The following is a 55,920-nucleotide window of genomic DNA, read 5'->3' as shown; positions in this document are numbered from 1 at the left end:
GGTAAGGCGTAAGACGGCGCCTCGCTGACCCGCACATTTCTGGGTATTTTGGTCTTAAATACCATCTCACCCAGATTGTCACGCGCGTCCTTTTCGACCTGACGGGACAAGTTGTTGCGGTTGTCATACATGGTCAACACAACACCTTCGATTCTGAGATCGGGATTCGCAGTCTGGCGCACCTCTCGAATCGTCAACATCAGCTGGGACAGCCCTTCCAGCGCAAAGAACTCACTTTGCAGGGGAACAAGAACGGAATGCGCCGCAACCATGGCGTTGACAGTCAGCAAATTAAGCGATGGTGGGCAGTCGATCAGCACAAAATCAAGATCAAACTTGTCAATTGCGGTCTGACGCAATGCGTCATGCAGCAAGTAGCTGCGCTTTTCGTTGGAAATCAGCTCGATATCAGCCGAGCTCAGATCCACAGTCGCTGGAACCACAAACAAGCCTTCGATCTCGGATTCCTGAACCACTGCCTCTAGCGGTGCATCATCCAGGATCAGGTCGTAGGTCGTCCAATCCCTGTCCTCAACACCCAATCCGGTTGACGCGTTTCCTTGCGGATCGAGGTCGACAACCAGAACCCGGCACCCAGCTTCAGCCAAACCGGCGGCCAGGTTAATGGCTGTCGTCGTTTTTCCAACCCCGCCCTTTTGATTGGCAACCGCAATTATCCGGGGCCCTGAGGGACGAGACAGATCAACCACGCGAAACTCCTTTGATCCTTAGGATAACAGCTTGGGGTTCTGTTAAACTTGTAATCGGCTCGAACTGGAAACTCCATTGCTCACGCGCGTCTTCCAGCTCTTTTTTCCAGCTTGCGCCTTTCGGCAACAGAGCAGTACCTGTTTGGCTTAAATGTCTGTCACAAAAGGACATTAGCGTCTTCAAGTCGGCCAGAGCCCGGGCTGAAAGAATATCGGCGCTCATGGGATCAACTATTTCGATTCGTATTGAGAAAACTCGGCAGTTGGCACCGCACTCCCGCGCTACATTACGTAAAAAGGCAGCCTTGCGCTGATCACTCTCAACAAATGAGAACTGAGCCTGCGGAGCCTCTTCAATGGCAATGATTGCACAGACCATTCCGGGAAACCCACCACCGCTACCTAAATCACACCAATGCTGGAATGAATCGGCACAACGATACACTTGCACGGAATCCAGGATATGCCGGGTCCAGATATCGGCCAGGCTGTTTCGTGACACCAGATTGATCTTCGGATTCCAGCGCCGAACAAGCTCGACATAAGTATTCAGACGGTCAAATGTTTCACGTGAAACATTCATTTCCTCAAAAATAGCCGGATTCATGCCTTGCGCAGCCTTTGCCCGCGCCGAAGTCTGGCAAGCAGCAAGGTCAGCGCAGCAGGTGTCACACCTTCAACCCTTCCAGCTTGCCCAATATTGGCAGGTCGTGCTTGCGAGAGCTTCTGCTTCATCTCAGATGACAGACCCTCGAGCGTAAAATAGTCAAAATCCTGCGGAATCTCATAAGATTCATCGCGTTTCATCGCCTCAACGTCCTTTTGCTGCCGTGCGATGTAGTTGGCGTAAAGTGCATCCCGTTCGACCTGTTGACGGATATCTAGGTCGACAGTGGCCAAATTCGGTATCAATGGAACCAGGTCATCAAAGGACACATCCGGAAAAGCCAGGATCGCCATTCCATTGCGGCGATTTCCATCTTGGTTGATCGTAATTCCAATCGACCGAACCTCCTTTGGTGTATAAGTTTTCTCGGATAAAGTAGATTTCGCGGCCGTGAGTTTTTCCATTTTATTGCAAAAGCTGGATTTTCGGTTTTCGCTTACACATCCGATGTCGATACCCAACGGCGTTAGGCGTTGATCCGCATTGTCCGCGCGCAAGGAAAGACGAAATTCAGCACGTGATGTAAACATGCGATATGGTTCCACGACCCCTCGAGTGGTCAGATCATCAATCATCACACCGATATAGCTGTCAGCACGGGTAAAGTGGATAGGTTCACGCCCCGAAACGGCTAGTGCAGCATTGAGGCCCGCCACCATGCCTTGAGCTGCGGCTTCCTCATATCCTGTTGTTCCGTTGATCTGACCTGCTAGATATAGGCCCGGCGCCTCTGGCAATGACAAAGAAGATGTTAAAACTCGGGGGTCGACATAGTCATATTCAATAGCATAGCCCGGTTGCAGGATTTCAGCCGCTTCGAGGCCTTTGATGGACCGTACATATTTCTGCTGAACATCTTGAGGAAGTGAAGTTGAAATGCCGTTCGGGTAGATCGTGTGGTCGTTGACTCCTTCAGGCTCCAGAAAGATCTGGTGGGAGTCCTTATCGGCGAACCGAACAATTTTATCTTCGATAGACGGGCAATACCTGGGACCCACCCCGTCAATATGCCCGCCATACATCGCAGACCGGGAAAGGTTTTTCTCGATAATCTCATGCGTACGGGCATTTGTATGTGTGATTCCGCAGGAAATCTGAGGCGCAACTACGGACGTCGACAGGAATGAAAACAGGGTTGGGTCCTCATCACCATCCTGCCGCTCCAGATCCGACCAATCAATTGTGCGTCCATCCAGCCTTGGCGGCGTCCCTGTTTTCAGACGTCCCAAAGGCAGATTGAAGCCGTCCAACCGCTCTGCAAGTTTGACGGAAGGTCGATCTCCCATCCGACCGCCCGGACGCGATACGTCACCTATATGTATGACTCCACGCAAAAATGTGCCCGATGTCAGAATAACCGCGCTGGCATGAAGTTCTGATTTGTCCACCAGCTTGACCCCGCAGACACGGGATCCGTCCATCAAAAAATCGACGACTTCACCGATCACTACAGACAGATTTTCCTGTTCGTGCGTTTCCCTTTGCATCTCTGCGCGGTACAAGGCGCGGTCCACCTGTGTTCTGGGCCCCTGAACGGCCGGGCCTTTGCGTCGGTTCAAAAGACGGAATTGTATACCGGCCCGATCTGCAACACGTCCCATGACACCATCCAAGGCATCAATTTCACGAACCAAATGACCTTTACCCAAACCGCCTATCGCCGGGTTACAGGACATTACCCCAATATCTGAGGCCGACAATGTTACCAAAGCCGTCTCGGCCCCCATTCGGGCTGCAGCATGCGCAGCCTCGGTTCCGGCGTGACCAGCCCCAATAACGATAACGTCAAACTTCGAATGTTTCACGTGAAACACTCCTTACTTACCCAAACAGAAGCTTGAGAATATTTCATCAAGCAGGTCTTCCACCCCTATACGACCAACCAGCGCTTCTAATGCTCGGATGGCCGTTCTCATTTCTTCTGCTGCTATATCATACAGGTCTGGCCCCGATTCCAGAACAGCCAGTGCAGAGGCCAGCGACGTGTTGGCATTGTTCAGCGCAACACGGTGTCGTTCGCGTGTCGCTATACCATGACTGGTAGATCTAACCCCCAAGACACGCGATATGTGGTTTATCAAGTGATCAATGCCCTGACCTGTTTTTCCAGAAATTCCACCTTCTGTATCTTCTCGAAGATCGGATTTCGGTAGGACTTGTATATCCTCAGACAGCATGGACACACCCAATTCGCTTGGATTTTCGGTCAAAAACACGCGCAGATCCGCATCTTCTGCCCGCTTCCTAGCCAGCTCAATCCCAAGGTTTTCGACATAATCTTCGGTTTCGCGCAGCCCAGCTGTGTCCAGCAATGTAACCGGAAGCCCGGCAAGGTCCATTCGCACTTCGATCACATCCCTGGTTGTGCCCGCATATTCCGATGTGATTGCGGCCTTTCGCCCTGCCAATGCATTCAACAGAGTGGACTTGCCTGCGTTGGGTAAACCGACAATGGCAACTTCGAACCCGGTTCTGATGCGTTCTGCAATCTGCACACCTTCGGCCTCACGCTGCAAGTCCTGCATTACGCCGGTCACCAAGTCGCGCACTTCGGGAGTCACGTCCGTGGGTACCTCTTCGTCCGCGAAATCTATGACTGCCTCCAGCAATGAGGCCGCGCGGATCAGATCGCGTCGCCAACGCTCGGCCAAGGTACCCAACTCGCCGGCCAGTATCGTCTGGGCCTGCTTGCGCTGCGCCTCGGTTTCTGCGTCGATCAGGTCAGCCAGGCCCTCGACTTGCGTCAGGTCCATCTTGCCGTTTTCCAAAGCCCGGCGGGTGAACTCGCCGGGTTCTGCCAGACGCAACCCATCGGCTTCCGACAGGCACTGCATCACGACATTGACTGCGGCAGTGCTGCCATGGATTTGCAGTTCGGCCACATCCTCGCCGGTAAAACTGGCCGGAGCCCGGAAAGTCAGTACCAGACCATCATCCAAACGTGACCCGTCACCAGCATGCAGTGTGCGCACCCGCATTCCACGAGGCGGCAATACGCTACCTGTCAGATTAGCCGCAGCTGAATGGGCCAATGGGCCAGAAAGACGGATGACCGCCACGCCTGCTTTGCCTTGCGCGCTGGCCAAGGCGAATATCGTATCCATTCGAAGGCCTCGCGTTGTTTAAGACCTGTGTCAGGTGTTCATGGAATCGAAGAAATCACCGTTCGACTTGGTCTGTTTCAACTTGGACAACAGGAACTCAATTGCGTCGGTGGTGCCCATCGGGTTGAGAATGCGGCGCAGAACGAAGGTTTTCGCCAAATCGCCTTTGTCGACCAGCAGGTCCTCTTTCCTTGTGCCGGATTTGAGGATGTCGATGGCCGGGAACACACGCTTATCTGCGATCTTACGATCCAGAACGATTTCCGAGTTACCGGTGCCTTTGAATTCTTCGAAGATCACTTCGTCCATCCGGCTGCCAGTATCTATCAGCGCGGTCGCGATGATGGTCAGCGAACCGCCCTCTTCGATGTTCCGTGCAGCACCAAAAAACCGCTTTGGCCGTTGCAGCGCGTTTGCATCCACACCACCGGTCAGAACTTTACCCGAGGATGGCACCACAGTGTTAAACGCCCTACCAAGTCTTGTGATCGAGTCGAGGAGGATAACAACATCTCGTTTATGCTCGACCAGACGCTTGGCTTTTTCGATAACCATTTCGGACACGGCCACGTGGCGTGTCGCGGGCTCATCAAATGTCGAGGATACAACCTCACCCTTCACGGACCGCTGCATGTCCGTCACCTCTTCGGGGCGTTCATCAATCAGCAGAACGATCAGATAACACTCTGGATGGTTCTGTTCGATCGAATGCGCAATGTTCTGCAAGATGACCGTCTTACCGGTCCGAGGAGGCGCGACGATCAGCGACCGCTGGCCTTTCCCGATGGGTGAGACCAGATCGATCACACGGGCCGATTTGTCCTTGATGGTAGGATCTTCGATCTCCATCTTCAGGCGCTCATCTGGGTACAGCGGTGTTAGGTTGTCGAAGGCAACTTTGTGCTTGGCCTTCTCAGGCTCTTCAAAGTTGATCTTGGTGACCTTGGTCAACGCGAAATAGCGCTCGTTTTCGTCAGGGGCTTTGATATCGCCCTCAACCGTATCGCCCGTGCGCAACGAGTGCAGGCGGATCATATCCGGCGAGACATAGATATCGTCTGGACCCGGCAGATAGTTCGCCTCAGGCGAGCGCAAAAACCCGAACCCGTCCTGCAGGACCTCAAGCACACCATCGCCGCCGACGACCCAGCCCTCATCCGCGCGTTCGCGCAGGATCTGGAACATCATCTCGCCTTTGCGCATGGTCGAGGCGTTTTCGATCTCCAGCTCTTCAGCCATGGCCAGAAGGTCTTTGGGGCTTTTGGCTTTCAGGTCAGCCAGATTCAGGGATTCAGTTGTCATGATGATACGGACCTCGGCCGCAGGGTTCGCGGCACCAGAATGGAATTTCAACTTGGAAGATACGCCGCCCGGACGGGCGTGTTGCGACCTACATAAGCGCGACAGCCGTCAGAGTCAAACAGGCCCTCAGAACTTCACCACAACCGCCAGAACGATGATAACCATCAAAACGGTTGGTACCTCATTCATCAGGCGGTACTGACGCCCTGTGAGCGTGTTACGCCCCTCGACGAAGTCCTTGCGCCGCGCCATCAGCCAATGATGGAACCAGGTCATGCCAATCACGGCTGCGCCCTTGACCCAAGGCCACGTCCAGTCCCATCCGACGATACCGGGTGTAAACACCATGATCAGCCCACACACCCAGGCCACGATCATCGCTGGGCCCATGATCACCCGCAAAAGCTTGTCTTCCATTTCAAAGAAAATGTCCTGCGCCCCGTCGACGGCCTGCGCTTTTTCAACGTGATACACAAACAATCTGGGCAAATAGAACAACCCGGCCATCCATGAGATCACGGCCATGATATGCAGAGCCTTCACCCACGGGTACAACGTGAAAAGAAGATCAGTCATTCTGGCTCCGGTGTTTGCTTGGATCCCTCCCTAATAAAAAAATAAGAAAAGAAAAAGGATGATGGTTTTGTAGGGAGGCTGAATTCCGTGGATTACTTTTTTATCCAAGTGTTTTCCCCAGGTGGATTGAATTCGATCGTATTTCGGCGATTCTGTTGAGCTTGTGATTTAGTCGAATGATTACAGAATGTTACGCGTAAGTATTATGCTGGTAACTGGGGATAACCCTTTGGGTAAGGTAGGACATCTGCGTTTTCCCGTGCCTGACACTTATCCTTGTCCCGATTGGACAGAACTTGGGCGACTCGGGTGAGAATTGAGCCAAAATCCCGGGGTTGCGTGTCAACCGGAAAACCATACAAACCATCCCAGAACATTCATCGACTTGCTCAGGGGTTTTCCACATGTCTGTCCCCATCATCCTGGCCTCGGGGTCCGCTATTCGCGCAGAGCTGTTGCGGCAGGCAGGTGTTCCGTTTTCGGTACAAACCGCGCGCGTCGATGAAGACGGTGCCAAGCGCGCCTTGCTGGCCGAAGGCGCATCACCTCGGGATATTGCCGACACGCTGGCCGAGATGAAAGCCCGTAAGGTCAGTGACAAGACCCAAGGCGCCATGGTTCTGGGCTGCGATCAGGTGCTGGACTTCGACGGGCAGCTTCTGTCCAAGCCGCACACGCTCGAAGAGGCGCTGGCCCAGCTCAAGGCGATGCGGGGCAAGCGGCATACGTTGTTGTCTGCAGCCGTGATCTATCAGGATGGTGAACCGGTCTGGCGACATCTGGGGCAGGTCCGTCTGCGGATGCGGATGAGCTCTGACGCCTATCTGCGCGACTATATCGACCGCAATTGGGACAGCATTCAGCACGCGGTTGGTGCCTATAAGCTTGAGGAAGAAGGTGCGCGCCTGTTCGCCACCATTGACGGAGACTATTTTAATGTCTTGGGTATACCCCTGTTAGAGGTGCTGAACTTTCTTGCGGTCAAAGGGGTGATTGATCAATGACGAACAAGCGTATCCCGTTGGCTGGGGTGATCGGACACCCGATTGCGCATTCAAAGTCGCCTCAGCTGCATGGGCATTGGTTGAAAGCCTATGGTTTGGCCGGGCATTACGTGCCGATGAATGTAGCGCCCGAGGATCTAGAGACCGTATTGCGGACTTTGCCCAAAGCCGGGTTTGCCGGCACCAATGTGACCGTCCCGCATAAAGAGGCGGCGTTGCGTCTGGCTGATCACGTCTCGGATCGAGCGGCTTTGATCGGGGCGGCGAACACGTTGGTGTTTCAGGATGACGGGTCGATTCACGCGGACAATACCGATGGCTATGGGTTCATGCAAAACCTGCGCAGCGGCGCGCCGGATTGGATTCCTGCTGATGGTCCGGCGGTGGTTTTTGGGGCTGGGGGGGCGGCCCGCGCGGTTCTGCAGGCTTTGGCACAGGCCGGAGTGCCCGAAATTGTGCTGACAAACCGCACCCGTGCCCGGGCAGAGCAACTGAAAGACGAATTTGGCCCGCGCATCACTGTGGTTGATTGGGTCAAGGCCGGCAATGTCATCGAAAACGCCGAACTTGTGGTCAACAGCTCTTCGCTTGGGATGCAGGGCCAGCCTGAGTTGCGGGTGCCGTTGGATGGGTTGCAACCCGGCGCGGTGGTGACTGATCTGGTTTATACCCCGTTGAAAACAAACCTTTTGCAACACGCCGAAGAGGCCGGATGCACCACGGTTGACGGCCTTGGAATGCTGCTGCATCAGGCAGTTCCGGGGTTTGAGCGCTGGTTCGGCGTCAAACCCGAAGTGACCCCCGATCTGCGCGCGGCCGTGTTGGGATGAGCTTTGCGCTTGGACTGACAGGCTCAATCGGGATGGGCAAAAGCACAACGGCGCAGATGTTCGTGGACGAAGGCTGCGCACTTTGGGATGCGGATGCGGCAGTGCATCGGCTTTATTCTGTGGGCGGTGCCGCCGTTGACCTGATGCGTTCGGCCTTTCCTAAGGCGGTACAGGACGGGAAGGTCAGCCGCGAAGCGCTGAAACAGATCATTTCGACTGATCCTGACGCGTTGAAAGTGATCGAAGGTATCGTTCATCCTCTGGTCGCTGCGGACAGGGCCGCGTTCCGCGAAGCTGCCATGGCGGATATTCTAGTGTTTGACATCCCCCTGCTGTTTGAAACCGGGGGTGATGCGACAATGGATGCGGTGGCCTGCGTTTCAGTTTCCGCCGAAGAGCAAATGCGCCGCGTGATGGACCGCGGCACGATGACTGAAGCCCAGTTTGATCACATTCGCGCTAAACAGATGCCGAATGACGAAAAATGCGAACGGTCGAATTATGTGATTGTCACCGACACGCTGGACCACGCGCGCGCTCAGGTGCAGGATGTGGTCAGGCAGATACGGGCAGGGATGGCTGATGCGTGAAATTGTACTCGATACCGAAACCACAGGGTTCGATCCCGAAAGCGGCGACCGGATTGTTGAAATTGGTGCGGTCGAGCTGTGGAACCATGTGGCCACCGGCGAAACCTATCACGTCTATATCAATCCCGAACGTTCGATGCCCGAAGAGGCGTTTGGCGTGCACGGTATCGGCCCCGACCTGTTGGAGCCCCCGCGCTCGGTGGAAAAAGGTCAGGTCACGCTGCGGGATAAGCCGGTCTTTGCCAAGGTTGGCCAGGAGTTCCGGGATTTCGTAGGGGACGCAAAACTGGTGATCCATAACGCATCTTTCGACATGAAATTCCTTAATGCCGAACTGGGCTGGATGGGCCTCCCGCCGCTTCCGATGGATCAGGCGCTGGACACACTGGCCATTGCACGCAAACGGTTTCCGGGCTCGCCCGCGTCGTTGGACGCGCTGTGCCGGCGGTTCAATATCGACAACTCGAACCGGGTTCTGCACGGAGCTTTGTTGGACTCTGAGATTCTGGCCGAGGTATATCTTGAGCTGATCGGCGGTCGGCAGCCTGACTTTGGCCTGTCGACATCTGCCTCATCCGGATCCGGAGGTGGAGACGATTGGCGCCCAACGACGCGCGCCACGCCCCTGCCGTCCAAGGTCACTGACGAAGAACGGGCGGCCCATGAGGCATTTGTGGAAAAACTGGGCGAAAACGCCCTGTGGACCCGCGCCTGAGGCATTCCTCGGCGCGGGTCAGACCGATCAGGCGTCGGTTTTCTGAGTTTCAGCCTGGCGGCGCATCAGCTCGTTGCGATACAGGGCCACAAAGTCGATATTGTCTAGGTTGACCGGCGGATAGCCACCGTCGCGGGTGATGTCGCTGACGATCCGGCGCAGGAACGGGAACAGCATACGCGGGCTTTCGATCATCAGGAACGGGTGCAGCTGATCCTCGGCCACACCTTCGATGTGGAACAGGCCGCAATAGTCCAGCTCGCACAGGAACAGGATGTCTTCCAGACCTTTGGCCTTGGATTTGAGGTTCAGCTTGACCGAAACTTCATACTGATGCTCGGTCGGGCGCTTTTTCGCGTCCAGATTAACCTGCACAGCGATTTCAGGCTGAACGTCGCCGGACACGCCTTTTTGTGCCATTACGTTTTCAAAAGACAGGTCGCGAATGAATTGTCCCAGAACGCGCATCTGAATTTGCGGGGCGGCCTGGGCCGCGGTGTTTTCTGCAGGGCTTTCGTCAGCCATGGATCTACTCCGAAAATGAAATTCGCCACTGCTTAACAAGTTGGGCGCTGCACCTCAATGCTGGTGCGGTCCTTCGACCCATTTCGATGGCTTTGACGACGTCTTGCGGGAGCGAACCTCGGTGAATTCGCCGTCGATTACGTCATCTTGATCAAACGAAGCAGGTCCGGTGTGGTTTTGTGAACCCGTGCCCATCTGGAAATGCGTGATGGTGGCCTTTGACTTGAGATAGTGAAACATCGCCACTCGTATGCCCGGTATAAGCAGCGCAAAGCCAACGGCGTCGGTGAAAAACCCCGGCGTCAGCAATAAAACACCCGACAACAGGATCATCGCGCCATGTGCCAGCGGTTCGGTTGGGTCATCCAGCTCGGCAAAGGATCGCTGCAGGTTGGCCAGTGCCATGCGACCTTGTGTCCTGACCAGAGCGGTGCCCAAAATGGCTGTCAAAACCACAATAGCAAGCGTTGGCCAAAGGCCGATCAGACCGCCAACCTGTATGAATAGGGCGATCTCGATGATCGGAACCAACAAAAATGCCAAGAACAGATACATTTGCGTTATCCTTTACCAGAGGTCGGGCGGTGGACTTGCCACGAACTGTAACCTACATAGTGGCATGAGGCTGCGTATACAAAGTCGCAGTCTGAAAAGAGGATGAAATGAACGAACCGATGATCCAGTTGCTGGTCCTGGCCGGAATTGCCGTTTTCCTGATCTTACGCTTGAAAAGCGTGCTGGGCACACGTGAAGGTTTTGAAAAGCCACCTGTGCAACAGCAGCCCGACTCTCAGAGCGCGCGCCGGGAGTTTGAAGTGATCGATGGCGGCCCGGATCACGACATCACCGACCATGTCGCTGAAGACAGCGAACAAGCACAAACGTTGGCTGCGATGAAGCGGGTTGAACCCGCCTTTTCTGTAACCGAGTTCGTGCAGGGCGCACGCGGCGCCTATGAGATGATCGTTATGGGGTTCGAAAAGGGAAACCTGGACGAGATTCAGCCCTTTTTGTCCGAAGAGGTGTTTGACACTTTCGTTTCCGTTGTTGCGGATCGGGAAGACAAAGGTCTGACCATCGAAGCCGAATTTGTCGGTGTGCGTGAGACAACACTGGCGAATGCCCGATTTGACAAAGACACCAATGAGGCTGAGATCACCATGCGGTTTGTCGGCGAGCTGACTTCGGTCGTGCGTGATCGTGGTGGCGACATCATCGAAGGTAGCCCCAATACCGTCAAACGCCAAAAGGACAGTTGGACCTTTGCCCGCGTCATGGGCGCGGATGATCCGAACTGGCTGCTTGTCGCCACGGACGCATGATTGCTGCACTCCGGTCGCTTTTCCTGGTGGCCGCCATGACCACCGCCAGCGCCGCCGGAGCTGAAGCGACACGCTCGATCCTGTCGTTCGATGAGCTTGAGGGCTGGGCCGCCGATGATCACGGGGCGGCCCTTTCGGTTTTTCTGAACACCTGCGGCGATTTGGGTGATCCGGACTGGCGTGCTTTGTGCGGTGTGGCGCGCACCTATGACGCCGCTGCCGCGCAGGCTTTCTTTGAGCTGTTCTTTCGCCCGGTTTTGGTCGAAGACGGAAAGGACGCCCTGTTCACCGGGTATTTTGAGCCCGAGCTGGACGGGTCAAGAACCCGGTCCGACCGGTTTAGATACCCGATCTACAAAATGCCGCCCGAGGCGCGCGCCGCCAACCCCTGGTTAAGCCGCCGCGAGATTCTGTCCGGTGATGCCATGCAGGGACGCGGGCTTGAGATTGCCTGGGTCGATGACCCGGTTGAGCTGTTCTTTCTGCAGATTCAGGGCTCGGGCCGTATCCGTCTGCCAGATGGCGGCGCGTTGCGGGTCGGCTATGGCGGTGCAAACGGGCACCCCTACCGTTCGATCGGAACGGAACTGGTCCGCAAGGGTGCGCTGGGTGCGCATCAGGTTAGTGCCCAGATGATCCGCGCATGGGTGCGCAAAAACCCAGAGGCCGGCGCCGAGTTGCTGTTTCACAACCCCTCATATGTATTCTTCCGCGAGGTGACGCGCGTGGCACCCGAGTTTGGCCCGTTGGGTGCGATGAACCGGTCGGTCACCACCATGCGCAGCATTGCTGCAGATCCGGTCTATACGCCGCTGGGGGCGCCTGTCTGGGTCGAAAAGGATGGCAAGACCCCTTTGCGACGATTGATGATTGCACAGGATACCGGATCGGCGATCAAAGGCGCACAGCGGGCGGATATTTTTTTTGGTACCGGGGACGCGGCCGGTCAAGAGGCCGGGCGGTTGAAGGACCCGGGACGTATGGTGGTTCTGCTGCCGATCCAGCGGGCCTATGCCATGACACCGGATGAATTCTAATGCCTCGCCGCAAACTGACAGCCGAAGAGATCGACCTGTGGCGCAAGGTCACCCAGCAAGCCGAACGCCTGCATCCCGAGCTGCCCGAGTCGGTGCATCCCACAACACTGCCCAAGCCCAAGCCCTCGAAAGCACCGAAACCCCGGATCGAAGGGTTCGAGCTTGGTCAGAGCGCGGTTCCTAAACCCACGTACATGGCGCTGAAACCATCTGTATCCGATGGTCTGCGCGCCAAACCGGTGCAGATGGACACCAAGGCCTTTGGCCGGATGAAACGCGGCAAGCTAAAGCCCGAAGGCAAGCTGGATCTGCACGGCATGCGCGTTGATACGGCACATCCGGCGCTGATCCGGTTTGTGTTGACGGCGCAGGCCTCGGGCAAGCGTCTGGTTTTGGTGGTCACTGGCAAGGGCAAGGACAGGGACGAGCCCGGGCCCATTCCTACACCGCGCGGGGTGTTGCGCAATCATGTGCCGCAATGGCTGTCGCTGCAGCCTTTGGCGCAGGCGGTGCTGCAAGTCACACCGGCCCATATCAGCCATGGCGGGGATGGTGCGTTTTACGTCTATTTGCGGCGCAATCGCTAAAGCGTACGCGCCGCGCGGGTGACGCCGACCCAGGTCATCGCGCAGACCAGAATGAAAAACGCCCCGATCCACAGGAACTGGGTGTTCAAGGGCACTCCCTGATCAATCAACACCCCGGTCAGCCCGGGGCCGATGGCGGACCCAAGCACCATGACGGCCGTTGCCATCGCCTTGATCGCACCGATATGCCGGGTGCCGTAGAACTCGGCCCAGAACGCGCTGGGCAGGGTGCTGTTGGCCCCGACCGTTAGGCCCAGAAAGACCATCGCGATCATCGCTCCGCCGATCGAGCTGATGACCGACACGATGATAAACCCCACCGCCATCGGCAGTTGATAATAGGGCATCATCCGCGCCGTGCCCCATTTGTCCAGCGCCCAACCCGCCGCAAACATCGAAAGCAGCGACACACCGGTATAAACCGGGAACAGGGCCACCAGTTCGATATGTTGCCAGCCTTTGACCTGGGCCAAATGCACCTGGTGAAAGAAAAACGCGGTGATAAAGGCCGAAGGCCCAAGCAAGGCTGGAGCCATAAACCAGAACAGTGGATGAAACAGTGTGTCCTTGCGTGTCCAATGCCGCCCCTGCATCCCGGTGGCCGAGTATTCGGCGGCCAGGCTTTGTGGTGTTCGTTCCTGTCGCAACAGGCGCATCAGGACGGGGATGCCCAACAGGGTCACTATTGCGGCTACCACCCACAGCCAGCGCCAATCCAGAAACGCCAGGGCGGCCACGAAAATCAAAGGTAGCAGTGCTTCGCCCACCGCATAGCCGGCCGTTGCAATCGAAAGCGCTTTGCCGCGGGTCGCGGTAAACCAGCGCGCCATGGCGACCTGGGCCAGATGGGTACTCATCCCCTGGCCAAACAGGCGCAGCAGGAAGATCACTGGCGCTAAAAGGATCAGCCACGTGTTAAGCGACATCGCCACCGCGGCAAGCGCCAATCCGATCAGGACCACCGGCCCCAGAACCCGTACTCGGAATGTATCGGTTAGACCACCAGCCCAGATCATCACGACCGCTGCAAGGGTAGTGCCCAGTGAATAAAGGCTGCCCCAGGCGCCATGGCTCAGCCCGAAACCAACGCGGATTTCACCGGAAAAGATCGAGATGAAAAAGGTCTGCCCAAAGCTGGACAGGAAAGTCAGTAGGACACCGGCGCCTAGCCATGTTGCGTTATCCTGCAGATAGCGACCCAGACGGAACCGCGTCACGGAGCCGTAACCTGCGCCTGCCCCGTTTCTGTCAGAACGATTTCAGTTGCCCCGGTAGGGTTGCGAACTTCTGCTGGTGCGATCACGTCCAGACCCCGCCGGTCGTTACCGAAGGTCCGGCCGACGCGGCTTGCCGAATTGATGATCGCCAGCAATGCCGGAGAGGTGGCCGCGATAAAATGAGAGGATTCGGCATCTTTGGTAAAAGCTGTCGTGTCCAGAATGCTGATCTTGTATTCGGACAATTGTTCAGCCGAACTGATATTGCCCAGCCGTTCGCCCTTGGTCGTTCCACGCAAACGGGCTGAGATGCCCAACAGTTTGTCCTTTTGCGAAACCATGATGACAAAGGGGTCGGGCGGTGTTCCGATACTGTCCATTTGCGACCGGAACAGATCGACATCCAGATCCGGTGAGATCAGGATGACGCCCTCGATGTTCTTGCTGGCCCAACCGGGCTCACGCAGTTCGGCTTGTCGCATCATCTCCATCGTCAGGGCGCTGCCCATCGAATGGGCGACGATAACCACCCGTTTCACACCCATGGATTTCAGCTGCCGAACGGTCTGCTCTAACCCGTCGCGGGCAAACAACATGCTGTCCAAGTCATAAGCATATCCGTATCCCGTGGCCTGACTGGGCCAGGAATACACCATGGTCGCACCGGGAATGCCGATGTCGCGGCTCAGCTGGGCTGCCCGGAATGCAGTTTCCGATTGGGTGGTGTTGTAGCCATGGACAAAAATCGACACCTCTTCGACACGGCCCAGCCTGTTTTTCAGATCCTGAGGGCCCTGCAATTCGTCGACGCTAGCCATCACAAACTGAGTCTTGGGGTCCGGGTTTGCATAAGAAAAATCCAGCGTCCCCGGCGTGTGGTTTGGGGGCACGGACACGGTCATTTCCAGAAACTTCAGCCCGTCCCCACGGCGATACCCATAAGAGCCATCCAGTTCCCGCGCACGTGTCGTAGTGGCGTACACAGTTTCGGGCGAGCCTACGTTCAAGGCCGTTGGCACGGTCTCAGAAATTGTTCTGTCAACACATGCAGTCAGTGAGACCGCAGTCAGGATCAGGTAAACGTAGCGCAGCACAATCGGCCCCCGGGGAGTTACGCGCTCACGCTATCGGATTCTCGGCCCGCGTCCAGCGGATCAAAGAGGTATTTGCGGCAAAAACCGGCTGGCTGTGTTACAAAACGTAACGGCTGAGGTCAGAAGATTTAGTCAACTCACCCAGATTGTCGCTTACAAATTTCGCGTCGACCGTGATTTCGGTTCCCGCCTGATCGGGGGCAGTGAACGACAGCTCTTCGAATACGCGTTCCATGACTGTGTAAAGCCGCCGCGCACCGATATTTTCGACACTTTGGTTCACATCCGCTGCTATGCGCGCCAATGCGGCGATGCCGTCTTTGGTAAAGCCGACGGTGACCTCTTCGGTTCCCATCAGCGCAGTGTACTGAAGGGTCAGAGCGTTGTCGGTTTCGGTCAGGATGCGCACGAAATCCTCTTCGGTCAGGGCGCGCAGTTCCACACGGATCGGCAGGCGACCCTGAAGCTCTGGCAACAGGTCCGACGGTTTGGCGATGTGAAAAGCGCCCGAGGCGATGAACAGGATGTGGTCAGTCTTGACCGGTCCGTGTTTGGTGGACACGGTGGTACCTTCGATCAGTGGCAGCAGGTCGCGCTGTACCCCTTCACGGCTTACATCACCACCGCGCGCGTCCGAGCGGGCGCAGACCTTGTCGATCTCATCCAGAAAGACGATGCCGTTCTGTTCGACCGATTCTAACGCCACCCGGTTGACGATTTCATCATCCAGCAGCTTGTCGGCCTCTTCACTGATCAGCGCCTCATAGCTGTCGCCGATGGTCATCTTGCGTTTCACGGTCCGACCGCCAAAGGCTTTGCCGAAGATATCGCCCAGATTCATCATCCCCATTTGGCCGCCGGGCTGGCCGGGAATGTCGAACATCGGCATCGGGTTTGAACTGTCGGCCAGCTCCAGCTCAATCTCGGTGTCGTCCAACTCGCCTGCCTTAAGCTTTTTGCGGAACATTTCGCGCGTGCCTTCGCGCGCATCCGTCCCGGCAATGGCTTCGATCACGCGGTCTTCGGCAGCCTGATGTGCCTTGGCTTTAACGTCCTCGCGCATAAATTCGCGGGTTTGCAGGATCGCCGCATCGGCTAGATCGCGCACGATCTGTTCCACGTCACGCCCGACATAACCGACCTCGGTGAATTTGGTGGCCTCGACTTTGATGAACGGCGCGCGGGCCAGCTTGGCTAGACGGCGGCTGATCTCGGTTTTGCCGACACCGGTGGGGCCAATCATCAGGATGTTCTTTGGATAGACCTCATCGCGGATGTCGTCGGCCAGCTGCTTGCGCCGCCAGCGGTTGCGCAACGCCACAGCCACCGCACGTTTGGCGTCCTTCTGGCCGATGATAAAACGATCCAGTTCCGAGACAATCTCGCGCGGGGTCAGGTCAGTCACGGGGGCGGTCCTTTCGGTCGGCGTGTTGATCATCCGGCTTAGGTAGTCACAGCATTTGCGAAAACAACCAAGCCTATTTGTTTCGATGTCGTGGTTAACAACCGCCCTTCCGGTTTGCAATGCCTCGGCTTTAGGCGAAACGCGGCCTTTCTGTTACAATGATTTCAAAGCGTTGAGGGTCAGGAGCGCGAGATGTCGAAAATTGCCAAGATCACCCTGCTGTTTGTGGTTTTTGTAGACCTGATCGGACAGGGGTTGGTGTTTCCCATCATCAACTCGCTGATCATGGAAACGAAATCCGGGTTTTTGCCGGCCAGTACCGCCGCGGGAACCCGGCATTTGTATTATGGGCTGGTGATCGGCTGTTTCTTTCTGTCCTGGTTTCTGGGCGTGGTTTACGTGTCCAAAGTGTCGGATTCCATTGGGCGCAAGAATGCGCTGCTGGTCTGTCTGAGCGGGGCACTTGTGGGCTATGCTCTGACGATTGCCGCGCTGTATCTCAACAGTCTGCTGCTGCTGATCATAGGCCGGTCCATCACCGGTTTTACTGCCGGAAACCAGCCAATCGCGCAGGCGGCGATGATTGATGGCAGCACAGATGCCGCAGACCGCGACCGCAATATGGGCTATATCATCACCGGTGTCAGTTTTGGCCTGGTTGGTGGGCCGATCATTGGTGCGGTTCTTTCGGATACGGCGCTGCTGGGCAGCTTCGCGACCCTGAAAACGCCGTTCTACGGGGCCTTTGTTCTGGTGTTGATCGCCATTTTCCTTGTGACTTTCTTTTTCAAAGACCTGCGGACCGAGCGCACCGCCTTTGTCTTTCGCCCGCGCGATGTCACCGACAGTCTGATTGCAGTACGCGAACACCCGTTGGTTTTGAAAATCCTGCCTGTCTATGCGTTATTCATGATCGCCAACGTCACGTTTTACGTTTTCGTCGACAATTTCCTGACCAGTGCCTGGGGCTATGGGGTGATCGGCGGCAGCATGGCGATGGTGGTGATCGGCATCGCGCTGGCGTTCTCAAGCACCTTCCTTGTCAAACCCGCGCAGGAGAGGTTCAGCAAACACCAGATCATCTATACTTCGCTGGTGGTCATGGTAATCTGCGGTCTTGGCTTTGCGTTCAGCCCCAGCGGCATTCTCAGCTATATCCCCGTCTTTTTCTTTTATTTCTTCTTCGGGGTCTCATACCCAACTTTGCTGGGCCTGTTTTCCTCAGCCGTCAGCGAGACCGATCAGGGCTGGGTCATGGGTGTTACCACCGCCGTGTTCTGTCTGGCGGGGGGTGTCATGTCCCTGATCGGCGGCGGATTGATGAGCTTTGATATCCGTCTGCCCTATTACATCGTCATCGCAACGGCGCTGCTGGGCCTGATCGGGATGCACATGCGGTGGAAAGGCAAAGAGATCAAGGCGCTGCTAGCCTGAGATCGTCTCAACTGTCAGCTTGCCGTTGGTATAGACACAGATATCAGCGGCAATCGCCATCGCTTCGCGTGCAACTTCTTCGGCCGTTTTGTCGCTGTCCATCATCGCGCGCGCTGCTGCCAGGGCAAAGTTCCCACCCGATCCGATGGCGGCTACGTTATGTTCCGGCTCAAGCACGTCGCCTGCCCCGGTGATCACCAGCAGATCCTTGCCATCGGTGACGATCAGCATCGCCTCAAGTTTTTGCAGGTATTTATCAGTACGCCAGTCCTTGGCCAGCTCGACCGAGGCACGGGCCAGCTGACCCGGTGTGGCTTCAAGTTTGGCCTCCAGCCGTTCCAGCAAGGTGAATGCGTCGGCCGTTGATCCGGCAAAACCTGCCACAACCTCGAACCCACCGGGCGACAGGCGGCGCACCTTGCGGGCCGTGCCCTTGATCACGGTTTGGCCCAGGCTGACCTGCCCGTCCCCGGCAATCACCACATGGCCGCCTTTTTTGACGCCAATGATCGTCGTGCCGTGCCAACCGGGAAAATCGCTGTCTGCCATGAATGCCTCCGAATACGTCTGGCGTCCTATATGGGCCGGACCCGCCCGCAGCGCAACAGTTCACGAACCGCCCAAAAGATATGCACTGAATGCAATCCGGGACTGTTGAACCAGCAATTGTGGGACTCAGGGGAACATCCTAAATGAGGCTCACAACCGACACGAGGTCGGCTGTTTCAGTTAAAAGGAATGCGCAAATGGCAACCACCGCAAATATCCATGCGCCGCTCGGAGCAGCTACCATCCTGCATGTAGTGGACGCGTTTCTTGGCGCTTACGAAAAAGCCGCCGAGTGGAGCGAAACCCGCAAGACCCGCAAGGCGCTGTTGGTGCTTAGCGATGCACAGCTGGACGATATCGGTCTGTGCCGCGCGGATATCAAAGACCTCTGATCAGCGTTCTGATCAAAACAATTGCTTAAGCCGCCCGAACTTTGGGGCGGCTTTTCTTTTTGCGGCACGCCATCGGGCGCTTGCCCACGGCTTGTAAACAGAATCTTTGCGTGACAAGACAAGGTGAACAGACAGAAATCACCTTCGGCGGAGTTTCCATGCTGCCCACGCCCGAACCTGACATGACAACCGCAGACCGGCGGGCTTTTCTGGCTGATGTGGTCAGACCATTTGATCTGGGGCACAAGCTTATTCGCATCGGCGAATTTGGCGATGGTGGCTATCTTCTGCCCAATGATCTGGACGACATAGTCGCCTGTTTCTCGCCCGGTGTATCGGTGCAATCCAGTTTTGAAATGGACTTGGCCAAGCACGATATTCCATCCTTTATGGCGGACGGTTCCGTTGATGAGCCTATGTTGAGCGTTCCAAACTCGGTGTTCATCAAAAAGCACCTGGCGGCCAAATCGGGCGATGACGTTATCTCGCTTGAGGATTGGATGGCAGAACTTGCACCGCCTGAAGGTGATATGATCCTGCAGATGGATATCGAGGCGGCCGAATACCCCGTTCTTTCGACCCTGCCCACGGCCCTTTTGCACCGGTTTCGGATCATCGTTCTTGAACTGCACCGCATCCCGTCAATCCTGATGAAACCCGGTGCGTTCCAACGCGCTTACCCTGCCCTGTCTGCGTTGAAGGATGGGTTTGTTTGCGCCCATATCCATCCAAACAACGCGTCTGGCACGGTCGAGATCGAAGATGAGACCTTTCCCCGCGTGATCGAGGCCACATTCCTGCGGCGGGACCGCGTGAAACAAGCGGTGCCCTCAACCCAATTTCCGCATCCCCTGGACAGGCGCCATCGGCCGGGTGGGCCGGTGCTTACGTTGCCTCGGGAATGGATCGGCCCGGCATCGGGCGGGCAATAGGCAAAGAATAACGGGCACCGACCAGCGATGCCCGTTGATCACAAAACGCTCTGATCAGATGGATTCGTCGATCCAGCTTTGCAGCGCCGCTTTGGGTGCGGCCCCTGCGCGGTTCGATACAACCTGACCATCCTTGAAGATGAACAGCGCCGGAATACCGCGCACGCCCATCGCGGCGGCGGCGTTCGGGTTGTTGTCCACGTCCACCTTGGCAATCTTCACTTTGCCGCCGTATTCAGAGGCCAGCTCTTCCAGAGCGGGGCCGATCTGCTTACAGGGGCCGCACCATTCGGCCCAGAAATCGACAACCACGGGGATGTCAGAGTTCTTGACTTCGGCGTCAAAGGTATCGTCGGTAACGGCAACGGTCGACATAATCTGTCTCCTGAATGGGGAATGCTTGGTCACTGAACCTAGGTGTCGGGTATTCCAACGTCAAGATATCTAGGTGCGGGCCAATGCGTCTGTCAGAAGATCGTGTGGCAGCCACATTAACTCGGCCGTGCGGGTCCACAGGATCGCGGTTTGGATGTCGCGATCGGGATAGACCAATGACAGCGCGTGCGCATAGGCCCCCATCTGACGCAGCAGACCCTCGGGGACCGTGAGCGGGGTATCCGGGACTGTAGAATTGGATTTGAAATCAATCACCTGTACCTGATCATCATGAACAATCAACCGGTCGATGACCCCGTGCAAACGCCGACCGTTCAGGTCAGCTGTCACCGGAACTTCGGCCAATGTATCAGCTGCAAAAACCGATTGCAGATGGGGCGCTTTCAGCACCTGGCAGACCTCGTCCAGCAACTCTTGCCGTTCAGTTTCCTGCATATCGGGCAGAACCCTGGCGCAGAGCTGCGGCCATTTTTCCTGAGTGACGGATGGCAGATGTTCCAACAACAGGTGCAGATGCGTTCCGCGGCGTTTCGCGGCGTCTTCATCCTGACCGGAATCGCCGGGCAGTGCTTTTGCACCCCCCAAATCAGACGGGCTGAGCGTGTCTGAGCCCGGGTCTGGCGGCGTGGCCGGTGATCGGAAGTATAGCGGCAAACCTGTGTCCGGCACCACGGTTTCGGTGCGCTCAGTCATCGGTAATTCATCCCAGGACCCATGGGAAAGCCGCATGGTTTCCGAACCCGGTAACCGCGTGGCTCCGACACCGGTCATTGCGGCCTCAACCATCTGGTACCAACTGGTTCCGTCCTTGCCGACATCCCCAGCCGCCGCGACGATCAACCACTTTTCGGCCCGTGTTAGGGCCACATACAATAATCTGAGGCGTTCGTTCTCTTCCCGCGTCCGCGCCTCTTGCCGCGCCTGCGCAATCAGGGCCGGAGAGGCATCCGCGGGCACCTTCCACAGCGGTGTGTCCGCGGCCGGCATGATCTCGGCATCACGCGGGGCCTGTCGTTTGCCGGTGTCTGGCAGGATTACGATCGGAGCTTCTAACCCCTTTGAGCCATGTACCGTCATCACCCGGATCATGTTGCCAACACCGCTCATCTGTCGTTTGATTTCCAGATCGTCGGTTTGCATCCAGACCAGGAATCCGGTCAGGCTGGGAATATCAGTACGTTCATAGGCCAACGCCTGAGACAGCAATGCGTTGATCCCGTCTTCGGCCTCGGCCCCCAAACGCCCCAACAGTTTCCGCCGCCCATCATGGCGAGTCAGTATGCGTTCGATCAGGTCGTAGGGGCGAAGAAAGTCGATCCGGCCGCGCAGATCGTTCAATATATCCAGCGTTTCAGGAAAATCCTCAGCCCGATGGCGCAGCGCGGCCCACAGAAACTGTTCGTCCCGGCGATGGGCGAGATCAAACAGCTGCTGCTCGCTCCAACCAAACAGAGGGGATTTCAACACCGTGGCCAGCGACAGGCTGTCTTCGGGCGTGGCCAAAAAGCTGAGCAGTGCGGCCAAGTCCTTGACGGCAAGTTCCGCACCCACTTTTAACCGGTCAGCCCCGGCGATGGGCAACCCTTCGGCCTTGCAGGCGCGGATGATCTCGGCAAACAGATCCGACCGACGCTGCACGAGGATCAGGAAGTCCCCCGGCTCAACCTTGCGCCGCACAAAGGCGCCCGGCGTTTGGCCATCTTCAGGGATGGTTTCCCCGGCTTCGATCATGGCCTTGATTGACCGGGCCACCTGTTCTGCCAGAATGACGGTGTGGTGGCGTGCGCCGGGGCGATCGACCGGGTCGGTCCAATCGCCGTCCTCCTGATCCTCGACCTTTTCGACCACAGGCCACAAATCCACCCGTCCCGGCAGATCGGCCTTGAACGCGCGGTGTTGGCTTTCTTTGTGGAACCCGGCCTCGGCGCGGTTCTCAAACAGAATGTCGACTAAGGACAGAATCGCGCTGGAGGACCGGAACGAGTATTCCAGCGTGGAATCCCACAGTTTAGAGCCTGATTCCGCCAGCTTCTGCCCAAACTCGGCCTGCATCCGGTCAAAGGCTTGCGGGTCAGCGCCCTGGAAAGAATAGATCGACTGTTTCTTGTCTCCGACTACAAAAATCGTGCGCTCGACCCCTGATCGGGCCCCTTCCCCGCTGGTGAATTCCTGTGCCAGTTTCTCAACCACATCCCACTGATCCGGGCTGGTATCCTGCGCCTCATCGACCAGAATGTGGTCGATGCCGCCGTCCAGACGGTACAAGACCCACTCAGCCACCGCGGGGTCGTTCAGAACCTGCCGTGCACGCAGGATCAGATCGTCGAAATCCAACCAGCCGTGCAGCTGCTTGCGCCGCTCATATTCCGGCAGGAACGCAGCAGCAAAGCGGTGCAGGACATGGGTTTTACGCGCGGCCACCAACGCCAGCCGTTGCTCGCGCGCGGCTTCGATCCGCAGCATGAAGGCTTCCAGCTGCGGCATCTGCCCGGCCAGCGCCCCGTCTCGCAGGGCCTTGGTGGGAAAGCTGTTGATCTTGGCAGTAAACGGCTCTTTAGCCGACTTTCCGGTCAAAAACACGCTTTCCAACATGGGTAAGTAGCCAATCCGGCCCTCAGTAAACATGTCGAGCTTACCGGCCGCCTTGGCATTGTTGCCGCCACTTTCGGTCAACGCTGGCAGGATCGAGCGGATCAGGTCAATCTCTCCGCCCAGAAACACGCGCGCCAGCAGTTTGTCCTCGTCGAACCCCTCGGGCAAGCCAAACTGCTGTAGAAGGTCAGGCCACGTCAAAGCTTGCGCAAACAAATTTCGTTTTTGTGTGACTGCCGCGGTCAACTTGTCGAATCCGGTGTCGGTGACAAACCGGGCGACATCTTCGATCAATTCAGCCTGGGGTCCATCGGCAAAATCCTCGACGATCTCGTCACGCAACAGGGCTGCGGCGCGGCCCTCCATTTCGGAAAACTGCGGGCTGACCCCGGCTTCCAACGGAAAGCGCCGCAGCAGCGAGGCGCAGAACGAGTGGATGGTCTGAATCTTCAACCCGCCGGGCGTTTCTATCGCGCGAGCAAAAAGGGTGCGTGCTTGCGCCAGCCTGCCCGGATCGATGGTGCCCGGTACGCCCAGTTCGGTCAGTTGCGTCAGTAGGCTTGCGTCTTCTCGCATAGCCCATTCACCAAGGCGGTCGAACAGCCGGTTTTGCATCTCGCTGGCCGCGGCCTTGGTATAGGTCAGGCACAGGATGTGTTGCGGCTGCACGCCGTCCAGCAGCAAACGCGCCACCCGGTCTGTCAGCACTCGTGTCTTGCCCGACCCCGCATTGGCCGCCAACCAGGTCGAGGCATCCGGCCGCGCCGCCTGCACCTGCCGCTCAGTTGCGTCGTTGCGGGCGCTCATTTCAGATCCTCGGGGGTTGTTTCACCGGTACGGTCCCATTCTCCGAACCGGGCCAGATGGTCATAGTCGCCAATATCGGTGTCCTTGTGCAGCATCCGGCGGGATGTGAAACCCTGATCAGGCTCTAAATACGCTGAAACTAGCTCTTTCAACTCAGCCAGAACCTTGTCAGGCGGTTCCTTGGTCAGGGGGGCTGCGACTTCCTTGTAGGTGCCACCCATGCCGATAAAGACAGCTTCGGCCACGGACATGGGGTCCATCCCATCGATACCGCCTTGTTCGGCCATCGCTGCCTCGATCAACAGCTGTTTGTCAAACTTGCTCTGCTGGCTTTCAGTTGGTGGTGCGCCCGTTTTGTAATCCACAATCCGCAACGCGCCGCGACTGTTGCGGTCAATCCGGTCAGCGCGACCTGCAATGGTGAAATCCAGCGGGGCCAGAACCAGCTTCATCGCGGCCTCAAATGCCACTGGTCCACCGTCACCGCGACGAGCTGCCTCGGCGTGTAGAAAGTCATCGGCGATCCGTTCCAGACGTGCCAGCCACAACTTGCGAGCTGTGGGCCAGGCAACATGTTGATCCAGAAGGGTTTCAGCGCGTTTCAGAAAATTATCCCGGGTCAACAACGCAGTGTCAAGAACGCTGTCTTTGACGAAGTGCTCAAGGATCTCGTGGATGACAATGCCGCGCAGCAAGGCGTCGGGGGCCTGTACCAACGGGTCCAGCGGCCTCAGACGCAGCACATGCTTGGCATAGATCGCATAGGGATCGCGGATCAGACGCTTGATCTCGGTCACGCTCAGGCGGCGCGGGCGCGCAGCAACCGGAGGGCGCGGTGACGGTCGCGGTGCGGCAGTGATCTCGGGCGCGGCTTCCAGCTGTTCGGACCAGCGTAGCCATTGATCGCCGCGCGTGCTCATGTCTGTCAAAGCCGCGGGGCCACCCTGCCCCGGCAAGCCCAGCAAAAGGTTCGTTAGCCGGTTCAGCCAGCGCGATGGCACGGTTTCAGCATCGTCAGAGCGGGTTGCGCGGGTCAGCCAGACCTCAGGCGCGCCAACGGCCTGCTGAAAATCATGCGCCGACAGCCCGATCCGACGTTCGGGCAGCAACAACCCAGCCTTGTCGCGCATCTGGCGGTTCAGCCAGGGGTCCGGTGCTGCCGCCTCGGGCCAGCTGCCTTCGTTCAGGCCGCCAAGGATCAGCAGATCGGCCCCTTGAACACGGGCCTCAAGTGTGCCCCAGATCATGATATACGGATGTGGCGCGTCCCGATCGCGGACCTCTTCACCCGCCAAAAGCGCACCCAGAAGATCGGCGAAGTCATGGGCAGTCATCGACCCGCCATGTTGCGCTTCCATTTCCAGAGCGGTCAGAACTGCCAGCGCCTTTTGACCGGCGTTCTTATCCCACAGCGTTCCAGTTTCACCTGTATTTCCTGCTGAAATAGCCTCGGCCAGGTTGCGCAGGCGTGCGACCCAGTCAGACAGGTGCAATTCGCCTGTCACCTGCTGATCGCAGAACAGCGCGGCAAGCCAGTTCATCCAAACTTCGGGCACTTCTTTGCGGATGGCAAAACCCGTCAGGCTGGGCCTGTCCGGAAACGGTGGGCCATGCCGTCGCAAATCCAACTCCAGATCGCGGGTGTGCAACAGGTGCGCGCCGCGATCACCACCATCATGACAGAGCGGATGCTTGAGCAGTGTCAACAGCGCCTCGCCCTCTAGCCGCCGTGCGAACAGGCCCGCCACATGACGCAGGAATCGACCGGGCGGAGACAGTTGCAACGGTAAGCCGGCGCTGTCATCGGGCAGGATGTCCCATCGATCCAGTGCAGCGCTGACCTGACGGGTCAGCATCCTGTCGGGTGTGATTAGCGCCGCAGTCTGGCCGGCTTCGGCGGCCTGACGCAAGCGCAGAGCAATCGCCAAGGCCTCGGCCCGGGGGGATTGTGCCTCGACCAGTGTCAGGTCTTTGGTTGCCGCGTCCAGATCGGTCAGTTGCGGACCTTCGGACATCCAGGCGTCGGTGATTGGGGCAGGGCGTAAGGTTAGGGAAATCAAGCGATTACGGGCGGGCGACGGCGGTTCATCGTCGGTCCAGCGCTTGATTTGGCCGGGCTGTATCTCAAGCTCGGTCATCAGCTTGCGGAACCGGAATTGCGGATGATCCTCGGATGTCAAAGCGTCATCCAGCCTGTGCCAAACATGGTCCGGTTGGTCGAAATCATAGCCGGGCAGGATTAACGCGCCTTGCGGCAGACGGGCCACGGCCTTCATCAGCATCAAGGTTGTTCCGCGAGATCCCGTGGATCCGGCCAGGATTACCGGATGCTGCGGTGGTGCGATCTGCCAGCGCGCAATCAAAGTCTTAACCACCTGCCGTTGCCGGGCTTGGGCGTCCAGCGTATCGGCGCCAGCATCGATGAATTGATCGGCAATACCGATGAAGTCCTGCGCCCGCGCCCAGTGGCCGGACATGTCGCTGACATCCAGGTGCCGGATCGCATCCGGTGAAACGCCTTCTCCTTGCATTTCGTCAATCAGTGCCGCCAGACTGTCGGACAGATCAAACAGCGAAGACCGTGCGGCCAAATCCGGCTGCTGCTCTAACAGTTTGGCGACCAACTGCGTCAGTTCCAGTCTACGGCGCAGCGGAGGAATGGCAGGTGGGACCTGCGCCAGATCAGCGCTCTCGCCTAAATCGGTGACTAGCGAAAGCCGCGGCAACAGGCAGGCTGGGCCCTGATCAAACAGTTCGCGCACACGGCGGTCCATGCGGCGAGTGTTGACGACCAGCTGGACCCGCGCCAGTGCCTCGGGTGGAAAAGCAGCGTTGCGGGCCCTTAGCCCCTCTACCAGCGCTTTGGGGAAATCCGCGCCGGGGGGAACAGCAAAGACGCGAGGCGTGGAGCTGGGGTCAAACATCGGCAATCAACCCTTCGGCCAGAGCGATACCTTCCGGGCGGCCAACATCGCACCAGCGACCGGGATACGACAGCGCATATAGCCGGTCCTGCTTTTGCATCTGATCCCATAACAGGTTCAGGGAAAACACTTTTTCCGGAAACGCATTTAACCCCTCGGTTTTCACAATTTGCGCGCCGCCATAGACCAGACCGGGCCCGCGGGAGATCCGGCCCTCTGCACCAGCAGTGAAATCGCCGGGACCGCCATGCCCGATTGTCTGGGCGGTTGGAACACACATCAACAGCGCATCCATCCGCGTGGGGTCCCATGCGTCGCGCAACAGGGTCAGGGGGTTTGGTCCCGACCAAATCGCATCGGTATTCAGGGTAAACACCGGATTCGACCCCAGCAGAGGCAATGCCGCCCGCAATCCGCCGCCAGTTTCCAGAATCTCTGGCTGTTCTTTCGAAAACAGGACATCTCTGGGGGTCAGATGCGCCTCAAGCTGATCGGGCAGATAGTGCAGATTGGCCACCACACAGTCAGGGCGTAGATCGTCAACCAGATTTAGCGCGTGGTCAATCAAGGCACGGCCCGCGACCTGGATCAAAGGCTTGGGCCGGTCTTTGGTAAGATCGCCCATGCGGGTGCCAAACCCGGCGGCAAACAACATGACAGCGTAAGGGTCCTGGGTCATGCCTGTCTGAGCCTGTCCAAATTTTCCGTTGTGGGCGCGGGCAGGGATTGCCGCACCAGATCAGCGATGGTGGCCAGTGACGGGTGTTCTAGATCACGCATCAGATGTGCCCATGTGGCGGGGATCAGATCGACATAGTGCGGTTTGCCGTATTCGGTGGCCAAACGGGCGAAGACACCCAGAATTCGCAGATTCCTCTGCGCGCCCAACACGGCATAGGCGGTGCGGAAATCGTGGTCATTCACACCTGTCTCAGTGATGTACCGGTTGACCATCCGCATTTCGGTTCCCGGGGCCACGTCACGGCGGACATCCTGCAGCATCGAAACAAGATCATAGGCGGGGTGGCCCAGCATCGCCGTTTGAAAATCCAGCAGACCAACCCGTTGAACTCCCTGGCGATCTGGCAGCCAGATCATGTTTTCGGCGTGGTAATCCCGCTGGATCACTACCTTGGTACCGGATGTTTCTTGATGCAAAATGTCCGAGAACCGATGTTCGAACCGCTCGCAGGCATCCGCATCATGCCGGCCCAGAACACCGTGCGCGTATTTGGAAAAAGCCAGCGCCGCCAGCTCGGTCATCAGGGTAGGGTCATAGGATTGCAGCGACAGGGTTGGCGCATTGTAAAGCGTGATCAAAACGTCCGTTGCGGCCTCGTACAGGTCGCGTTCCATCTCGGGGGTTTGCGTCAGGATGCGGGCGAACAGATCGTCGCCCAGATCTTCGAGCAGAAGGAAGCCATAATGCGTATCCTCGGCGTAGATTTCAGGCGCGCTAAGGCCAAGGGACCGCAGATAGCTGGCCATCCGCACAAACGCCTCAACCGGTTCTGCTTTGCCGGGAGGGGAATCCATCAACACCGCCGTGCGTCCTGTATTCGGATCGGTCAGCCGTTCGTACCGTCGGTTTGAAGCGTCCCCCGCCAGCGGCGCGCGGGTAGCGTTGGACCATTGTGTGTGTGCGATCAGCGCTTCGGCCAGCACAGCCCGATTAGTCATGCGGCGCTCTCCAGTCGTGCGGGCCATTTCGGGTTGGACCAGGATAAGGTCAATTGCCTCGTATCCTCATTATTAGAGTCTGTTTCCAAGGTAACCTGCAGGGCGGAATCAGGCGTCAGGGGACCCAACTTATCAGGCCATTCGACCAGACAAATGGCGGTGTCGAACGCCTCGATCAGGCCCAGTTCCTCAATTTCCTCCACAGCACTCAGGCGGTAGAGGTCGCAATGCCAAATCTCACCGACCTTTGTGTCATAAGCCTGCACCAGGGTGAAGGTGGGTGAGGGGACATCCTCGGGAGTATTCATCACAGACTGGATCAGGCTGCGGGCAAAATGGGTTTTGCCGCTGCCGATCTGACCTTCCAGCAACAATATGTCACCGGGACGCAGAGTTGCACCCAGCCGGGCGGCAAAAGCGGCTGTTTCTTCCGGGGAATTCAAGGTGGTCGAGTGCGCATTCAACGTCATGGCGCCACAATGACTGCGCGCTTGGTCGGCTGCAACCCGGTTCAGGCGCTGATTTGGTGCAACGATTGTGATGCCAACATTTGTTCATCCACCGCAAAGCGGACAATCGTTGCGCCGTTTTGCATTGGGCTGACGGTGCAGGTCAGATCGGCACTGTTTCGCATCCGCAGCTTACCCGACCATTCGGCACGATTGTCGCGCGTTTTCACAAAGTCGCGGATTTCGCCCAGAATTGGCGTGGCTGCGCAATGTTCCTGCCACGACCGCGTCAAATCCAGAACGGAATCCTGTTCAAACCCGGCCTCACCTGTATCGCCCCACAGCTTTTGGTAGGCCAGATTGGTGAGGGCCAGAGTGCCGTCATCGCCAAAGACCGCAATCGCATCGGCCAGCTTGTCCAGAACCGATTGCATCAGGTCCATTTCCGATCGGAAGCGGCGGGTCAGCGTAATCTCGGCAGTGATGTCTTCGAACAGAAAGGCGACGGCCCCGTCCGGGTGCGGGCGACCGCTGACCGAATAGACCGAGCCAGAAGGCAGCGACCATGTTTCCTGATAATTGCCGTCCTCGGCCGCCTCAAGCAGATCGTTCATCTGACTGCGCCAGCTGCGGTAATTCTTGGGTTCCGGCATCATGTGCTGATCGCGTAGGCGGTCAAAAAAACTGGACAGGCTGGGACGACAGCTTAGGAAATCCGGCGGCAGGGTGGTCAGGTCGATCAAGGCCGGGTTGAACAGCGCCAACTGCCGGTTGCGGTCAAAGATGGACAGTCCGATGGACAGCTGGGCAAAGGTCTTTGTCATGGTCTGAACGAACTTACGCTGGGCGGTTTCCGCCGCGACGATGGCATGAATATCCACCGCATAACACAGATGCCCTTCGGGGTGATCAACCACGGTCAGGTCAAACCACAGCTTGTTGTCGCTGCCGTCAGAGGAAATCGACACGCGGGTTTTTGCACTCAGCCGCGTGTCGTCATCCGCAACGGGAAACAGCGGTGCAGTCAGATCGGTATCCTGATCCCGGACCTTGCGCACCAGCGAGACATAGGCGGCATTGCACCAGCGCACTTCGTTTTGGTTGTCCAGCAGCCAAACAGGATAGGGCGCCTGTTCCATCGCCAGGCGGATCGGGTCGTTGGCGTCGCGCTGGCCTTGAGGCGGGCAATCCGTGCTTTCGCGCAGTTGTACCCGCACGATCCCGTCGATCCATTCACACAGAACATCGCGTTCAACGGTGCAGTCGATGGCGGGAATGACCAGATACCCTTCGCTACGAATGCGCTCGGGTGTTTCGGGAAAGGTCGGGAAATCGCGGTGCAAAAGGCGGCGCAGATCCTGCCAGTCGCGGACAGATTCAAACCCTTCCAGCGCGATATCGGAATGGCTGATCAGACGGTCGCCATCAAACAGAAACACCGCATCGAACAGGGATGCGGGTGAGGACAACCCGAAATTGTCGCCCCGCTGCCTTTGACGGGGTAAAAGCCATTGCACTGCCAGACTGGCGGACACCAGGCTTATAGCGGTCAAAATGATCCAGTCGACCATGTGTTCTCCGGTACTGAAACCACAAAGACGGACTATGGGCCGGAATGGTTAACGGGGTCTTAATTCAGATCTGGATCCGCTGATTTGCTCCGGAGAGAACCGCGGTGTCGCCGAGCTGCGCATCCACTAGGTTGCGCGGCCACGACACCTGCACAATTGCGCCGCGGCGATCCTGATGGCTGGACAGGGTTTGGTACGGGTCCGAGCCATTTGCAAAGTTCAGTTCGGCACCGCTGCGTTCCAGCAGGGTCTTGGCGATGAACAGACCCAGACCCATGCCCTCATATTCTGGGCGCGTCCGCCGTTCGGTTTCCACCCGCCGATGCCGCATGAACGGATCCCCGATCCGGCCAATCATCTGCGACGGATACCCGCGCCCGTCATCCATGATGAAGATCGTAATTACTTCAGGGGTCCATTCGGCCTCGACCCAGACATTGGCACGGGCAAAATCCACCGCGTTCTGGATCAGGTTGCGCAGGCCGTGGATGATCTCGGGTTTTCGCAGGATCGAGGGCTGCTGCACATCGCCGTCATCTGCCGGACCTTCCGCAAAATGCACGGATTTGCCGCGATGGATGTGCGGCTCGGCGGCTTCATGCACGACCGAGGACAGCGGGGCCTGCCGCAAGTGCAGATCGTCTTTTCCGGCCCGGCCCATGTCGCGCAGAATATCGCGGCACCGGTTGGCTTGCTCGCGGATCAAGGCGGCGTCTTCTTTCAGATCGGGCCAGTCATCCAGTTCCTCGATCAGCTCGGCGCTGGTCAGCTTGATCGTGGCCAACGGGGTGCCCAATTCATGTGCGGCCGCGGCCACAACGCCGCCCAGATCAGTCAGCTTCTGTTCGCGCGCCAGCGCCATGTGAGTAGCCGCCAGCGCTTCGGACATGGATCGGACTTCGGAACTGACACGGTGAGAGTAGGCACCGATGAAAATGATGGCGATGACAACCGCGGCCCAGTTACCGAACACCAGCAATTCCGGGGTCTGCAGGATCAGGCCGGATTCGGTGCGCAGCGGCAAGTGAAACTTCGCCAGCAATGAGGTCAGAATAACCGCGACGCCCCCCACAATCAGGGTCGAACGTGTGCTCATCACATTGGCCGAGATTGTCACTGGCCCCAGAAGCAACAAAGCAAATGGGTTGTTCAGGCCGCCGGTCAGGTACAACAGGATGGCCAGTTGCAGCAGGTCAAACAACACCATCAGGAAGTTCTCAAACTCGGTCAGGCGTTTGTTGCGCGGAAACAGAAGGATCGCGGTCAGGTTGCCCATGACCGACACTCCAATTGCCAGATAGCACAGCGTGGCATCCAGCTGAATGTGATAGGTCTGCTGCGCGACGGTGATGGCGGTGATTTGGCCAATGATGGCCACCCAACGCAACAAAATCAGCGTGCGCAACCGGATCCAGCTGCTGTGTTCCTGACTGCGCCATAATGTGACGTTGGAATCTGCCATCGTTCGACTATGTCCTGTTGCATCGGCTGATCATCTTGATAGGTGTCCCGGCCGAAACGATCAACAACCCCTCTTATCGCAGGATAGATGTCATGATCCGCCTTTACGCCGTCCTTGCAACTGTTGTTCTGGCCATCGGCCTTGGGGCCATGTGGCTGCTGACACGCGGTGCGCGCTCGGACGATCAGTTCGCGCAGTGCCGCTCTAGCACGATCGCGGGGGGCACCGCCGCAATTGGCGGGCCGTTCGAACTGATCAATGGCGCTGGTGAGACTGTGACGGACACCGATGTGATCACCGAACCGACGCTCGTCTATTTCGGTTATTCCTTCTGCCCCGATGTCTGCCCCTTTGACATGTCCCGCAATGCCGAGGCGGTGGATATTCTGGCGGAGCGTGGCCAATCAGTGACGCCTCTGTTCATCTCGATCGACCCCAAGCGCGACACGCCCGAGGTGATGGCTGACTATGCTTTCAATCTCGGCGGCAAGACCATCGCGCTGACCGGCTCGCATGCGCAGGTCAAGGCCGCCAGCCAGGCTTACAAGACCTATTACAAGGCCCATGACAGCAACGACGAATTCTATCTGGTCGACCATTCGACTTTTACTTATCTGGTGACGCCGCAAGAGGGGTTCATTGAATTCTTCGACCGCAATGACACCTCGGAACAGATGGCGGACAAGGTCGGGTGCTTCCTGGACAAGATCTAGGCGCGATCACATCGGTTTGACGTTTGAAATGGCGCTGCTATTACTCATGTTTAAGCCAAAGGCATGAAATAGCGGAAAGACCTAACTATGGCAGACAGTTCTCAGCTTGATATCGGACCTGATAAATCCCTGCTTTTGGTGGATGATGACGAACCGTTTCTGAGACGTCTAGCCAAGGCCATGGAGAAACGCGGGTTCGAGGTTGAAACCGCAGGCTCTGTCGCTGCAGGCCGCGCTATCTCCACCGCCCGCCCGCCCGCTTATGCGGTTGTGGATCTGCGGCTTGAGGACGGCAACGGCCTGGATGTGGTCGAAGTGCTGCGCGAAAAGCGCCCCGATAGCCGGGTTGTGGTTCTGACCGGGTACGGCGCGATTGCCACGGCCGTGGCTGCAGTCAAGATCGGCGCGACCGACTACCTGTCCAAACCCGCGGATGCCACTGACATCACCAACGCCCTGCTGGCCAAAGGCGACGAACTGCCCCCACCGCCGGAAAACCCCATGAGCGCGGATCGCGTACGTTGGGAACATATCCAGCGGGTTTATGAGCTGTGCGACCGCAACGTGTCCGAGACTGCACGGCGTCTGAACATGCACCGCCGGACATTGCAGCGGATTCTGGCGAAGCGCAGCCCGCGATAGCGAAATTTCATTGGGTTTTGTTCAGAACTCTGATTGCCTTTAGAAGACACCTCCTATGTCGGCTTTCCGGACAAAACTGCCATTCAATATAAGTGCCAATTTACTATCGAATACAAACCAGCCTCTTCAAAAGGCGCACAATATGGATGATCTTGAGATCAAAACATCCTTAATTGCCCTGTCCAACTAGGCGACGTTCACAGCCTCGAAGCCATGCACCTGCTGTTCTTTGCTTCCGTGAAAACGCCGCGTCCAGAGTACTTTGAATCCACCCTCTCTGAGATAGGAAAAGAAATCTTCCGGGTCGATGATCGCTTCGTGAACCTCACCGACAATAACTGAGACATCATTGATCCGATTTCCAAGGCCAATTAGCACATCTAACTCGCTGCCTTCGATATCGAGTTTTAGAAGGTCTATCTTGTTGATCTTGAACTCCGCCATGTGGTCAGCGAGCGTGCCGACCCGGACTACCTTCTCCGCCGAGCCTTTCGCCAGCGCGTTCTTCATCAGGGAATGCATCCCGCCAAATTTCCCCATATGGAGCACCACTTCGCCACCTCTGCGTCCGAGCGCTGTCTCAAAGATTCGCGCACCGGGCCAAAACCGGGCATTTTTCTTCAGATAGGCCAGATTGTCTGACGCTGGTTCGAAGATATGAAGATTTGCTTGTGGGTAATGGCCCGCGAACCAAAGCGCGGAGATGCCAACATTGCCGCCTGCATCAATGATAGTGGGTGCTTCTGGCAGTCGGCTCTTCATGGAATATTGCTGCTCAAACAAAATCTCACCTAGGATGAAGATATCCGACAACCGCATGCAGAACGGGTATGTATGTCCCTGTATTTTTAGATTTAGGCTTATGGGGTGATCGTAGGTCTCGTGCTTCGATAAAGACCTATATATGTTGATCAACTTTAAGCGGCTGGTCCAGTCGGCTGCATAGCAACTAATCAGCGTCGCCGCTTCGTGGAGGCGAAACAACTTATCCGTAAAATATTCCATCAGTTCATGTTCGAAATCGTTTAGCATTATCGAGTTCACGTCTGACTCTTTCACCCGTACCGTTGGTGAAAGAAATGTGCTTGTGAACAGCCAAACAACTATTCAATTCTGCTCTAATTCGCTCCAGAAAACACGCGAGAACAGTGTTTTTTGAAGGGCTACCGTATTTTCCAGCCATTTCTTGCCACCTTTTACTGGAGCCAACTTGTTACGAACACTTGACTTTGGGAGAAAGGAACTCAGCTCATTAGTCCGAATTCGGAACGATCAATGACTTCAAGTTATGCCCGTATTTTCGAGTAAGCGAAGCAGCCAAGCGACATCCAACAAATAGCCACAAACTCCATTTTTGATCTCAGAGCCCACTGCCGAAACGAATGTCAGCGAAATGATGTCGAAGTACTGCAAGTGACATTCACTTTGCGATAACTCGCATATTTGGCCATAAACCCGAGTTGTAGTCGGCTACAACTTACGACCACATTCGGATAGATACAGGTGCATGCCGGATTCGAAACTGTAGTGCGCACAAATATCGGTCTCAGCTTTCATTCTGCTTTTCACCAAGTCGGGGGTTACAAAGATACCCCTACCCGGTATGGTGCTGTGCGATGAGAGGCATCTTCGAAACTGACGCAAAAATACCGGTCGGGTTAGCGTTATTAGTAGTGGCACAGTTTGCTTGTGTTGTTTTTTTTGTTGGCGATGTGATCGCCGATTACCGAGAAATGGCGAGCCCCAAAATTTCTCTTCATCTTGGCATAGAAACTCTAGCAACGCTCTGCATGCTCGCAGCAATGATGTTCGAGGTGCACTATCTGCGTGAACTGCTACGCGGAAAAGCACAATTGGAGCAGAGCTTGAACGTAGCGAGCGCTGCAGTACATGACATCATCAATGCCCATTTCAATGTCTGGAAACTTTCACCCTCGGAGACCGATGTTGCGACATTTTTGGTGAAGGGGCTAGAGATATCAGAAATTGCCGCAGTGCGGAACTGTGCAGAAGGGACCGTGAAGGCCCATTTGCATGCTATCTACCGAAAGTCTGGTACTCATAATCGCGGCGAATTGCTTAGCGTGCTGATCGATAGTTTGATGATTGGAACAGCTCACGAATAACTGGCAGTGTTCGAAACGACGTGTGCTTATTGATCCAAGAGCGCGTGTTGATAGAATCGTTTGCCGTCCGATGGCCAACCGAAACGGGAAATTTCGGAAAGGTAAGAAGCGAAAATTGCTTTTTTGGTATTGGAAGGGCGAATGGTTTGACTGACCGATATTTGGTCCGCTTTGGGCTCAGAACGGACATTGGATCAACACCAATTGCTAAAGTAAGCCTATCAGCGCCACGTGTCGATCCATAGGCGCCCGCCCTACAAAAACCGGTGGTTTAAGTCTGATCTCTGAACCCTCTATCACCGCCTTGTCCAGGCAGCCAATGATGGAATCGGTTAGTGGCTGGCCTTAGTCTTCGTTGGTGGTCCTACACCTGCCCAGCCTAACAGTTTAGTGACTTGATACTTGCCAGGGTATGCCTGAGTGTCGGGGTCAAATCTCAACCCACTAAAAACAGGATAGACCCATGATCGGATATGTGACGATCGGCGTTTCAGATTTGAAGCGTGCGACAGATTTTTATACAAACCTGTTCTCTGACAAGGGTGCCAAAGTTGTGATCGATGCCGGGCGCATTGTCTTTATCGGCAATGATCCTGCGGCACCGATGTTGGCTGTCTGCACACCGTATGACGGAGATGAGTGCGCGGTTGGGAACGGCAATATGATTGCCTTTGCGGCGGCCTCGAAGGATGAAGCTAAGGCCCTGTACGACAAGGCCATCAGCCTTGGTGCCACCGACGAGGGCGAGCCCGGCCAACGTGTCCCGGATCGCTTTTACGGGGCCTATGCCCGCGATCTGGATGGCAACAAGCTGTGCTTTTACGTGTTTGGTTAGAGCTGGGCTAATAGCACCTGATGCCGGTCGGTAAACGCCCGCCGCACCTCAACCGGCGGGCGCAACCGGATCTCCAGCCCTTCCATTACCGACATGTCCGGGCGGCCAAAGAACTTGGTGGCCTCACCGTCGGAAAACCCGGCAATCTGTGTGGCCTCCATCCAGGCGCTGATCTTGTCGGCCTTTTTTATCTGTCGTTTTACTGTCGCAGGCACCGCTGCGGGCAGGCCGAACCGGATGTGGATTGCCGCCGTCAGCCGGTCATCCAGCGCGCCGTAACCGGGGCCGACGGCGGATTTTACCGGAGAGATCATATCTCCGATCACATATTCGGGGGCGTCGTGTAACAGGGCCGCCAGCCGCCATTTCATCGGTGCTTTGGACGCGATGCGGCCAAAAAGCTCTTCGACCAGCAGGGAATGCTCGGCCACGGAATAGGCGAAATCGCCCGCCGTCTGGCCGTTCCAGCGCGCCACAAAGGCCAGTCCGTGGGCGATATCTTCGATTTCGATGTCCACCGGAGTCGGGTCCAGCAAGTCCAGCCTGCGCCCCGACAGCATCCTCTGCCATGCTCTTGCTTGTGTTGCCATTATGCCATGCCTTGTGAAGTCGAACACGTAAGTTTCGCGTTTTTGTGCTATGATGTACCTGTCGATATCAACAGCTGCCAACTTTTTCTTGAGCATTCGTGCTTTGCATCGACACCTGTTGATACCGACATTTGTGCTGAGGGGGGCGCATGCTCCTCCCAGTGTGCCCCTCTCGGAACGTAACCCGTATCGAAAGGAGCCCGCTATGTTTAAGCGACTGTTTGGAATTTCTCTGGCCTTTGGAATGGCCGCCACCGCCCCCCCCGCTTTTGCCCAAAGTTGTGCTGAGCGCGAAGATGTGATCGCCAAGCTAAAAGGCAGCTATTCAGAAGAGCTGGTCTTTGGCGGATTGCAGAAAACGCGTGGGGCACAGGCTGTCATGGAGGTTTGGACCTCGAAGGAAACCGGAAGCTATACTGTTCTGGTGACCCGCGCGAACGGCATTAGTTGTATTGTCGCCGTTGGCACAGATTTTTTCGAAGCGATCCCGAAGATTGAACCAAAGGGTCAACCCAGCTGATTTAAGTGGCGGAACATCTGTTTACGGTCATCCAAGTTGCTACCGGCCCCAAGTGATGCTAGGGGCAGCCGGGACTGTGATTTACCGGAATGGAGCACCTGATGGCCGGGGACTATATCGTCAAAGACATTTCGCTGGCCGGATTTGGCCGCAAGGAACTGGATATCGCCGAAACCGAAATGCCGGGCTTGATGGCGCTGCGCACCGAATACGGTGCAAGCAAGCCGCTGAGCGGTGCCCGCATCGTCGGCTCGTTGCATATGACCATCCAGACTGCCGTGCTGATCGAAACCCTGGTCGCACTGGGCGCGGATGTGCGCTGGGCTTCGTGCAACATTTTCTCGACCCAGGACCATGCTGCGGCGGCGATTGCCGAAGCGGGCGTTCCGGTCTTTGCCATCAAAGGTCAGACGCTGGAAGAGCATTGGGATTACCTGGACAAGTCCTTTATGTTTGCAGACGGCCCCAACATGATCCTGGACGATGGCGGCGACGCGACCTTGTATATCCTGCTGGGCGCGCGCGCCGAAGCGGGTGAAGATATCATCCCTGTGCCGGGCTCGGAAGAGGAAGAGGTGATCAAGAAGCAGATCGCCAAGCGTTTGGCGGCCTCGCCCGGTTGGTTCACCAAGATGCGCGACCAGATTCAGGGCGTGTCCGAGGAAACAACGACGGGCGTGAACCGCCTGTATCAGCTGGTGAAAGACGGCCAACTGCCGTTCCCGGCAATTAACGTCAACGACAGCGTCACCAAGTCGAAATTCGACAACAAATACGGCTGTAAGGAATCGCTGGTCGACGGCATCCGCCGCGCCACCGACACCATGATGGCCGGTAAGGTTGCCGTGGTCTGCGGCTATGGCGACGTGGGCAAAGGTTCGGCCGCGTCCCTGCGCGGGGCAGGTGCCCGCGTGAAGGTGACCGAGGTCGACCCGATCTGCGCGCTTCAGGCGGCAATGGACGGGTTTGAAGTGACGCTGCTGGAAGACGAAGTTGCCAGCGCGGATATCTTCATCACCACCACCGGAAACAAGGACGTGATCCGAATCGAGCATATGCGCGCGATGAAGGACATGGCCATCGTCGGCAATATCGGTCACTTCGACAACGAAATCCAAGTGGCCAGCCTGAAGAACCACAAATGGACCAACATCAAGGAACAGGTCGATATGATCGAGCTGCCCTCGGGCAATCGCATCATCCTGTTGTCCGAAGGTCGTCTGCTGAACCTCGGCAATGCCACCGGCCACCCGTCGTTTGTGATGTCGGCATCCTTCACCAACCAGGTGCTGGCCCAGATCGAGCTGTTTACCAAGGGTGACCAGTACGAGAACAAGGTCTACATCCTGCCCAAGCTTCTGGACGAGAAAGTGGCCCGCCTGCATCTGGACCGGATCGGCGTGAAGCTGACCAAGATGGACAATGACCAGGCCGCCTATATCGGCGTAGCACCGGAAGGGCCTTACAAGCCCGAGCATTACCGGTACTGAGGTGTTCCACCTCAAATCAGAAACGGCGGCCCATCCGGTCGCCGTTTTCATTATAGGTTCAGCGCAGTGTTGGGAAAAAGTCGCCACGGCCCTGCGGTGTCAGGTCCAGAATATTCCACAGGGGCCAAACCGCATCCACATGCCGGGGGTGCCAGTCACTGGGTTCAAAGAACAGTTCGGACGCCCAGAAATGGTGGATGCCGCCCTGATCGCGCCGGAATACATTGAGGATAGGTAACTGATCGCCACCCTCAGACTGCGCAAGGTAGTCGCTTTGATATCCGGTGCCGAGCGCCGAAAAAAGCGGCAGATCCGACCAGTCCATTTGTCGTTTCAACTGTGCCAGCTTTTCGGGCGTATTCTCGGCGACAACGGCAATCGAGATCTTTTGACCGATATGCGCGACCTGACCGTTCAAACCATCCAAAAAAGCGGAACACATCGGGCAGGTCTGGGTCGCGTTTGGACCATACATCAAAGAATAGATCGCCAATGTGTCATGGGACCCAAACAGTGAGGAAATAGGGGAAATCTCATTCTCGGGGCTGCGGAACGCATAATCCTGCGGCACCTTGCCACCGTTGGGTAGTGTCCGGCGCAGTGCTGCCACCTGTTCTACTCGGGATCTCAGGTCGGCTTCGGCCGCCAGCAGCGCGTTGCGGGCCGTGCGGTATTCTGCGGATTCGTTGGGCAGGGATACGGGCATGGGAACCTCCTTGTTCCTCTATTTAACCCATATGTTAAATATAAAATCAACTAAAATCAATTTATCCGGGATACTGCAGAGGTGTGTTTACGGGGAATGGATTCGATTTTTCCCTTTGTGCATCGCCTTCATATCGCTACCGTTTGCGATGCATGGGGACATCTAAAAAACCAACGAGGAGATGACTATGGGAAAACGCGACGAGTTGATCGCCAAATACGCAGAAGATCTGAAGTCCAAATGCGGCATGGATGCCGATATGGATCTGTTGACCAAAGTGACCATCGGCTGTGGTCCGGCTATTTATGACGCCGACGCCTCAACTGTGGCGGCCAGCCAGGATGGTGAGATTGAGACGGTCAAGAACAACTTCCTGATCAAGAAACTGGGCCTGTCGGATGGTCCGGAGCTTTCGGAAGCGATCAACAAGGTGCTGGAAACCTATGGCATGTCCGAGCGTAACAAATACCGCGCAGTGGTCTATTACATGCTGACCAAACATTTTGGCAAAGAGTCGATTTACGGCTGAGCCGGGCCAAATCCAATTTGCGGCGCCCGTCAGTCCTCTGGCGGGCGTATTCAATTTTAAGCACTTGGTGTTTGTGCCGGGTGCGGGAAATGGGCTAATGTCCCAGTGTGACCAGGACGGTCAGAGCCAAAGATTTCCAGACGCGTGTGGTGAGTAGGGAGCACGCGGGGGTAGGGAAGGTTCTGCATTCGTCAGGGCCTTCCCTTTTTTCCTATAAGTCCGAGTTACTGAAGCTCTTTCAGCAGGCGTTCGACGAACTGATCAAACTGGGTTTGTTCCGCCCTTGCTTCGCTGGCTACGCGACCACCTCTTCCTGCCAGGTAAACCTCAATACGACCTGGTCTGGTTTTGCGACCTGCGTTGGTAAAATCCCTTGAAATGCCGCCTAGGGCGCCGGCCACAGAAATGGCCATTTCAGCATCATTTGGATGATAGTAGCGCACCTGAGTTTCCCTGACGGAATACCCGACCCGGGCTGTCGCCGAAACATTTGCTTTGCCATCGGTCAAAACCTGCATCGCCTTTTCGCTGGTTTCGACTGAAACCTGAACGGGCACAAACAGCGATACATCAATGGTCGCTTCGGTCTTTGGTGCAGTCGGGGCCTCTTCATTGGTTGGTCTAATCGAATCTGTTGCATTGTCCGGTAGGTACGGGCCAAAAAAATGAGCCGGGTTTTCTGACTCATCGTACAGCTGCGACGCTGACTGCGTGATGCTATCCGAAGTCAGGACCAGCTCTTCTAACGGTAGTGAAATCGCGTGTAGCACTGGCGGCTGAACAGGTGATTGGTATTTCGGTGGGTGCATGAGGGGTAAGCCTGTCGGGGTCACGGATAACGTTGGGGCCTGTATGTCTTCTGGCGGATTGAAAATGTCGGGCTTATTGGGCGTCATGGCCGTGGTGAGATCGGTTGCCAGATCAGTTTGGTCTATGGCTGGCACCGGGACCTGCGACGGCTCGGTTTCAGCCGGTTGAGGGTCTTCATCCTCGACCACAACGACCGCGGCAAGCGCGCTCTGATCCGCCCAAGTTGAATCATCGGCAGTTTTCCAGTTCGAGAAGAGGCTGGATCCCCCCCAATACAGAAATCCACCGGCAAGCATTGACGCCAGAACAACAGCGACAAGACGGCGCCCGTTTTGGTCGGTCCGGTGTTTGTTCTGGCTTTTGAACAGAGGTGGTTTCGCCACCAGCGGCGTGGGTTCAGCGTCAGTCTTTACAGGGTCGTCCTGAACGGCGACGGATGCGCGATCTGAGAGCTCTTCTTGCTTGGTGGGCTGCGTGTTTTGAGCGAGGGCTACAGCCCGTTGATTACGCGCCTCTTCCAGCCGCGCCTCCCAGCTTTTGGATATCTGCGCAGAGACACCTTTGTCGAAATTCCCCGTGCTGCCTTTTTCGTCAGACATGGGCTCAAACTCTCAAACAGAAACGATCAATAATCCGACAACACCAAAAGAACGACGGGATCACAAAACGCGTATTCTAAAGTATCCCGCCGGGCGAAGCGCGACTTGTATAGCATTTTACCGCAGGATTGAGAAGGATTGGGGTTACAACAGGTTTGAGCGTCAGTCTGCCTGTGTCTGACCGAGGGCGCACACAAGCTGCCATTCCGCATCGCTGACCGGTTGCACCGACAAGCGCGAGTTCCTGACCAGCACCATCTGATCCAGACGTTCATCGACCTTGATCTGATCCAGAGTGACGGGTGTGGTAAAGGGCCGAACGGCCTTGATGTCCACGCATTCCCACCGCTCATCGTCGGTGGTGCTGTCGGGATGGACCTCGGCGCAGACCTCGACAATGCCGACAATCGCCTTGTCTTTCTGCGAGTGATAAAAGAACCCCCGGTCCCCGACCTGCATCTGCCGCATGAAATTGCGCGCCTGATAATTGCGTACGCCGTCCCACTCTTCGCCGATTTCGCCCTTAGCAACCTGCTGGTCCCAGCTCCAGGTAGAGGGCTCGGATTTGAACAACCAATAGGCCATCAGCCGACAACCTTCTTCCACGAGATTAGCTCAACCGACTGAAATAGACCCGCCTTGGCATATGGATCATTATCGGCCCAGCCTTGCGCGGCGGCCACGTCCTCGACCTCAAGAATGATCAGCGATCCGATCATGGCATCGCCATTCAGCAACGGCCCGGCTTGCGCCACAACGCCGGTTTCCTCGATATAGGCCAGATGGGCGGCGCGGTTGTCCAGCCGGGTCTGCAGGGCACCGTCCTTGTCACGGGCGATGAGGGCGATCAGCATGTTATTCCTCCTTAAGTGGTCGGTTGAGCAGCCAGCGGATGGCTTCGCCGACGCTACATTCGCCTGAACTGATCTCTGCCACAACCTTGCTGATGGGCATATCTAGCCCTTCGGCGGCAGCAATCTTGGTCAGGGCCTGCGCGGTGGCGACACCTTCGACGGTTGTGTTTGTGTCAAAGTCATCCTGCCGCCCCAGTGCCAGTCCATAGCGATAGTTTCTGGACAGCGCGGATGAACAGGTCAGAACCAGGTCGCCCATCCCCGAAAGCCCCATCAGAGTGTCAGGCCGGGCACCGCGCATCAGCGCAAAGCGCTGCATCTCGGCAAAGCCGCGCGTCATCAGCGCGGCGCGGGCGCTTTCGCCCATGCCTTCACCGATACAGGCACCGCAACCGATGGCCATGACATTTTTCAATGCACCGCCCAGTTCGGCCCCGATCACATCAGTTGTGCGATACAGGCGCAAATTGGCTGTGCTCAGGTCGTGCTGCAGCTTTTGGTTCAGCACATCATCTTTGCAGGCCAGCGTCAGGGCGGTTGGGAGCCCACGCGCGATGTCGTCGGCAAAGCTCGGTCCGGTCAGAAGGGCGGGGTGCGCATCCGGGACCGTCTCGCGGATCACCGAGATGGGCCCCAGACCTGTCGACAGTTCAATCCCTTTGCAGCACGCGACCAGCGTCTTTCCGGCCAGCACAGCGGCGTAGTCCCGCAAGGCACCGCGCAGTTTTTGCATCGGTACGGAAACAAGCAGGATGTCGCTTTGTGAGGCCAACGCAATATCTGACGTCACCGTAATTCTGTCCGGTAGTCCTATGTTTGGCAGACGCGCCGCATTCTCGCGGTTTTCCTGCATCAATTGCGCCTGTTTCGTATCCCGCGACCACAGAGTCACCGGTCCGTTTCCGGCCAGCGAGATCGCCAATGCGGTGCCAAACGCGCCTGATCCCAATACCGAAATACTCATGCTTTGGCGCCTTTCTTACCGCTGCCCAGCATGGCAGGGCTGGTCTGGTCCAGCGGCCAGCGGGGGCGCGCGGTCAGGTCCAGCCCATCCCTTGCGCCGGTTCGAAACCGTTCGATCCCGGCATACGCGATCATGGCGGCATTGTCGGTACACAAGCCAAGTGGAGGCGCAGTGAAACGTGCGCCTTTTTCCTCACAAACAGTCTCTAACGCGGAGCGTATAGCGGAATTTGCGGCCACACCACCAGCGACGGCAATGACCGGGTCCGAGGGCTGTTCCGACAGGTACAGGTCAATCGCACGGCGGGTTTTCTCGGCCAATGTGTCGACAATGGCCTGCTGAAACCCGGCGCAAAGATCAGCACGGTCCTGGCGGGTCAGGCCACCTTTTTCAGCGACAATCTGATCACGCATACGCATCAAAGCGGTCTTGAGCCCCGAAAAGGACAAATCACACCCCGGCCGATCCAGCAGAGGCCGGGGAAAGCGGAACCGTTTGGAATCGCCCAGCCGCGCCTCGGCCTCGACCGAGGGGCCGCCGGGTTGCGGCAGACCCAACAGGCGGGCGGTCTTGTCGAAGGCCTCGCCCGGGGCGTCGTCAATTGTACCGCCAAGGCGGGTGAATTTTTCAGGCCCGTGCACGATCAGGTATTGGCAATGCCCGCCCGACACCAGCAGCATCAGGTAAGGAAAGGCGATCCCGTCGGTCAGGCGTGGCGTTAGCGCGTGCCCGGCCAGATGGTTGACCCCGATCAGGGGCAGGCCGGTTGCGGCGCTTAGCCCTTTGGCGCACATTACTCCCGACAGGACGCCGCCAATCAGGCCCGGACCGGCGGTTACGGCAATAGCGTCCATATCGGACAGGGTCAGGCCCGCGTCCTCAAGCGCCTGAACGACGCAGATATCCAGTTTTTCAGCATGGGCCCGCGCCGCGATTTCCGGGACAACCCCGCCAAAGGCGCTGTGCAATTCAGTCTGACCATGCACGATTGACGACAGAATCCTTGCCTGTTCGCCGTCGGGCTGGCGCACGACTGCGGCGGCGGTGTCATCACAGCTGCTTTCCAACCCGAGTACTGTAAGTGTTTGCACCATTGGCCTGATCCGTTGCATCATGATGTCCAAGCGGGGTATCACCCTGCGCAGATGCAAACAATCCCAAGGCCGAAGGCGCCGCCTGTTGTATTTGTTGATGACCCGCCCTCGCGCCGCCTCTGAGAGGTTTGTCGCGCAGCTGCCGACCCGCATCAGGTCCCGGGTTCAGGTCATCTATTCCCCGATTCTGGAAATCAGACCGCTGTCCGTTCAGGTGGATACTGCAGGGGTGCGTGGTCTGATCTTTACTTCTGCAAATGCAGTGAATGCTGCAGCCTCTCTGGATGTGGCGCGGGATTTGCCGGCGTTCTGCGTGGGGCCCGTCACCACCGGTACGGCCAAGGGGGCAGGGTGGAACGCGCAGATGGTAGGGGCCACCGCCGAAGAACTGGTGGCGTTTCTTCTCAAGGACAGGCCCGATAGCCCACTGTTGCACCTGCGGGGCGAATACAGCCGAGGCAATATCGCTGAACGACTGACCGAGTCGGGGCTGACGACCCGCGAACAGCCCGTTTATCAACAGCACCTGTTACCGCTGACATCCGAGGCAACGGTGGCAGCAGGTGGCGAAACACCGATAATTGCGCCTTTGTTTTCACCTCGAACGGCGCGACATTTTGCCGACATCTGGGTTGGTTCTGCGCCCCTATGGTTGGCCGCTATCAGCGATGCCACAGCCGAATCCCTTTATTCCATGGACTATGTACGCCTGAAGATTACCAAAGCGCCGACACCCAAGAAAATGCGGAAAGCCGTTAAAAAGCTTGTGAAACATGCGATGCGGGTTGAGGGCGACGAGGCCACCGACTAACTTGGTCTAGTCTGTTATTCTTGTGTTTTTGGATTCGATAAGGGGAACGTTGCGTTGGCTGGCAAAAAGAAAACCGATCAAAAGCCGGTGGAAGACCCCAAGTCAGAGGGCGAGATCGACCCTGTTTCCACTGCAGAAGATGCGCCGCTTGACCTGCCCGAGCAGGTAGAAGAGGTGCTTTCCGAAGCCGAAGCCGAAGCCGAAGCCGAAGCCGAAGCCGAAGCCGAAGCCGAAGCCGAAGCCGAAGCCGAAGCCGAAGCCGAAGCCGAAGCCGAAGCCGAAGCCGAAGCCGAAGCCGAAGCCGAAGCCGAAGCCGAAGCCGAAGCCGAAGCCACCCCGGTTCCCGTCGAAGAAAAGCCCGCCGAACCCCGACAAGAAAAACGGGGCGGGTTCGTACCCGCTTTGATCGGCGGTGCAATTGCCGCAGCAATCGGATTTGCGGCGGGCAACGCTGGCCTGTTCACCAAGGGCGAAACGGATACGCTGGCGGCGCTAGAGGCGAAACTCAATGATCAATCCACTCAAATTGAAAGCCTGAAGAATTCGCTGTCGGACACCACGGATTTGAATACAAAGCTTTCGGCGCTGTCGGATCAAATCGCGCCGCTCACCTCGGAATTGGAGACGGTCAAATCCAGCGTCGATGGGCTGGCAGGCAAGGTCGAACCTCTGGCCAGCCGCGTCAACGATCTGGAAAGCGGTGCGTTGACCCAAGGGGCGACACCCGAAGTATCCGCCGCCTTTGAGGCCGAGCTGAAGAAACTGCAGGACTCACTGGCCGCGCAGCGGGCTGAGGTCGAAAAAATGGTCTCGGACGCGCAGGCGCTGGAATCTCAAGCAGCAGCCAAGGCACAGGCTGCAACCAATGCAGCGATCCTGTCGCAGGTCCATGGCCAGCTGGATTCAGGCCAGCCCTATAACGATTTGGTAGGTGAGCTTACAGCTGGCGGTGTGACTGTGCCCGAGGCTCTGTCAGCTCCTGCGGAAAAGGGCGTTGAAACCCTTGCCGCTTTACGGGCGTCCTTTGCGCCCGCAGCCCGTACTGCGCTGGCGGATGCGCGTGACGCGGACAAGAGCACCGGGCTTGTGGCCTTTTTACAGCGCCAGACCGGCGCACGCTCGGTCACGCCGCAGGACGGCGATAGCCCGGACGCGGTCCTGTCCCGCGCGCAGGCTGCTTTGGCGGATGGCAAAGTGTCGGCGGCGCTGAGTGAACTCAAATCCCTGCCCGATGCGGCGCAGGCTGCTCTGGCCGATTGGGAGCAGGCGGCTCAGACGCGTGTGGCTGCCGTCGATGCTGCTAATACGCTTCAATCCAGCGTAAACTCGAACTGAAGGACCTGCCATGCTGTGGTCATTGTTTAAGATTCTTGTTTTTGTAGCGATTATCGGCCTGCTGGCCATGGGCGCCATGTTCCTGATGGAAACCAGCGGGGGCGTGCAGATCACCGTTGGGGGCGTGGAATACACGCTTGGGCCACTGCAATCGGTGATCGCGCTGGGTGTGATGGTTGTGGCGATCTGGGTACTCTTCAAGCTGCTGACCCTGCTGATTGCTACGCTGAAGTTTCTCAACGGCGATGAAACGGCCCTGTCACGCTATTTCGACCGCAGCCGCGAACAGCGCGGTTATCAAGCGCTGGCCGATGGGATCATGGCGCTGGCCTCGGGCGAGGGGCGTGTGGCAATGACCAAGGCTACCAAGGCCGAGAAACTGCTGAACAAGCCGGAACTGACCAACTTGCTGGTGGCTCAGGCGGCTGAGATGAATGGCGACACCAAAAAGGCGTCTGATACCTACAAGAAACTGGTCACGAACAATGCCACCCGCTTTGTCGGCGTGCGCGGCATCATGAAACAGAAACTGGCCGAGGGCGATGACGACACCGCCCGTAAACTGGCTGAAAAAGCTTTGGCGATCAAACCGCGCCATGCCGAAACGCAGGATATTTTGCTGGGTCTGCAGACCAAGGCGCAGGATTGGGTTGGCGCGCGCTCGACCCTGACGGCCAAGCTGAAGGCCGGTCATCTGCCACGCGATGTATTCAAACGACGCGACGCGGTTCTGGCCCTGTCCGAAGCCAAGGATATTCTGGATGAAAGCGCCACGGTCGAACAGCAGGAACACGCGATTGAGGCCAACCGCTTGTCCCCCGATCTTGTCCCCGCCGCTGCGATGGCCGCGCGGGCCTATATCGAAAAAGGCAAACCGCGCGCCGCGACCAAGATCCTTAAAAAAGCGTGGGAGGTTCAACCCCACCCTGATCTGACCCATGCCTTTGCCGAGATTGCGCCCGATGAAACCCCCGTCGAGCGCATCAAGCGCTTTACCGCGTTGACTCGTATTCATCCCGAAAACCCGGAAACTAGGTTGATTTTGGCCGAACTGAGCATCGTTGCCGAAGACTTTCCCGAAGCGCGTCGCGCGCTGGGCGATGTTGTTGAAAAGCAGGCGGATGCCCGGGCCTACACCTTGATGGCTGCAATTGAACGCGGCGAGGGGTCGACGGATGCGGTGGTTCAAGGCTGGCTGGCTAAGGCGCTGAATGCACCACGCGGGCCGCAATGGGTCTGTGACAATTGCCACGATATCCAGGCCGAATGGGGCCCGGTCTGTCAGAATTGCCACAGCTTTGATACGCTCAGTTGGCAAACGCCGCAAACGCCCGAGATTGCCTCGGCCACTGGTGTTCACATGCTGCCGCTGATCGTGGGGGCGCTGGAAGACAAGGCTGACCCAGCCCCTGAGCCTGACATGGAAGAGGTCGCGGAAACGGTGGACTCCGAGGTCATCGAATTGGAGGTTGAGCCTGTTCGCCCCGATGTCGAGCCCGTGGTCGAAAAACAAGCGTAGCCAAGATAAAGCCGGGGCGCTGTCGTATCGAAAAGGCTAGTGCTGGTCGGCATCCGGCTTATATGTCCAGCGGTATTTGGGTGGGGTCGGCCCCTTGTTGCGCCCGCCCTGCTGCATCTGTTCCCAGGCATGGGCGAGTATTCCGACGGACCGGGACAGACAGAACAAACCGCGCGCGAGCGGTGCAGCAAATCCCAGTTCGGCGTAAATCACCGCGGTCGCTCCGTCGATGTTCATCGGAACCGGTTTGCCCACCCGGTGCGCCAGCTCTGCCTCGATCCTTTGCGCGATGGTCGCGAAACGGCCATCGCACGCACCCTGGGTGACAGCGGTGTCAACCAATTCCATAAGGCGCGGTGCCCTTGGATCGGTCGGGGTATGAAACCTGTGCCCAAAGCCCGGCAGGATTTTTCCGTGAACCGTGACCCATTGGTTCAGCGCAACGTCCAAACTCTCAGAATGGGAATCAACGAAATGATAGAGCGTCACCGCCTGCTCACCGGCGCCGCCATGGATGTCGCCCAGCATGTTCACCGCGCTGGCCATCGCATTGTTCAAGGGTAATCCGCAGGTTACGGCCATCCGCGCAGTGGCGATGGAAGGGGCCTGCGGGCCGTGATCCACGGCTGCGACAAGGGCGGCTTCGAACAGGCGGGCCTGCGAGGGCGAGGGTCTGTCTCCGCGCACCATGAACCAGATCATTTCAGCAAAGCTGAGCCTACCGATCAGGTCCTGAATGGGCTCTCCGCGCAGATCAATCCGACCGGGCTCCATGTCGATGATGGCTGTAGTCCACCAGTCGGCAACATCGCTCATATGACACCCTCCTTTTTCAACGCATCGATTTCGACCTTGGACAGGCCAAGCTCTGACCAGATCGAGACATTGTCCGCCCCCAGATCAGGCGGTGATACCTGTGGCATTTTGCGGCTGCCGTTCACGACGACGGGGCTGCCTGCCAGGCGGAGGTCTTCGCCCCGGACCGACAGTACTCCGATCAGGCCGCGTCCGGACAACTGTTCATCTGCCAAAGCATCGGGGACCGACAAAACTGGTCCGGTTGGAACGCCCAGTGCGTTTAATTCCTGCACCCAAACATCGGCGGGACGCGTGCGCAGAACGGTCTCTAACTCTGCGCGCAGGACGTGGCGGTTCTGTTTGCGGGTTTCGCGGCTGGCGTAATCGGAATGGTCCAGCAGGTCAGCGCGGCCAAGGTGTCGCGCAAGGGCCTGCCATTGCTCATCCCGGTTAGCGGCGATGTTGATCGGGCTGTCGGCAGTGGCAAAGGTGCCAGATGGTGCTGATGTTGTGTTTTCATTGCCGTGGGCACCCGGTTGCACATCACCGACCAGAAAATTCGACACCACCCAGCCCATTGTGGAAATCACAGCCTCGGACATGGCCACGTCCAGAAACGCACCACGCGGGTTTGCGTTCAGCGCCGCGGCAACGGCAAAGGCTGCGGTCATACCACCGATCGTGTCCGCTGCTGGGTATCCAACCCGGTAAGGCGCGGTATCAGCCGAACCGGTGATCGACATGACGCCGCTGATCCCCTGAACGATCTGATCATAGGCCGGATCATCCTTGCGGGGTCCGTCCTGCCCAAAGCCGCTGATGGCGCAGTAGATCAGGTTGGGGTTCTCGGCCTTCAGCGCCTGATAGCCCAGTCCCAGACGATCCATTACCCCGGGCCGGAAGTTTTCGACCAGAACATCAGCTGTCTGCACCAACTGTTTCAGCAGTACTTTGCCCCGTTCAGATTTCATATTTAGCGTGACAGAGCGTTTCTCGGCGTTTTGCGCCAGAAAGCTGATGCCCATACCGGCGGCGTTGCGGTCAGGATCGGCACCCAGAACGCGGGCCAGATCGCCGCCGCCCGGGCGTTCGACCTTGATGACGTCTGCACCCATGAGGGCCAGCTGATAACAACAATACGGGCCCGCCAGAACGTTTGTCAGGTCAAGAACCCGAACGCCTGCAAGCGGGTCAGTCGCCATCAGCCACGCCTGCCGCACGCGCCCGTGCGCGCCGCGCGCGGTAGCTGGGCAACAGGATCAGCAGTGCGGCGATGACCAAAAGCCCCAATGTCATCGGACGTTCCCAGATAAAGGCGATACCATCATAGAGCTGCATCGAGCGGGAAAAGTTGTCCTCCATCATGCCGCCCAGAATGAACCCAATCAGCAGTGGAGCCAGCGGGTAATCGGCAAACTTCAGCGCAGTGGCGCAGATGCCGAACCCGACCAGCAACAACAACTCGGTCGCATTGTTCTGGCCGATATAGGCCCCCATCAGGGTAAAGAACAAAATGAACGGGATCAGGTAGTTTCGCGGTACTGAAAGGACCTTGGCGATATAGGGGATCAGCGGCAGGTTCAGGATCAACAGAACTAGGTTGCCGATAAACATCGACATGATCACCGCCCAGAAAATCTGTGGCTCATCCAGCATCAGCCGTGGGCCCGGTGTCACGTTCAGCGCGATCAGGGCACCCAGCAGGATGGCTGTCGTGCCCGATCCCGGAATACCCAATGTCAGCAGTGGTACAAACGAACCGGTACAGGCCGCGTTGTTTGCAGTTTCGGGCGCGGCGAGACCTTTGATCGAGCCTTTTCCGAACTCTTCCTGCTCTTCTTTTGGGGCGATATTGCGTTCGATCGCATAGCCCAAAAAGCTGGCAATTGTCGCGCCTGCGCCGGGCAGGACGCCGATAAAGAACCCTTGGATAGATTGACGTCCGATCACTGGGGCAATGGCCCTGGCTTCGGCTCTGGTGATGCGCAGGTCTTTGATCTCACCATCGTCACCTTGCAGGTTCTTGGGCTTGAGGACCAAAAACAACGCTTCGGGCAGGGCGAACATCGCCATGGCAAGGGTGATAAAACCAAAGCCCGACTGTAGATCCATGATGCCCATGGTAAAGCGTGGCAGATTGAACAACGCACCCTCGCCCACCGTGGCCATGATCAACCCCAGAATGGTCATGATCATCGCCTTGGCAACCTGACCCGACCCGGCAAACGCCGCGATGGCCGACAGGCCGACCACCATAAGGGCGAAGTACTCCGCCGAATGGAACAGCAATGCGACCGAGGACAGGGCCGGCGCAAAGACCATCAACAACACGGCCCCCAGCGTTCCGCCTGCAAAACTGGCAATTGCAGCGATGGTCAGCGCTTTGCCGGCCTTGCCTTGCCTTGCCATTGGATAGCCGTCGAAACTGGAGGCTACGGTGCCGGCGACCCCCGGCGCGTTCAACAGAATAGACGAGGTTGAGCCGCCAAAGATTGCGCCATAATACACCCCGGCCAGCAGGATCAGTGCGGCGGACGGGTCGCCCATCGAAATGGCGACCGGGATCATGATTGCGATGATCGACATCGGCCCCAGACCCGGCAACATTCCAATGAATGTGCCGATCAGGCATCCGGCAACGACCATCAGCAGGTTTTGAATTGAAAATGCGGTCTGCAGGCCGATCAGAAGTCCTTCAAGCATATCAGCCTCCGAAAATGCCCGGCAAGGGGCGCATGTAAATTCCAAGAACTTCCTGGACCAGGTACCAGACAGAGCCCGTCGCGATGAGGGCGACAGGCAGCATGATGTGCCATTTCCGTTCGCCCAGGATAAACGAACCCAGAACAAGGAAGGCGGTTGTTGAGATCAGGAACCCGACGGGCCGCAGACACAGAGCGTAGATGACCATCAGCGCCAGCAGCATAAGCGCCTGGCCAAGGTGGTACTCGCCGAGGCGGCGATAATCGATATCGGCCTCTTTGATTTCAGATTTCTCAAACCCCAGCAGGATGATCGTTGTAGCGATAATCCCAAGGACGGACAGCACTTTGGGGAAGGTGCTGGGCCAGATTGGGTTGCGTTGCATGAAGGGGGGCAGGCTGCCATCCATCGTAAACCATGCGGCGTAGCCATATGCCAGGCAGACACCCAGCATGATGAGCGCGATCCAGCGGTCAAGCGCCATAAGTCGCCCTCCTTTTTTGAATTCAGTTTGGACTGGCAGAGCGGCGCACCGCTCTGCCGGACAGGGATTACAGGAAGCCCAGCTTTTTCATCAGGTCGCTGATCTGCTGTTCCTGCTGTTCCAGGAAGGTCGAGAAGTCGTCACCTGAATTGTGGATGTTTACCCAACCATTGCGCGCGCGTACTTCTTCCCACTCGGGCGTGTCGTACATTTTGGCGATCGCCGCCTGATAGGTCGCCAGCTTGTCCTCGGGCAGGCCGGGGGCAGCAAAGAAACCGCGCCAGTTCACAAAGGTGGTGTCGATCCCCTGTTCCTTCATGGTCATCGCGTCAGGCGCCGCGTCCACGCGTTCGTCCGAGGTTACGCCGATGATCTTGACCTCGCCCGCGTTGGACAGATCGACCGCTTCGGAAAAGCCGGTCGACAGGGCCGCGATCTCACCGGACAGCAGCGCCGCCATGGCTTTGCCGCCTGCGTCATAAGGAATGTACTTGACGCCCAGCGCGTCCTTACCAGCAGCTTCCATGACCATGGCCGCAACCAGATGGTCCATGCCACCGGGAACCGAGCCGCCACCAATTGCGGTAGCGGATGGATCCGCGTCAAAGGCGGCCAGAAGATCATCCATCGAGTTGATGGGACTGTCTTTGCCCACAACAATCGCGGCGTAATCTCCGATCGTGCCTGATACCAGCGTCAGGTCGCGGAAGTTATGCGGGAACACACCGGTGAGCGAGCGGATGACGATTGGTGTCGAATTCACCATCAAAGTACCATGATTGCTGTCGGCGTTTTCGATCAGGAACCCGATGGCCTTGCCGCCGCCGCCACCCGACATGTTTTCGTAGGATGCGGTGCCAACCAGACCGGCATTGGTCAGGGCCTCGCCAGTGCCGCGGGCTGTGCCGTCCCAGCCGCCGCCAGCACCGCCGGGGATCAGAAAGTGGATGCTGTCTACAACCTGGTCTTCGGCCAAGGCAGGCCCGGTCAGACCAATTGCAGCCACGGCTGCGATCAGGGCACGGCGGCCCAGTTTCAATGTTGTCATTATGTCCTCCCATTTGACAACTGGCCGCAGGGCGGCTCAGATTATTCTGGACCTAAACACATCAACCTGACATCAACCTGTCATGCGCGAAAATACTGTCTGCAGCCCATGAAGTTTCTGCTTGTAGAAGACAATCTGGACCTCGCGAATGCGGTCAGTTCCCGTATGCGTCTGGATGGACATGTGGTTGATCATGCAGCCAAATTGGAAGACGCAACCGCCTTTGTCGAAACCGAGGATTACGATCTGATCCTGTTGGATATCATGCTGCCTGACGGGGATGGCCGTAAGTTTCTGAAACGCCACCGCGCCGGGGGTTTGGACACCCCCGTCATCGTTTTGACCGCCCGCAGCCAGGTATCGGACCGAATCGGCTCGCTGGATCTGGGCGCGGATGATTACGTCACAAAACCCTTTGACCACGCTGAGCTGGAGGCCCGCTGCCGCGCTGTATTGCGCCGCAAGTCGGGCAGTTCGAAATCAACCATCGAGATTGGCGGCATCGTTTTTGATCCGGTGGCCGGGCATCTGACCGTGGGTGGCGATACCGTTTCCTTGCGCAATCGGGAATTACGGATGATCGAGTTGTTCATCAACGCTCCGGGTCAGGTGTTTTCGAAACAAAAGCTGGCGGACAGGCTGTTTTCCTATGACGACAATGTCTCGGACAACGCGATCGAGGTCTATGTCGGCCGCTTGCGCAAGCATTTGGAAAAGTCCGATCTGAAAATCACAACGTTGCGCGGGCTGGGATACAGGTTGGACCATGGTACCTAGTCCGACCGTATCGGGGTCTTTGCGCAACCGTCTGGTTCTGGCCTTGATCGGCGGCGCGGCTGTCCTTGCCATCCTGTTGTTTTTCACCGTCCGCAGCTATGCGGCAAAGGTGGCCCAGCAAGGGCAGGACAATATTCTGGTGGCCTCGGTTGCCTCGATCCTGGACGCGGCCGCGCTGCGGGAAGGCGCGTTAGAGGTTGATATACCCTATGCCGCCTTTTCGATGCTCAGCACACCGTCGGACGACCGTGTGTTCTATGCCGTCTTTCAGGACGGGGCGTTTATGTCCGGCTATGACGATCTGCAGCTTTCAGACGGCCCCGAGGAAGAGCAATGGACCTTCCACACTGGCGAGGTCCGAGGCGAACGTATCCGGCAAGTCAGCGCAAGGCGCACCCTTGTCGGGCTGGGAAAACAGACCGAGATCGCGGTGGCTTTGGGTCAAACACAGGATGCACTGTCGGACACGCTGGACCAAATCTCGCGCAATGCGGCCTATCTGGGTTTGGGCTTTTTTCTTCTGACCGCAGCGTTGTCGTTCTGGGTCGCGTCGACGACGTTCGGGCAACTCAACCGATTGACCATGTCGGTCACGCGCCGGGGGCCGCAGGACCTGAGCCCGTTCAAAAAGCCAGTGCCCAAGGAAATGGCACCGCTGGTGTTATCCCTGAATTCACTGATGGGGCGGCTGGACCAGTCGCTCAGCCAGTCCGAGGATTTTATTGCTGAAGCGGCCCACCGGGTGCGCACACCATTGGCGACGGTCCGGTCATATGCCGAGACGACCCTGCACCGGGTTGAACGCAAGGAAAACCGCGAGGCGCTGCGTGCCATGGTGCGCGCTATTGACGAAAGCTCGCGCGCGGCGGGGCAGTTGCTGGACCATGCTATGATCACCTTTCGGGCCGATCATCTGGAACGCGAAGAGATCGACCTGGTGGACTTGACCCGCGAACTGGTGCAGCGCCTGACGCCAATTGCCGAGATGAGAGAGCTGTCTCTGTCGCTGACCGGTGAGCCATCGGTTCCTTATTCAGGGGACCCAATCCTGATTCAAAACGCTGTGCGCAACATGATAGACAATGCGCTGAAATACGCTCCGGCGGACAGCACGGTTGAGATTGACGTTGACACCACGCCAGGCATTCAGATCACGGTCAGCGACTCGGGTCCTGGATTTCCGCCGGACGAGATTGATATGCTGACACGCCGCTTTGAACGGGGCCAAAACGCAACCGGTACCATTGGGTCGGGTCTGGGGCTGACGATCGCTCAGGATGTCGCAACGGCGCATGGCGGATCCCTTGTCCTGACCAATCAGCAAAAGGGCGGCGCATGCGTTATCTTATCGCTTTGATCCTGATCCTGTTCCCGCTGGTCGGAGCAGCGGATGACTGGGAGGACCGGTTGATCTTTAACGAAGGGGCCAAAGGCGCGCATCTGCGTGTGATCTCGAGCACCGATACGGTGTTGTTTGCCCCCCTGATCGAGAGTTTTGTTGCCCAATACCCCAGTATCAGTATCGAATACCTCGTCTCGGGTACCGCCGACATAAACCGACGCGTCCGTGCCACGCCCGAGGCGTTTGACGTCGTCATTTCCAGCGCGATGGACCTACAGCTGAAGCTGGCCAATGATGGATTTGCGTTGCCGGTAGAGGATGTTCAGGTGCCAAGCTGGGCCCAGTGGCACCATAGCCTGTTTGCCTTTACGTTTGAGCCCGCAACCATCGTGATCAACCGCGCTGCGTTTGAAGGACAGCCGATCCCACAGACCCGGCAGGGATTGATCGAAGCGTTACGCAAGCGTCCGGAAGAGTTTCGCGGCAAGATCGGAACCTATGACGTGCGCCAATCCGGCCTGGGGTATCTGTTTGCCACGCAGGACGCGCGCGCCTCGGAAACCTATTGGCGACTAATGGAGGTGATAGGCGGTCTAGATGTCCGGCTCTATTGCTGTTCGGGTGAAATGATCAACGACCTTGCGGATGGGACGATCTATGTCGCCTATAACGTGCTGGGCAGCTATGCGGAGGTTCGGACCGAGGGCAAAGACGCGTTGGAGGTGATCTTTCCCTCCGATTTTCAAACCATCATGATG

56 protein-coding genes (2 of these 56 running past the window's edge) are annotated in these 55,920 nt (G+C 57.4%); 23 read left to right on the top strand and 33 right to left on the bottom strand.

The genetic code is table 11. From position 1 onward, the window contains the following. The 6 genes from RUM8411_RS09585 to RUM8411_RS09560 all read right to left on the bottom strand — a co-directional run. Positions 1-710: the 5' portion of a ParA family protein gene (locus RUM8411_RS09585; protein ID WP_085822477.1), read on the bottom strand. The gene continues 94 nt to the left of window position 1, outside the view; only the first 710 of its 804 coding nucleotides appear in the window; the start codon lies at positions 708-710; the stop codon falls past the left edge of the window. Then, a complete protein-coding gene (gene rsmG, locus RUM8411_RS09580; protein WP_085822476.1) occupies positions 703-1,317 on the bottom strand; it encodes a 16S rRNA (guanine(527)-N(7))-methyltransferase RsmG in 615 nt (204 codons plus the stop codon). The genes RUM8411_RS09585 and rsmG overlap by 8 nt, the downstream gene beginning before the upstream one ends. Next, on the bottom strand, positions 1,314-3,182 hold the full coding sequence (gene mnmG, locus RUM8411_RS09575; RefSeq protein ID WP_085822758.1) for a tRNA uridine-5-carboxymethylaminomethyl(34) synthesis enzyme MnmG: 1,869 nt from the start codon (positions 3,180-3,182) through the stop codon (positions 1,314-1,316). The genes rsmG and mnmG overlap by 4 nt, the downstream gene beginning before the upstream one ends. Before the next feature lie 12 nt (positions 3,183-3,194). After that, positions 3,195-4,481 (bottom strand): tRNA uridine-5-carboxymethylaminomethyl(34) synthesis GTPase MnmE, encoded by a 1,287-nt coding sequence (gene mnmE, locus RUM8411_RS09570; RefSeq protein WP_085822475.1) that lies wholly within the window; start codon positions 4,479-4,481, stop codon positions 3,195-3,197. Between the two features lie 30 nt (positions 4,482-4,511). After that, entirely contained in the window at positions 4,512-5,783 is a 1,272-nt protein-coding gene (rho, locus tag RUM8411_RS09565; RefSeq protein WP_085822757.1) for a transcription termination factor Rho, read from the bottom strand. A 126-nt stretch (positions 5,784-5,909) separates the two neighbouring features. Beyond that, positions 5,910-6,359 (bottom strand): CopD family protein, encoded by a 450-nt coding sequence (locus tag RUM8411_RS09560; protein WP_085822474.1) that lies wholly within the window; start codon positions 6,357-6,359, stop codon positions 5,910-5,912. A 404-nt stretch (positions 6,360-6,763) separates the two neighbouring features. Between RUM8411_RS09560 and RUM8411_RS09555 the strand changes: the two genes are divergently transcribed. From RUM8411_RS09555 to dnaQ, 4 genes are read left to right on the top strand one after another with little or no spacing between them, the layout of a single operon-like run. Then, positions 6,764-7,363 carry a Maf family protein gene (locus RUM8411_RS09555; RefSeq protein ID WP_085822473.1) on the top strand — a complete coding sequence of 200 codons (600 nt, stop codon included), beginning with the start codon at positions 6,764-6,766 and terminating at the stop codon, positions 7,361-7,363. Beyond that, the gene (locus RUM8411_RS09550) at positions 7,360-8,193 is read left to right on the top strand and encodes a shikimate dehydrogenase (RefSeq protein WP_085822472.1); all 834 of its coding nucleotides are present in this window, start codon (positions 7,360-7,362) and stop codon (positions 8,191-8,193) included. Before RUM8411_RS09555 ends, RUM8411_RS09550 begins: the two co-directional genes overlap by 4 nt. After that, positions 8,190-8,783 carry a dephospho-CoA kinase gene (gene coaE, locus RUM8411_RS09545; RefSeq protein WP_085822471.1) on the top strand — a complete coding sequence of 198 codons (594 nt, stop codon included), beginning with the start codon at positions 8,190-8,192 and terminating at the stop codon, positions 8,781-8,783. Before RUM8411_RS09550 ends, coaE begins: the two co-directional genes overlap by 4 nt. Beyond that, the gene (gene dnaQ, locus RUM8411_RS09540; protein WP_085822470.1) at positions 8,776-9,498 is read left to right on the top strand and encodes a DNA polymerase III subunit epsilon; all 723 of its coding nucleotides are present in this window, start codon (positions 8,776-8,778) and stop codon (positions 9,496-9,498) included. The genes coaE and dnaQ overlap by 8 nt, the downstream gene beginning before the upstream one ends. Positions 9,499-9,525: 27 nt before the next feature. Here dnaQ and secB read toward each other — a convergent pair whose 3' ends face one another. Further along, entirely contained in the window at positions 9,526-10,023 is a 498-nt protein-coding gene (gene secB, locus RUM8411_RS09535) for a protein-export chaperone SecB (protein ID WP_085822469.1), read from the bottom strand. 54 nt (positions 10,024-10,077) lie between these two features. Beyond that, positions 10,078-10,578, bottom strand: a complete 501-nt coding sequence (locus RUM8411_RS09530; RefSeq protein ID WP_085822468.1) for an FxsA family protein — start codon at positions 10,576-10,578, stop codon at positions 10,078-10,080. A 107-nt stretch (positions 10,579-10,685) separates the two neighbouring features. Between RUM8411_RS09530 and RUM8411_RS09525 the strand changes: the two genes are divergently transcribed. The 3 genes from RUM8411_RS09525 to RUM8411_RS09515 are packed head-to-tail and all read left to right on the top strand — an operon-like array spanning position 10,686 to position 12,969. Next, positions 10,686-11,345 (top strand): Tim44/TimA family putative adaptor protein, encoded by a 660-nt coding sequence (locus RUM8411_RS09525; protein WP_085822467.1) that lies wholly within the window; start codon positions 10,686-10,688, stop codon positions 11,343-11,345. Further along, positions 11,342-12,382: a murein transglycosylase A gene (mltA, locus tag RUM8411_RS09520; protein WP_085822466.1), complete on the top strand. Its 1,041-nt coding sequence runs from the start codon at positions 11,342-11,344 to the stop codon at positions 12,380-12,382. The genes RUM8411_RS09525 and mltA overlap by 4 nt, the downstream gene beginning before the upstream one ends. Beyond that, on the top strand, positions 12,382-12,969 hold the full coding sequence (locus tag RUM8411_RS09515; protein WP_085822465.1) for a Smr/MutS family protein: 588 nt from the start codon (positions 12,382-12,384) through the stop codon (positions 12,967-12,969). Before mltA ends, RUM8411_RS09515 begins: the two co-directional genes overlap by 1 nt. Here the strand turns inward: RUM8411_RS09515 and RUM8411_RS09510 are convergent. From RUM8411_RS09510 to hslU, 3 genes are all read right to left on the bottom strand, one after another. Beyond that, entirely contained in the window at positions 12,966-14,186 is a 1,221-nt protein-coding gene (locus tag RUM8411_RS09510) for an MFS transporter (protein WP_085822464.1), read from the bottom strand. The genes RUM8411_RS09515 and RUM8411_RS09510 overlap by 4 nt on opposite strands. Continuing rightward, positions 14,183-15,280: an alpha/beta hydrolase gene (locus tag RUM8411_RS09505; protein WP_085822463.1), complete on the bottom strand. Its 1,098-nt coding sequence runs from the start codon at positions 15,278-15,280 to the stop codon at positions 14,183-14,185. The genes RUM8411_RS09510 and RUM8411_RS09505 overlap by 4 nt, the downstream gene beginning before the upstream one ends. Before the next feature lie 97 nt (positions 15,281-15,377). Then, on the bottom strand, positions 15,378-16,685 hold the full coding sequence (gene hslU, locus RUM8411_RS09500; RefSeq protein ID WP_085822756.1) for an ATP-dependent protease ATPase subunit HslU: 1,308 nt from the start codon (positions 16,683-16,685) through the stop codon (positions 15,378-15,380). Positions 16,686-16,877: 192 nt separating this feature from the next. Between hslU and RUM8411_RS09495 the strand changes: the two genes are divergently transcribed. After that, on the top strand, positions 16,878-18,119 hold the full coding sequence (locus RUM8411_RS09495; RefSeq protein ID WP_085822462.1) for an MFS transporter: 1,242 nt from the start codon (positions 16,878-16,880) through the stop codon (positions 18,117-18,119). Here RUM8411_RS09495 and hslV read toward each other — a convergent pair. After that, a complete protein-coding gene (gene hslV / locus RUM8411_RS09490; protein WP_085822461.1) occupies positions 18,111-18,668 on the bottom strand; it encodes an ATP-dependent protease subunit HslV in 558 nt (185 codons plus the stop codon). The two genes, RUM8411_RS09495 and hslV, sit on opposite strands and share 9 nt — an antisense overlap. 197 nt (positions 18,669-18,865) lie before the next feature. On the opposite strand from hslV, the gene RUM8411_RS09485 reads away from it, so the two are divergent. Together RUM8411_RS09485 and RUM8411_RS09480 are read left to right on the top strand one after the other, a co-directional pair. Beyond that, on the top strand, positions 18,866-19,060 hold the full coding sequence (locus RUM8411_RS09485; RefSeq protein ID WP_085822460.1) for a DUF1127 domain-containing protein: 195 nt from the start codon (positions 18,866-18,868) through the stop codon (positions 19,058-19,060). Positions 19,061-19,218: 158 nt separating this feature from the next. Beyond that, entirely contained in the window at positions 19,219-19,992 is a 774-nt protein-coding gene (locus RUM8411_RS09480) for a class I SAM-dependent methyltransferase (RefSeq protein WP_085822459.1), read from the top strand. Between the two features lie 54 nt (positions 19,993-20,046). Here the strand turns inward: RUM8411_RS09480 and trxA are convergent, their stop codons facing one another. The 8 genes from trxA to regB all read right to left on the bottom strand — a co-directional run bounded on the left by trxA (position 20,047) and on the right by regB (position 31,873). Beyond that, positions 20,047-20,367 (bottom strand): thioredoxin, encoded by a 321-nt coding sequence (trxA, locus tag RUM8411_RS09475; RefSeq protein WP_085822458.1) that lies wholly within the window; start codon positions 20,365-20,367, stop codon positions 20,047-20,049. A gap of 69 nt (positions 20,368-20,436) precedes the next feature. After that, positions 20,437-23,787, bottom strand: coding sequence for a double-strand break repair helicase AddA (gene addA / locus RUM8411_RS09470; protein ID WP_085822457.1), 3,351 nt, complete (start codon positions 23,785-23,787; stop codon positions 20,437-20,439). Continuing rightward, complete coding sequence (addB, locus tag RUM8411_RS09465; RefSeq protein ID WP_085822456.1) at positions 23,784-26,711, bottom strand: double-strand break repair protein AddB; 2,928 nt, start codon at positions 26,709-26,711, stop codon at positions 23,784-23,786. Before addB ends, addA begins: the two co-directional genes overlap by 4 nt. After that, a complete protein-coding gene (locus RUM8411_RS09460; RefSeq protein WP_085822455.1) occupies positions 26,704-27,390 on the bottom strand; it encodes a nucleotidyltransferase family protein in 687 nt (228 codons plus the stop codon). The genes addB and RUM8411_RS09460 overlap by 8 nt, the downstream gene beginning before the upstream one ends. After that, positions 27,387-28,391, bottom strand: coding sequence for an aminoglycoside phosphotransferase family protein (locus RUM8411_RS09455; protein WP_085822454.1), 1,005 nt, complete (start codon positions 28,389-28,391; stop codon positions 27,387-27,389). Before RUM8411_RS09455 ends, RUM8411_RS09460 begins: the two co-directional genes overlap by 4 nt. Next, complete coding sequence (gene tsaE / locus RUM8411_RS09450; protein WP_085822453.1) at positions 28,388-28,861, bottom strand: tRNA (adenosine(37)-N6)-threonylcarbamoyltransferase complex ATPase subunit type 1 TsaE; 474 nt, start codon at positions 28,859-28,861, stop codon at positions 28,388-28,390. Before tsaE ends, RUM8411_RS09455 begins: the two co-directional genes overlap by 4 nt. Positions 28,862-28,902: 41 nt before the next feature. Beyond that, positions 28,903-30,411 carry a PAS-domain containing protein gene (locus RUM8411_RS09445; protein ID WP_085822452.1) on the bottom strand — a complete coding sequence of 503 codons (1,509 nt, stop codon included), beginning with the start codon at positions 30,409-30,411 and terminating at the stop codon, positions 28,903-28,905. A 64-nt stretch (positions 30,412-30,475) separates the two neighbouring features. Further along, a complete protein-coding gene (gene regB / locus RUM8411_RS09440) occupies positions 30,476-31,873 on the bottom strand; it encodes a sensor histidine kinase RegB (RefSeq protein WP_085822451.1) in 1,398 nt (465 codons plus the stop codon). 92 nt (positions 31,874-31,965) lie between these two features. On the opposite strand from regB, the gene RUM8411_RS09435 reads away from it, so the two are divergent. Next, on the top strand, positions 31,966-32,586 hold the full coding sequence (locus RUM8411_RS09435) for an SCO family protein (RefSeq protein WP_085822755.1): 621 nt from the start codon (positions 31,966-31,968) through the stop codon (positions 32,584-32,586). Positions 32,587-32,673: 87 nt separating this feature from the next. Beyond that, a complete protein-coding gene (locus RUM8411_RS09430; RefSeq protein ID WP_050604676.1) occupies positions 32,674-33,228 on the top strand; it encodes an ActR/PrrA/RegA family redox response regulator transcription factor in 555 nt (184 codons plus the stop codon). A gap of 186 nt (positions 33,229-33,414) precedes the next feature. On the opposite strand, the gene RUM8411_RS09425 is transcribed toward RUM8411_RS09430, so the two are convergent. Beyond that, entirely contained in the window at positions 33,415-34,260 is an 846-nt protein-coding gene (locus tag RUM8411_RS09425) for an FkbM family methyltransferase (RefSeq protein WP_085822450.1), read from the bottom strand. A gap of 584 nt (positions 34,261-34,844) precedes the next feature. Between RUM8411_RS09425 and RUM8411_RS09420 the strand changes: the two genes are divergently transcribed. Next, on the top strand, positions 34,845-35,354 hold the full coding sequence (locus RUM8411_RS09420) for a helix-turn-helix transcriptional regulator (RefSeq protein ID WP_085822449.1): 510 nt from the start codon (positions 34,845-34,847) through the stop codon (positions 35,352-35,354). Positions 35,355-35,817: 463 nt separating this feature from the next. Beyond that, positions 35,818-36,189: a VOC family protein gene (locus RUM8411_RS09415; protein WP_085822448.1), complete on the top strand. Its 372-nt coding sequence runs from the start codon at positions 35,818-35,820 to the stop codon at positions 36,187-36,189. Here the strand turns inward: RUM8411_RS09415 and RUM8411_RS09410 are convergent. Further along, positions 36,186-36,779, bottom strand: coding sequence for an HD domain-containing protein (locus RUM8411_RS09410; RefSeq protein WP_085822754.1), 594 nt, complete (start codon positions 36,777-36,779; stop codon positions 36,186-36,188). The two genes, RUM8411_RS09415 and RUM8411_RS09410, sit on opposite strands and share 4 nt — an antisense overlap. A gap of 205 nt (positions 36,780-36,984) precedes the next feature. On the opposite strand from RUM8411_RS09410, the gene RUM8411_RS09405 reads away from it, so the two are divergent. After that, positions 36,985-37,299, top strand: a complete 315-nt coding sequence (locus tag RUM8411_RS09405) for a hypothetical protein (protein WP_085822447.1) — start codon at positions 36,985-36,987, stop codon at positions 37,297-37,299. Positions 37,300-37,400: 101 nt separating this feature from the next. Then, a complete protein-coding gene (gene ahcY, locus RUM8411_RS09400) occupies positions 37,401-38,789 on the top strand; it encodes an adenosylhomocysteinase (RefSeq protein ID WP_085822446.1) in 1,389 nt (462 codons plus the stop codon). A 58-nt stretch (positions 38,790-38,847) separates the two neighbouring features. On the opposite strand, the gene RUM8411_RS09395 is transcribed toward ahcY, so the two are convergent. After that, a complete protein-coding gene (locus tag RUM8411_RS09395) occupies positions 38,848-39,495 on the bottom strand; it encodes a DUF899 family protein (protein WP_085822445.1) in 648 nt (215 codons plus the stop codon). Between the two features lie 187 nt (positions 39,496-39,682). Here RUM8411_RS09395 and RUM8411_RS09390 point away from each other — a divergent pair, with 187 nt between their 5' ends. Next, a complete protein-coding gene (locus tag RUM8411_RS09390; RefSeq protein ID WP_085822444.1) occupies positions 39,683-40,024 on the top strand; it encodes a DUF2853 family protein in 342 nt (113 codons plus the stop codon). Between the two features lie 224 nt (positions 40,025-40,248). Here the strand turns inward: RUM8411_RS09390 and RUM8411_RS09385 are convergent, their stop codons facing one another. The 5 genes from RUM8411_RS09385 to tsaD form a co-directional block, all read right to left on the bottom strand. Continuing rightward, positions 40,249-41,433, bottom strand: coding sequence for a hypothetical protein (locus tag RUM8411_RS09385; RefSeq protein WP_085822443.1), 1,185 nt, complete (start codon positions 41,431-41,433; stop codon positions 40,249-40,251). Positions 41,434-41,595: 162 nt separating this feature from the next. Next, positions 41,596-42,018, bottom strand: a complete 423-nt coding sequence (locus tag RUM8411_RS09380; RefSeq protein WP_085822442.1) for an EVE domain-containing protein — start codon at positions 42,016-42,018, stop codon at positions 41,596-41,598. Then, positions 42,018-42,287: a YciI family protein gene (locus tag RUM8411_RS09375; protein WP_085822441.1), complete on the bottom strand. Its 270-nt coding sequence runs from the start codon at positions 42,285-42,287 to the stop codon at positions 42,018-42,020. Before RUM8411_RS09375 ends, RUM8411_RS09380 begins: the two co-directional genes overlap by 1 nt. Position 42,288: 1 nt before the next feature. After that, positions 42,289-43,251, bottom strand: coding sequence for an NAD(P)H-dependent glycerol-3-phosphate dehydrogenase (locus tag RUM8411_RS09370; RefSeq protein WP_085822440.1), 963 nt, complete (start codon positions 43,249-43,251; stop codon positions 42,289-42,291). Further along, entirely contained in the window at positions 43,248-44,345 is a 1,098-nt protein-coding gene (tsaD, locus tag RUM8411_RS09365; protein ID WP_085822752.1) for a tRNA (adenosine(37)-N6)-threonylcarbamoyltransferase complex transferase subunit TsaD, read from the bottom strand. Before tsaD ends, RUM8411_RS09370 begins: the two co-directional genes overlap by 4 nt. A 97-nt stretch (positions 44,346-44,442) precedes the next feature. Here tsaD and RUM8411_RS09360 point away from each other — a divergent pair, with 97 nt between their 5' ends. Genes RUM8411_RS09360 through RUM8411_RS09345 form a run of 3 tightly spaced genes read left to right on the top strand, consistent with a single transcriptional unit; the run spans position 44,443 to position 48,010 of the window. Then, positions 44,443-45,156: a uroporphyrinogen-III synthase gene (locus RUM8411_RS09360; RefSeq protein WP_200818562.1), complete on the top strand. Its 714-nt coding sequence runs from the start codon at positions 44,443-44,445 to the stop codon at positions 45,154-45,156. A 54-nt stretch (positions 45,157-45,210) separates the two neighbouring features. Beyond that, entirely contained in the window at positions 45,211-46,491 is a 1,281-nt protein-coding gene (locus RUM8411_RS09350) for a COG4223 family protein (protein ID WP_200818561.1), read from the top strand. 10 nt (positions 46,492-46,501) lie between these two features. After that, on the top strand, positions 46,502-48,010 hold the full coding sequence (locus tag RUM8411_RS09345; protein ID WP_085822437.1) for a heme biosynthesis protein HemY: 1,509 nt from the start codon (positions 46,502-46,504) through the stop codon (positions 48,008-48,010). Between the two features lie 36 nt (positions 48,011-48,046). Here RUM8411_RS09345 and RUM8411_RS09340 read toward each other — a convergent pair whose 3' ends face one another. From RUM8411_RS09340 to RUM8411_RS09320, 5 genes are all read right to left on the bottom strand, one after another. After that, positions 48,047-48,826, bottom strand: coding sequence for a citryl-CoA lyase (locus RUM8411_RS09340; RefSeq protein ID WP_085822436.1), 780 nt, complete (start codon positions 48,824-48,826; stop codon positions 48,047-48,049). Then, positions 48,823-50,010, bottom strand: coding sequence for a CaiB/BaiF CoA transferase family protein (locus RUM8411_RS09335; RefSeq protein ID WP_085822435.1), 1,188 nt, complete (start codon positions 50,008-50,010; stop codon positions 48,823-48,825). The genes RUM8411_RS09340 and RUM8411_RS09335 overlap by 4 nt, the downstream gene beginning before the upstream one ends. Next, positions 50,000-51,511 carry a tripartite tricarboxylate transporter permease gene (locus RUM8411_RS09330; protein WP_085822434.1) on the bottom strand — a complete coding sequence of 504 codons (1,512 nt, stop codon included), beginning with the start codon at positions 51,509-51,511 and terminating at the stop codon, positions 50,000-50,002. Before RUM8411_RS09330 ends, RUM8411_RS09335 begins: the two co-directional genes overlap by 11 nt. Before the next feature lies 1 nt (position 51,512). Next, complete coding sequence (locus RUM8411_RS09325; RefSeq protein WP_085822433.1) at positions 51,513-51,995, bottom strand: tripartite tricarboxylate transporter TctB family protein; 483 nt, start codon at positions 51,993-51,995, stop codon at positions 51,513-51,515. Positions 51,996-52,062: 67 nt separating this feature from the next. Continuing rightward, positions 52,063-53,043: a Bug family tripartite tricarboxylate transporter substrate binding protein gene (locus tag RUM8411_RS09320; protein ID WP_085822432.1), complete on the bottom strand. Its 981-nt coding sequence runs from the start codon at positions 53,041-53,043 to the stop codon at positions 52,063-52,065. A 108-nt stretch (positions 53,044-53,151) separates the two neighbouring features. Between RUM8411_RS09320 and RUM8411_RS09315 the strand changes: the two genes are divergently transcribed. The 3 genes in view from RUM8411_RS09315 to RUM8411_RS09305 are tightly spaced (each overlapping or abutting the next) and all read left to right on the top strand, a layout consistent with a single transcriptional unit that may run on beyond the window. Continuing rightward, on the top strand, positions 53,152-53,820 hold the full coding sequence (locus RUM8411_RS09315; RefSeq protein ID WP_085822431.1) for a response regulator transcription factor: 669 nt from the start codon (positions 53,152-53,154) through the stop codon (positions 53,818-53,820). Next, a complete protein-coding gene (locus RUM8411_RS09310) occupies positions 53,810-55,177 on the top strand; it encodes a sensor histidine kinase (protein WP_085822430.1) in 1,368 nt (455 codons plus the stop codon). The genes RUM8411_RS09315 and RUM8411_RS09310 overlap by 11 nt, the downstream gene beginning before the upstream one ends. Next, on the top strand, positions 55,156-55,920 hold the 5' portion of the coding sequence (locus RUM8411_RS09305) for an ABC transporter substrate-binding protein (RefSeq protein WP_085822429.1). Its footprint extends 240 nt past the window's final position; 765 of the gene's 1,005 nt are visible here — the first part of the coding sequence; it begins with the start codon at positions 55,156-55,158; its stop codon lies off the right edge, out of view. Before RUM8411_RS09310 ends, RUM8411_RS09305 begins: the two co-directional genes overlap by 22 nt.

It is taken from the genome of Ruegeria meonggei (assembly GCF_900172215.1).
GTDB classification, from domain to species: Bacteria; Pseudomonadota; Alphaproteobacteria; order Rhodobacterales; family Rhodobacteraceae; genus Ruegeria; species Ruegeria meonggei.
This window is presented reverse-complemented; position numbering and strand designations above follow the sequence as displayed.

Excerpts from the sequence above, each read along its gene's own strand:
- RUM8411_RS09345 (WP_085822437.1), top strand. The coding sequence starts at position 46,502 with ATGCTGTGGTCATTGTTTAAGATTCTTGTTTTTGTAGCGATTATCGGC.
- RUM8411_RS09325 (WP_085822433.1), bottom strand. The coding sequence starts at position 51,995 with ATGGCGCTTGACCGCTGGATCGCGCTCATCATGCTGGGTGTCTGCCTG.
- RUM8411_RS09320 (WP_085822432.1), bottom strand. The coding sequence starts at position 53,043 with ATGACAACATTGAAACTGGGCCGCCGTGCCCTGATCGCAGCCGTGGCT.
- RUM8411_RS09460 (WP_085822455.1), bottom strand. The coding sequence starts at position 27,390 with ATGACCCAGGACCCTTACGCTGTCATGTTGTTTGCCGCCGGGTTTGGC.
- addB (WP_085822456.1), bottom strand. The coding sequence starts at position 26,711 with ATGTTTGACCCCAGCTCCACGCCTCGCGTCTTTGCTGTTCCCCCCGGC.
- dnaQ (WP_085822470.1), top strand. The coding sequence starts at position 8,776 with ATGCGTGAAATTGTACTCGATACCGAAACCACAGGGTTCGATCCCGAA.
- RUM8411_RS09330 (WP_085822434.1), bottom strand. The coding sequence starts at position 51,511 with ATGCTTGAAGGACTTCTGATCGGCCTGCAGACCGCATTTTCAATTCAA.
- RUM8411_RS09485 (WP_085822460.1), top strand. The coding sequence starts at position 18,866 with ATGGCAACCACCGCAAATATCCATGCGCCGCTCGGAGCAGCTACCATC.
- mnmE (WP_085822475.1), bottom strand. The coding sequence starts at position 4,481 with ATGGATACGATATTCGCCTTGGCCAGCGCGCAAGGCAAAGCAGGCGTG.
- RUM8411_RS09525 (WP_085822467.1), top strand. The coding sequence starts at position 10,686 with ATGAACGAACCGATGATCCAGTTGCTGGTCCTGGCCGGAATTGCCGTT.
- rho (WP_085822757.1), bottom strand. The coding sequence starts at position 5,783 with ATGACAACTGAATCCCTGAATCTGGCTGACCTGAAAGCCAAAAGCCCC.
- RUM8411_RS09430 (WP_050604676.1), top strand. The coding sequence starts at position 32,674 with ATGGCAGACAGTTCTCAGCTTGATATCGGACCTGATAAATCCCTGCTT.
- RUM8411_RS09495 (WP_085822462.1), top strand. The coding sequence starts at position 16,878 with ATGTCGAAAATTGCCAAGATCACCCTGCTGTTTGTGGTTTTTGTAGAC.
- RUM8411_RS09310 (WP_085822430.1), top strand. The coding sequence starts at position 53,810 with ATGGTACCTAGTCCGACCGTATCGGGGTCTTTGCGCAACCGTCTGGTT.
- RUM8411_RS09390 (WP_085822444.1), top strand. The coding sequence starts at position 39,683 with ATGGGAAAACGCGACGAGTTGATCGCCAAATACGCAGAAGATCTGAAG.
- RUM8411_RS09420 (WP_085822449.1), top strand. The coding sequence starts at position 34,845 with ATGAGAGGCATCTTCGAAACTGACGCAAAAATACCGGTCGGGTTAGCG.
- regB (WP_085822451.1), bottom strand. The coding sequence starts at position 31,873 with ATGGCAGATTCCAACGTCACATTATGGCGCAGTCAGGAACACAGCAGC.
- RUM8411_RS09405 (WP_085822447.1), top strand. The coding sequence starts at position 36,985 with ATGTTTAAGCGACTGTTTGGAATTTCTCTGGCCTTTGGAATGGCCGCC.
- RUM8411_RS09385 (WP_085822443.1), bottom strand. The coding sequence starts at position 41,433 with ATGTCTGACGAAAAAGGCAGCACGGGGAATTTCGACAAAGGTGTCTCT.
- RUM8411_RS09335 (WP_085822435.1), bottom strand. The coding sequence starts at position 50,010 with ATGGCGACTGACCCGCTTGCAGGCGTTCGGGTTCTTGACCTGACAAAC.
- RUM8411_RS09530 (WP_085822468.1), bottom strand. The coding sequence starts at position 10,578 with ATGTATCTGTTCTTGGCATTTTTGTTGGTTCCGATCATCGAGATCGCC.
- RUM8411_RS09375 (WP_085822441.1), bottom strand. The coding sequence starts at position 42,287 with ATGCTGATCGCCCTCATCGCCCGTGACAAGGACGGTGCCCTGCAGACC.
- RUM8411_RS09550 (WP_085822472.1), top strand. The coding sequence starts at position 7,360 with ATGACGAACAAGCGTATCCCGTTGGCTGGGGTGATCGGACACCCGATT.
- RUM8411_RS09410 (WP_085822754.1), bottom strand. The coding sequence starts at position 36,779 with ATGGCAACACAAGCAAGAGCATGGCAGAGGATGCTGTCGGGGCGCAGG.
- RUM8411_RS09370 (WP_085822440.1), bottom strand. The coding sequence starts at position 43,251 with ATGAGTATTTCGGTATTGGGATCAGGCGCGTTTGGCACCGCATTGGCG.
- tsaE (WP_085822453.1), bottom strand. The coding sequence starts at position 28,861 with ATGACGTTGAATGCGCACTCGACCACCTTGAATTCCCCGGAAGAAACA.
- RUM8411_RS09560 (WP_085822474.1), bottom strand. The coding sequence starts at position 6,359 with ATGACTGATCTTCTTTTCACGTTGTACCCGTGGGTGAAGGCTCTGCAT.
- secB (WP_085822469.1), bottom strand. The coding sequence starts at position 10,023 with ATGGCTGACGAAAGCCCTGCAGAAAACACCGCGGCCCAGGCCGCCCCG.
- RUM8411_RS09380 (WP_085822442.1), bottom strand. The coding sequence starts at position 42,018 with ATGGCCTATTGGTTGTTCAAATCCGAGCCCTCTACCTGGAGCTGGGAC.
- RUM8411_RS09395 (WP_085822445.1), bottom strand. The coding sequence starts at position 39,495 with ATGCCCGTATCCCTGCCCAACGAATCCGCAGAATACCGCACGGCCCGC.
- rsmG (WP_085822476.1), bottom strand. The coding sequence starts at position 1,317 with ATGAATCCGGCTATTTTTGAGGAAATGAATGTTTCACGTGAAACATTT.
- RUM8411_RS09340 (WP_085822436.1), bottom strand. The coding sequence starts at position 48,826 with ATGAGCGATGTTGCCGACTGGTGGACTACAGCCATCATCGACATGGAG.
- RUM8411_RS09360 (WP_200818562.1), top strand. The coding sequence starts at position 44,443 with ATGACCCGCCCTCGCGCCGCCTCTGAGAGGTTTGTCGCGCAGCTGCCG.
- RUM8411_RS09455 (WP_085822454.1), bottom strand. The coding sequence starts at position 28,391 with ATGACTAATCGGGCTGTGCTGGCCGAAGCGCTGATCGCACACACACAA.
- RUM8411_RS09435 (WP_085822755.1), top strand. The coding sequence starts at position 31,966 with ATGATCCGCCTTTACGCCGTCCTTGCAACTGTTGTTCTGGCCATCGGC.
- RUM8411_RS09480 (WP_085822459.1), top strand. The coding sequence starts at position 19,219 with ATGCTGCCCACGCCCGAACCTGACATGACAACCGCAGACCGGCGGGCT.
- RUM8411_RS09315 (WP_085822431.1), top strand. The coding sequence starts at position 53,152 with ATGAAGTTTCTGCTTGTAGAAGACAATCTGGACCTCGCGAATGCGGTC.
- trxA (WP_085822458.1), bottom strand. The coding sequence starts at position 20,367 with ATGTCGACCGTTGCCGTTACCGACGATACCTTTGACGCCGAAGTCAAG.
- RUM8411_RS09425 (WP_085822450.1), bottom strand. The coding sequence starts at position 34,260 with ATGCTAAACGATTTCGAACATGAACTGATGGAATATTTTACGGATAAG.
- ahcY (WP_085822446.1), top strand. The coding sequence starts at position 37,401 with ATGGCCGGGGACTATATCGTCAAAGACATTTCGCTGGCCGGATTTGGC.
- hslV (WP_085822461.1), bottom strand. The coding sequence starts at position 18,668 with ATGGCAGACAGCGATTTTCCCGGTTGGCACGGCACGACGATCATTGGC.
- coaE (WP_085822471.1), top strand. The coding sequence starts at position 8,190 with ATGAGCTTTGCGCTTGGACTGACAGGCTCAATCGGGATGGGCAAAAGC.
- mltA (WP_085822466.1), top strand. The coding sequence starts at position 11,342 with ATGATTGCTGCACTCCGGTCGCTTTTCCTGGTGGCCGCCATGACCACC.
- tsaD (WP_085822752.1), bottom strand. The coding sequence starts at position 44,345 with ATGGTGCAAACACTTACAGTACTCGGGTTGGAAAGCAGCTGTGATGAC.
- addA (WP_085822457.1), bottom strand. The coding sequence starts at position 23,787 with ATGAGCGCCCGCAACGACGCAACTGAGCGGCAGGTGCAGGCGGCGCGG.
- RUM8411_RS09415 (WP_085822448.1), top strand. The coding sequence starts at position 35,818 with ATGATCGGATATGTGACGATCGGCGTTTCAGATTTGAAGCGTGCGACA.
- RUM8411_RS09555 (WP_085822473.1), top strand. The coding sequence starts at position 6,764 with ATGTCTGTCCCCATCATCCTGGCCTCGGGGTCCGCTATTCGCGCAGAG.
- RUM8411_RS09515 (WP_085822465.1), top strand. The coding sequence starts at position 12,382 with ATGCCTCGCCGCAAACTGACAGCCGAAGAGATCGACCTGTGGCGCAAG.
- RUM8411_RS09445 (WP_085822452.1), bottom strand. The coding sequence starts at position 30,411 with ATGGTCGACTGGATCATTTTGACCGCTATAAGCCTGGTGTCCGCCAGT.